The sequence below is a fragment of the Lysinibacillus sp. NPDC094177 genome (genome assembly GCF_050279145.1).
In the GTDB taxonomy this organism is placed as follows: domain Bacteria; phylum Bacillota; class Bacilli; order Bacillales_A; family Planococcaceae; genus Lysinibacillus.
In genome coordinates this window covers 1-40,983 of record NZ_JBNNTW010000022.1, presented here as the reverse complement: position 1 = coordinate 40,983, position 40,983 = coordinate 1, and the positions used below count along the sequence as shown (strand labels likewise).

The 40,983-nt window shown below is 37.3% G+C and carries 39 protein-coding genes and 1 riboswitch; of the genes, 10 read left to right on the top strand and 29 right to left on the bottom strand.

Translation table 11 applies throughout. The features are described 5' to 3' along the window. The first annotated feature begins 256 nt into the window (after nt 1–256). Both ACQKNC_RS21545 and ACQKNC_RS21540 read left to right on the top strand, forming a co-directional pair. The gene (locus ACQKNC_RS21545; RefSeq protein WP_427426762.1) at nt 257–1,159 is read left to right on the top strand and encodes a LysR family transcriptional regulator; all 903 of its coding nucleotides are present in this window, start codon (nt 257–259) and stop codon (nt 1,157–1,159) included. Nucleotides 1,160–1,187: 28 nt separating this feature from the next. Continuing rightward, nucleotides 1,188–1,655 carry a hypothetical protein gene (locus ACQKNC_RS21540; RefSeq protein ID WP_427426761.1) on the top strand — a complete coding sequence of 156 codons (468 nt, stop codon included), beginning with the start codon at nt 1,188–1,190 and terminating at the stop codon, nt 1,653–1,655. 181 nt (nt 1,656–1,836) lie between these two features. On the opposite strand, the gene ACQKNC_RS21535 is transcribed toward ACQKNC_RS21540, so the two are convergent. The 15 genes from ACQKNC_RS21535 to ACQKNC_RS21465 form a co-directional block, all read right to left on the bottom strand. Then, complete coding sequence (locus tag ACQKNC_RS21535) at nt 1,837–3,000, bottom strand: dicarboxylate/amino acid:cation symporter (RefSeq protein WP_427426760.1); 1,164 nt, start codon at nt 2,998–3,000, stop codon at nt 1,837–1,839. A 451-nt stretch (nt 3,001–3,451) separates the two neighbouring features. Further along, complete coding sequence (locus ACQKNC_RS21530; protein ID WP_427426759.1) at nt 3,452–6,628, bottom strand: hypothetical protein; 3,177 nt, start codon at nt 6,626–6,628, stop codon at nt 3,452–3,454. Further along, nucleotides 6,625–8,049 carry a glycosyltransferase family 2 protein gene (locus tag ACQKNC_RS21525; protein WP_427426758.1) on the bottom strand — a complete coding sequence of 475 codons (1,425 nt, stop codon included), beginning with the start codon at nt 8,047–8,049 and terminating at the stop codon, nt 6,625–6,627. The genes ACQKNC_RS21530 and ACQKNC_RS21525 overlap by 4 nt, the downstream gene beginning before the upstream one ends. Then, on the bottom strand, nt 8,046–9,092 hold the full coding sequence (locus ACQKNC_RS21520; RefSeq protein ID WP_427426757.1) for a HEAT repeat domain-containing protein: 1,047 nt from the start codon (nt 9,090–9,092) through the stop codon (nt 8,046–8,048). The genes ACQKNC_RS21525 and ACQKNC_RS21520 overlap by 4 nt, the downstream gene beginning before the upstream one ends. Then, complete coding sequence (locus tag ACQKNC_RS21515; protein ID WP_427426756.1) at nt 9,089–9,973, bottom strand: response regulator; 885 nt, start codon at nt 9,971–9,973, stop codon at nt 9,089–9,091. The genes ACQKNC_RS21520 and ACQKNC_RS21515 overlap by 4 nt, the downstream gene beginning before the upstream one ends. A 714-nt stretch (nt 9,974–10,687) precedes the next feature. After that, complete coding sequence (locus ACQKNC_RS21510; protein ID WP_427426754.1) at nt 10,688–11,536, bottom strand: MetQ/NlpA family ABC transporter substrate-binding protein; 849 nt, start codon at nt 11,534–11,536, stop codon at nt 10,688–10,690. A 117-nt stretch (nt 11,537–11,653) separates the two neighbouring features. Beyond that, complete coding sequence (locus ACQKNC_RS21505) at nt 11,654–12,322, bottom strand: methionine ABC transporter permease (RefSeq protein WP_427426753.1); 669 nt, start codon at nt 12,320–12,322, stop codon at nt 11,654–11,656. Next, nucleotides 12,312–13,340, bottom strand: coding sequence for a methionine ABC transporter ATP-binding protein (locus ACQKNC_RS21500; protein WP_427426752.1), 1,029 nt, complete (start codon nt 13,338–13,340; stop codon nt 12,312–12,314). Before ACQKNC_RS21500 ends, ACQKNC_RS21505 begins: the two co-directional genes overlap by 11 nt. Nucleotides 13,341–13,424: 84 nt before the next feature. After that, nucleotides 13,425–13,528: riboswitch (SAM riboswitch) on the bottom strand. A gap of 63 nt (nt 13,529–13,591) precedes the next feature. After that, complete coding sequence (locus tag ACQKNC_RS21495; protein ID WP_427426765.1) at nt 13,592–13,894, bottom strand: thioredoxin family protein; 303 nt, start codon at nt 13,892–13,894, stop codon at nt 13,592–13,594. A 16-nt stretch (nt 13,895–13,910) separates the two neighbouring features. Then, complete coding sequence (locus ACQKNC_RS21490; RefSeq protein ID WP_053484239.1) at nt 13,911–14,252, bottom strand: toprim domain-containing protein; 342 nt, start codon at nt 14,250–14,252, stop codon at nt 13,911–13,913. Between the two features lie 185 nt (nt 14,253–14,437). After that, the gene (gene gcvH / locus ACQKNC_RS21485; protein ID WP_100544522.1) at nt 14,438–14,818 is read right to left on the bottom strand and encodes a glycine cleavage system protein GcvH; all 381 of its coding nucleotides are present in this window, start codon (nt 14,816–14,818) and stop codon (nt 14,438–14,440) included. An 80-nt stretch (nt 14,819–14,898) separates the two neighbouring features. After that, nucleotides 14,899–15,255 carry an arsenate reductase family protein gene (locus tag ACQKNC_RS21480; RefSeq protein WP_427426751.1) on the bottom strand — a complete coding sequence of 119 codons (357 nt, stop codon included), beginning with the start codon at nt 15,253–15,255 and terminating at the stop codon, nt 14,899–14,901. A 780-nt stretch (nt 15,256–16,035) separates the two neighbouring features. Beyond that, nucleotides 16,036–17,820, bottom strand: a complete 1,785-nt coding sequence (locus tag ACQKNC_RS21475) for an acyl-CoA dehydrogenase family protein (RefSeq protein ID WP_427426750.1) — start codon at nt 17,818–17,820, stop codon at nt 16,036–16,038. Nucleotides 17,821–17,940: 120 nt separating this feature from the next. Then, nucleotides 17,941–19,113, bottom strand: coding sequence for an acetyl-CoA C-acetyltransferase (locus ACQKNC_RS21470; protein WP_427426749.1), 1,173 nt, complete (start codon nt 19,111–19,113; stop codon nt 17,941–17,943). A 53-nt stretch (nt 19,114–19,166) separates the two neighbouring features. Next, a complete protein-coding gene (locus tag ACQKNC_RS21465) occupies nt 19,167–21,551 on the bottom strand; it encodes a 3-hydroxyacyl-CoA dehydrogenase/enoyl-CoA hydratase family protein (RefSeq protein ID WP_427426748.1) in 2,385 nt (794 codons plus the stop codon). Nucleotides 21,552–21,915: 364 nt separating this feature from the next. On the opposite strand from ACQKNC_RS21465, the gene ACQKNC_RS21460 reads away from it, so the two are divergent. Next, nucleotides 21,916–22,260 carry a thioredoxin family protein gene (locus ACQKNC_RS21460; RefSeq protein ID WP_427426764.1) on the top strand — a complete coding sequence of 115 codons (345 nt, stop codon included), beginning with the start codon at nt 21,916–21,918 and terminating at the stop codon, nt 22,258–22,260. Nucleotides 22,261–22,375: 115 nt separating this feature from the next. Continuing rightward, a complete protein-coding gene (locus ACQKNC_RS21455) occupies nt 22,376–22,879 on the top strand; it encodes a C39 family peptidase (protein ID WP_427426747.1) in 504 nt (167 codons plus the stop codon). Between the two features lie 55 nt (nt 22,880–22,934). Here ACQKNC_RS21455 and spoIIP read toward each other — a convergent pair whose 3' ends face one another. From spoIIP to ACQKNC_RS21415, 8 genes are all read right to left on the bottom strand, one after another. Next, complete coding sequence (gene spoIIP, locus ACQKNC_RS21450) at nt 22,935–23,840, bottom strand: stage II sporulation protein P (RefSeq protein ID WP_427426746.1); 906 nt, start codon at nt 23,838–23,840, stop codon at nt 22,935–22,937. Continuing rightward, entirely contained in the window at nt 23,830–24,369 is a 540-nt protein-coding gene (locus ACQKNC_RS21445; protein WP_223555851.1) for an RNA polymerase sigma factor, read from the bottom strand. Before ACQKNC_RS21445 ends, spoIIP begins: the two co-directional genes overlap by 11 nt. A 391-nt stretch (nt 24,370–24,760) precedes the next feature. Continuing rightward, complete coding sequence (locus ACQKNC_RS21440; RefSeq protein ID WP_427426745.1) at nt 24,761–25,648, bottom strand: 5'-3' exonuclease; 888 nt, start codon at nt 25,646–25,648, stop codon at nt 24,761–24,763. A 134-nt stretch (nt 25,649–25,782) separates the two neighbouring features. Then, nucleotides 25,783–26,769 (bottom strand): agmatinase family protein, encoded by a 987-nt coding sequence (locus ACQKNC_RS21435; RefSeq protein WP_427426744.1) that lies wholly within the window; start codon nt 26,767–26,769, stop codon nt 25,783–25,785. 410 nt (nt 26,770–27,179) lie between these two features. After that, entirely contained in the window at nt 27,180–28,208 is a 1,029-nt protein-coding gene (locus tag ACQKNC_RS21430; RefSeq protein WP_427426743.1) for a polysaccharide deacetylase family protein, read from the bottom strand. Then, complete coding sequence (locus tag ACQKNC_RS21425; RefSeq protein WP_427426742.1) at nt 28,196–28,942, bottom strand: hypothetical protein; 747 nt, start codon at nt 28,940–28,942, stop codon at nt 28,196–28,198. The genes ACQKNC_RS21430 and ACQKNC_RS21425 overlap by 13 nt, the downstream gene beginning before the upstream one ends. Continuing rightward, a complete protein-coding gene (locus tag ACQKNC_RS21420; protein WP_427426741.1) occupies nt 28,923–30,605 on the bottom strand; it encodes a GNAT family N-acetyltransferase in 1,683 nt (560 codons plus the stop codon). The genes ACQKNC_RS21425 and ACQKNC_RS21420 overlap by 20 nt, the downstream gene beginning before the upstream one ends. A gap of 191 nt (nt 30,606–30,796) precedes the next feature. Further along, entirely contained in the window at nt 30,797–31,219 is a 423-nt protein-coding gene (locus tag ACQKNC_RS21415) for a glycosyltransferase (protein ID WP_427426740.1), read from the bottom strand. Between the two features lie 185 nt (nt 31,220–31,404). Between ACQKNC_RS21415 and ACQKNC_RS21410 the strand changes: the two genes are divergently transcribed. Then, nucleotides 31,405–31,701: a hypothetical protein gene (locus tag ACQKNC_RS21410; RefSeq protein ID WP_427426739.1), complete on the top strand. Its 297-nt coding sequence runs from the start codon at nt 31,405–31,407 to the stop codon at nt 31,699–31,701. A 394-nt stretch (nt 31,702–32,095) separates the two neighbouring features. Here the strand turns inward: ACQKNC_RS21410 and ACQKNC_RS21405 are convergent, their stop codons facing one another. Both ACQKNC_RS21405 and ACQKNC_RS21400 read right to left on the bottom strand, forming a co-directional pair. Next, nucleotides 32,096–32,674, bottom strand: coding sequence for a sugar transferase (locus ACQKNC_RS21405; RefSeq protein ID WP_427426738.1), 579 nt, complete (start codon nt 32,672–32,674; stop codon nt 32,096–32,098). Between the two features lie 230 nt (nt 32,675–32,904). Next, on the bottom strand, nt 32,905–33,348 hold the full coding sequence (locus tag ACQKNC_RS21400; RefSeq protein ID WP_427426737.1) for an SACOL1771 family peroxiredoxin: 444 nt from the start codon (nt 33,346–33,348) through the stop codon (nt 32,905–32,907). A 349-nt stretch (nt 33,349–33,697) separates the two neighbouring features. On the opposite strand from ACQKNC_RS21400, the gene ACQKNC_RS21395 reads away from it, so the two are divergent. Beyond that, nucleotides 33,698–34,369: a 3-ketosteroid-delta-1-dehydrogenase gene (locus tag ACQKNC_RS21395; protein ID WP_427426736.1), complete on the top strand. Its 672-nt coding sequence runs from the start codon at nt 33,698–33,700 to the stop codon at nt 34,367–34,369. A 147-nt stretch (nt 34,370–34,516) separates the two neighbouring features. Here ACQKNC_RS21395 and ACQKNC_RS21390 read toward each other — a convergent pair whose 3' ends face one another. After that, a complete protein-coding gene (locus ACQKNC_RS21390; RefSeq protein WP_427426735.1) occupies nt 34,517–36,295 on the bottom strand; it encodes an FAD-binding protein in 1,779 nt (592 codons plus the stop codon). 259 nt (nt 36,296–36,554) lie between these two features. On the opposite strand from ACQKNC_RS21390, the gene ACQKNC_RS21385 reads away from it, so the two are divergent. Beyond that, nucleotides 36,555–37,241, top strand: a complete 687-nt coding sequence (locus ACQKNC_RS21385) for a ZIP family metal transporter (protein ID WP_427426763.1) — start codon at nt 36,555–36,557, stop codon at nt 37,239–37,241. 41 nt (nt 37,242–37,282) lie between these two features. On the opposite strand, the gene ACQKNC_RS21380 is transcribed toward ACQKNC_RS21385, so the two are convergent. From ACQKNC_RS21380 to ACQKNC_RS21370, 3 genes are all read right to left on the bottom strand, one after another. Beyond that, nucleotides 37,283–38,311 (bottom strand): S-layer homology domain-containing protein, encoded by a 1,029-nt coding sequence (locus ACQKNC_RS21380; protein WP_427426734.1) that lies wholly within the window; start codon nt 38,309–38,311, stop codon nt 37,283–37,285. 663 nt (nt 38,312–38,974) lie between these two features. Next, complete coding sequence (locus ACQKNC_RS21375) at nt 38,975–39,175, bottom strand: hypothetical protein (protein WP_427426733.1); 201 nt, start codon at nt 39,173–39,175, stop codon at nt 38,975–38,977. A 3-nt stretch (nt 39,176–39,178) separates the two neighbouring features. After that, a complete protein-coding gene (locus ACQKNC_RS21370) occupies nt 39,179–39,769 on the bottom strand; it encodes an RNA polymerase sigma factor (protein ID WP_427426732.1) in 591 nt (196 codons plus the stop codon). A 254-nt stretch (nt 39,770–40,023) separates the two neighbouring features. Here ACQKNC_RS21370 and ACQKNC_RS21365 point away from each other — a divergent pair, with 254 nt between their 5' ends. The 3 genes from ACQKNC_RS21365 (at nt 40,024) to ACQKNC_RS21355 (ending at nt 40,858) form a co-directional block, all read left to right on the top strand. Then, nucleotides 40,024–40,197: a YvrJ family protein gene (locus ACQKNC_RS21365; RefSeq protein WP_427426731.1), complete on the top strand. Its 174-nt coding sequence runs from the start codon at nt 40,024–40,026 to the stop codon at nt 40,195–40,197. A 5-nt stretch (nt 40,198–40,202) separates the two neighbouring features. Beyond that, a complete protein-coding gene (locus ACQKNC_RS21360; protein WP_427426730.1) occupies nt 40,203–40,391 on the top strand; it encodes a hypothetical protein in 189 nt (62 codons plus the stop codon). Between the two features lie 182 nt (nt 40,392–40,573). Next, nucleotides 40,574–40,858 carry a hypothetical protein gene (locus ACQKNC_RS21355; protein WP_427426729.1) on the top strand — a complete coding sequence of 95 codons (285 nt, stop codon included), beginning with the start codon at nt 40,574–40,576 and terminating at the stop codon, nt 40,856–40,858. The last annotated feature ends 125 nt before the right edge of the window (nt 40,859–40,983 follow it).

The window sequence follows — 40,983 nt, the reverse complement described above, 5'->3', positions numbered from 1 at the left end:
GCTTTCGCGCAAAAAACATCTGTTGGCCCAAGCGGCTCATCGGACGCCCCCAGGAAGCTCTGCTCTGCGCGAAAGCGAAGCGGCAGCGATAAAAGCGCTAAAAGCGCCCAGCCGGAACGGAAATCAACCCCACGTTATGATGATTAGCCTTAATTGATTTAGACATCTGTTTTATTTACAATCATTTTTCATCTTAAATAGTATATAATTGAGGAATAATCAATCGTATTTTTCGATTAATAGAGGTGAATATCTAGTGGAGTTACGTCAATTACGTTATTTTGTTGAAGTTGCTGAGCGTGAACACATTTCAGAAGCTGCCGAGCATCTTCATGTTGCTCAATCTGCAATAAGCCGACAAATTGCTAATTTAGAAGATGAATTAGGCACACCACTTTTTGAACGTGTAGGACGAAATGTTAAATTGACTCCTATTGGAAAAACATTTCTCGAGCACACAATTACTGCTTTAAAAGCCATTGATTTTGCTGCAAAGCAAGTTGAAGAATATTTAGATCCTGCTAAAGGTACGATAAAGATTGGTTTTCCAACAAGCTTGGCTAGCTATGTATTGCCAACTGTTATTTCAGCTTTTAAGCGTGAATATCCAGATTTGCAGTTCCAGCTCCGTCAAGGCTCCTATCGTTTTTTAATTGATGCAGTCAAAAATCGCGAACTAAATTTAGCATTTTTAGGCCCACTTCCACCGAAGGATGAAGCGATTCAATCAACAATTTTGTTTACTGAAAATATCGCCGCTTTACTACCAGCCAAACATCCACTTGCCAAAAAGGAAAGTATTCAACTTGCTGATTTACGCAACGACTTATTTGTCTTATTCCCAGATGGCTATATTTTACATAAAGTAGCTATGGATGCCTGTCGAGCTGCCGGCTTCTCGCCAAATGTCATCTCTGAGGGTGAGGACTTAGATGCACTAAAAGGTCTTGTCGCTGCAGGCATTGGAGTCAGCTTATTACCAGAAAGCTCCCTGTATGATTCAGCAGCCCGCTTCACAGTAAAGGTGCCGATTAAAGCACCTACGATTCCAAGAACAGTTGGCATTATTTCACCTGTAAATCGTGAAATTGCACCATCAGAAAAAATATTTTTAGACTTCGTTACAAATTTCTTTTCACGTCTTTCTCAATTCCAATAAAAAAAATCGCCGTAGCTGGCGATTTTTTTTGCCTTATGTGGTTCTATCCGTCAGATTGGTTAATCTATCCGTCGTTTTGGCTCTTCTTTCCGTTGCTTTGATAATTCTTTCAGTCGATTCGGCTCTTCTTTCCGTCGTTCTCGCCTTTCTATCCGTCGCTTTGATGATTCTTTCCGTCGCTTCGGCTCTTCTTTCCGTCGCTCTGATTTCCATCCGTCACTTCGGCTCTCCTTTCCGTCGCTCTCGCCTTTCTATCCGTCGCTTTGATGATTCTTTCCGTCACTTCGGCTCTTCTTTCCGTCGCTCTCGCCTTTCTATCCGTCGCTTTGATGATTCTTTCCGTCGCTTCGGCTCTTCTTTCCGTCGTTCTCGCCTTTCTATCCGTCGCTTTGATGATTCTTTCCGTCGCTTCGGCTCTTCTTTCCGTCGCTCTGATTTCCATCCGTCACTTTGGCTCTTCTTTCCGTCGTTCTCGCCTTTCTATCCGTCGCTTTGATGATTCTTTCCGTCGCTTCGGTTCTTCTTTCCGTCGCTCTGATTTCCATCCGTCACTTCGGTTCTTCTTTCCGTCGCTATGATTTCCATCCGTCGCTTCGGCTCTTCTTTCCGTCGCTCTCGCCTTTCTATCCACGATTTTGGCTTCTCTATCCACGACTCTATCCATCACTCTGCTTTTCTTAACTAGTTTCTTTATTGAAACGATCGACAATCATAGCTAATGCGCCATCTCCAGTTACATTTGTAGCTGTGCCAAAACTATCTTGCGCTAGATACAATGCGATCATCAGTGCAACCATTGTTTCATCGAAGCCGAGCATTGTTTTCAGTAAACCAATTGCTGCCATGACAGCCCCCCCAGGAACACCTGGTGCGGCAACCATAGTAATACCTAGCATAAATATAAAGCCTATATATTGTGCGAGACTTATATCCATACCGTTCATCATCATAACACCTAAGGAACAAGTTACTAATGTAATCGTACTACCCGATAAATGAATAGTGGCAAACAGTGGAACTGTGAAATTCGTAACTTTGTAAGAAGCTCCTGTTTTTTGTGATTGTCGTAACGTAACAGGAATTGTAGCTGCTGAGGATTGTGTGCCCAAAGCTGTAAAATATGCAGGGAGCATAGTTCGAAGTAACATGAGTGGATTTTTCTTATTTAAAATTCCCGCTGTAGTATATTGCACTAGCAATATTACCCAATGCATCACAATTATTAATGCAAACACAATTGCGAAGACAGATAAGATTTTTGCTACTTGTCCACCAAATGTCATGTTCAAAAAGATACCGAAAATATGAAATGGTAAAAGTGGAATAATAACAAATGAAATTAATTTTTCAATGATAACATTAAACTCTTCAAAACCACGTTTCATAACATCACTTTGAATGGCAGTCATACCAATTCCTACGATAAATGCAAAGATTAATGCTGCCATAACACTCATTAATGGAGGCATTTCAACTTTAAAGAATGCCTGTGCTAAAAATTCCTCAGGGTTTTTCATGCTTTCCATAGCACCGTTTGAAATGAAATTAGGCAACACATTTCGCGCTACTAAAAAGGCGAGTATACCTGCAATGATTGTTGAGAAATAGGCAAAGAATGTTGCCAAACCTAATAATTTTCCTGAGCCTTTTCCAAGCTGAGCAATGCCCGGAGCAATAAATGCAATAATAATAAGTGGTACAACAAAATTTAAAAAATTACCGAATAAGCCATTAAATGTTGCAAATATACGTACAAATGGCTCTGGCATAAAGCTTCCGAGTATTACCGCTAGTATAATAGCGATAATAATTTTTGCCAATAGACCAAATTTAAGCTTCACTATATTGTCCTCCTTAAAAACACAACTGTATTTCTAGAATGTAATATTAGTAATTTAACATAAACAGTTGAGAGAATATACAGCTTAAAAAATAGACGGAATTGTAAAATATTTTTATATTTTCTAATAAGAAGAATCAAAAAAACTTAGAATAGGCAACAACTCACCTATCCTAAGCTTCCATTTAACTTCTTTCTGCAAAATTCTCCCACCTCTATAGGTGATGAGATGAATGCGGATTTAAGTTACTTTACAACGGTTGTCCAAACACCAGCTGAAATAAAGGAACTCAGTCTAAGAACGCCACGTCCTGTGGCAACGACTGAGTGACCAACATCGTGTTGGCCTAAAGCCTCCGGCGGATGTCACGGAATCGGAAAGGAGTTCAATAAAGGATGTTAGCCTAAGATCATAGCCGATTCCGGACGCAATTATGCCGAGGCATAATTGATTAATCTTTAAATAATTTTTGTAAAATGTAATATGATTGTTTTAAACGCTCTTCATACTTAGGAGTTTGCCATTTTTCCCAAGAATAAGCTGAGAGAGCAGGTAAGACATGGCCGTCGGTCTCTGGTAGAGATTTTACAACCTTGCCATCCTTATCTACAAAGACAGCACCAACATAAATATTATCTACCTTAGTAGAAGCTGTCGCTCCATCTTTATATAGATCTCCCGTAAACTCACGCTGACTTGGATCTTTTGCTTGGATCAGTAGCCAAGGAATTCGTAGCTCAATAACATTATCATCCGCCCATGTATAGTCTACTAGCGAATTATAATCTTTGGCTTTTGGATTGGCATTCCCTTGAAGCAGCTTTCCTGTTTCATAAGAACTAAAATCGGTCGTAATTTTTTGCTCTGGTAAGTATAGCTGTTTATTTAACACATAGTTAATCGGTGCAAACTTACCGCTATTTTTTGTGACAGCTGCCATACGAGGCGGAATCATCTTTAATTTGTGACCGTAAAAATAATCATAGAAATCATAGTATTGATCTATGACAACTCGAGAGTCTCCACTTTTATTTAATTCCACCATAAAATCTACGCCATTTGAAAACGTCATATCTTTTATTGATATCGCCGAAGTATTCCCTTGATTTGGGACTACATCAAGTAAAATACGAGGGGAGGCTTTGTCTAGTACATCACTTTTTATTTTGAAATACAAATATCTTTCATCATAATCGACAGCAAAATCTGTTGAAGCTGAAGGTGAGGTATTGTACATTTGTGTACCTTTCCACTCCTTTGTATTGCCGTCTACTTTTACTTTAAATCTATCAAAGCTTAATACACCAAATTGTTGTTCATTCGTTTGTGCATTGGACCAAAATGGTCGACGATTTGGATCATCGTAATCCATCGTATTCCATGTTCGCTTAAACCATTCGTCCTGCCATGTAAAGACAAGACCTCCTAGCAAGCCTTCATGCATAATATCTTCATATAAATGTTGAAGCGTTTCACCTTGCTGCTGTTCGGACATATGCCCCTGATTCCAGCCGTAAACATTTTCATGTGTCATACCACGCGCCGCAGGAATTCCAAATTCCGCAATAAGAACAGGCATACGATGAGCTTGATGTAAGTCTTTTAAATATCCTGCATAACTATTTTTATTGCCCCGGAAATCTTTAAAATTTAAATATTTTTGGTCAAAGTTAAAGAAGTCAGGGTAATATGGATAAACATGATAGGAAGCAAATTGTCCTGGTGCCTGCATTTCACCCTTCGTATAGATGACATTTGGATTGACTCCTACTAAATCTTCATCCTCAGAAGGTTCAGATGGATGGTCTAGTAAGTCGGTTGTTACCCAGTTTGTGAAGCTCATTGGACGGATCCAATTGTATTTATCCTTCTCATAAGCAGTAATAAGATCCATTTGCTCTGCTAACCAATGCTCAAAGGGTGCAGCATTTTTCGTTTCAAAATACTTGCCATTGTATTCGCCTATATTAACGTGCTTTTCGTTCGTACCGACAACCATATGTGGATACCATTCTATTCCAAGCACCCAGCCAATAACATATTTTGAAACATCAACATCATATAATCCTGAGGCATGTCCTGCTACAGGCTTCACATAAGTATTACCGTGGATAACGTCTACCATGCGCTTCATTTCTACTTGGAAATCCTTTAAGGTAGTTTCATCATAGGCATCTAGTGAATCAGCCAAGCCTTCCTCATTAATCCATACACCATGTAATACATACAGTGGTTTATCTGGATTTTCTTCATTGTATTTAGCAAGTGCCCGATAAAAACCTGGTGGGTGTAATGTATATACACGAATCGTATTGGCATTCATCTCAGCAATTTGACGGAACCATCGATAGTACTCTTCTTCCGTAATAGCGGCCTCACCAGGGAATGCTCCAGGTTTACCCATACCGATATTAACGCCCTTAAAGACAAGTGGCTCCCACTTTCCATCACGTAAGACTTCAAATGATTCACCTTTAATACGTGCATTATAATTTAATTTTTCATGATTAACGTTTTCTTTAACCTCTTTTTGCTCAAACGTTTCAAAAATTTTATGCATGACTGGTATATAAATCGACCAGTAAAATGAACTATCTGAATACTTCTCAGCGTATTTATAGATGGTCGGTAATCCCTTTATTTTGTAAAGAGACGGAACACGTGACATATCGTTGAAGTCTCCAGCAAAATAATAGCTTGTAGTGTTGCGTTTATCCTGTGAAACGATCGCCGCAAATTGCTGAGGAATATCGTTGTCCTTTAATAGTTTTTCCCCATCTTTTGTTAAGTCCCATTTATAATTAGCGAGTGCATCCTCCGCATATTTAGGCGTGATAATATCAAACCAATAGCCATATTCCGCACTAGCAGAAGTATTAAAGAATTTTTTCCCTTGTTCAGTAAATTGCACCTGAATGCCCTCTGTTTTTACATGCTTGTCCATTTCTAACACAATGAGCTTTTCTGTAATTTCATTAAATAGAAGAAAACCGCCGCCCTTATATGGCCATTTATCACCATGTTCATCTATGACCCATTGTGGAATTTCTGAGTTTTTATGATAGTCAAGCTCATCAAAATAACGCCCAATCCATCCAGACCATGAAATCCCTAAATAATCCTGTAGTTCTTTTCTAACTGCTTCTGATGTTGGTGACGCAAATGAATTGTATTCAGCTATTAGCATACTTTTCTTATTGCTTGCTAAACGGCCTACTATAGACTGCCATTCATCCATTTCTAAGCCGCCGACAATTTTTTCTGAGCGTTTACCTAGACGCTTTTCCTCATTTAAATCATCCTTATAAACACCATACGTATCTGCCAAATAAATAACATCATAATTACTATAGTCAGTCGGAAACTTTTTTTCTGACACTTTTTTCGTTTTATCATTGGGAATCGTACCAAAGTAATTTTTTTGTACATCATATGGATGATGATCGATTGTGTATTTATAGTGGTTTAAAAACCAGTTCACACCTAAATGCTCTCGATAGGTTTCATTCGGAACCGTTTTATCTAGGATCGCGACGTTCAGCGGTTTTTCAGCGCTCAAATACCACCATGCAATAGGTGTGATAATGAGAATTAGAATGGCTATAACCCCTATATATATTCGCTTCATACACTTTTCTCCTTTTCAGCGATGCCGACACGTTTCATATTGCCCCAATCGCTTTTTCTTAGCACAAACCGAACTAATCCCTCACAGCGCCATAAAAGAGTGAGTGGTCGATACCAAAAAATTTCAGTAAATGCTAAAAGTATCATTCGTAATAACTCTCTTTTTCTAGGATAAGTATTCATGGCCCATGCATCGAATAATATAGATGCTATTGAAAAAATAACTCCATAAAGAACGAAGAGTAGCAACAGCATTACCGCTGCTTCATAATAGATTTCCCCTAAGAAAAATGCTACAACGATATAAATATAACCACCTAACTCAACAATTGGTCCTAGGCATTCCACAAGCCAAAAATAGGGAAATGCAATAAACCCTATCAAGCCATATTTCGGATTCAATGTCATCGTTTTATGCTTCCAAAGGCTTTCAAATAATCCTTGATGCCAACGTCTACGTTGATTTCGTAATACCCCTAATGTCTGAGGTGCTTCAGTCCAACACACAGGATCTGGCACAAATTCAATACGTTTGTTTTCTTTTTTCTTTCTAATCAAACGATGAATATTCACGACAAGCTCCATGTCTTCTCCAATAATATTCGTTGAATAACCGCCCGCTTCCACGGCCCATTCTTTCGAAAAGACACTAAAAGCTCCCGAAATAATAAGCACAAGATTGAATTTACTTAAAGCTATTCGCCCCATTAAAAAAGCTCGCAAATATTCTATTATTTGCATAATTACTAAATAATTATTTGGTAAGTGCGTTTCATAAACGGAACCAAGCTGCATTTTCGCTCCATTGGCAATTCGAATATTCCCTCCAGCCGCAATCACTTCACCATCAGATAAAATAATAGGCTTCATCACACGAAGCAATGATTTTTCATCTAAGATTGAATCACCATCAATAGAACAAAAATAAGGATATTGTGAAACATTAATACCTACATTTAATGCATCCGCCTTACCACCATTTTCTTTATCTACTAAAATACAATTCTTGTAGATTTCAGATTCATAAATTTGTTTAACCTGTTTTGTGGGGATATTTGTACGAACAATTTTATCAACGGGCTTCATTCGGAAATGCTCGATTACGGTTTGCAGTGTAGAGTCAGTAGAACCATCGTTAATAATGATAATTTCCGTTTGCGGATATCGTAAATTCAACAATGAATAGACTGTATCTACAACCCCAATCTCTTCATTGTAAGCAGGGACTAATAAGGATACTGGTTTTGAGTAGAAGGCATCAATATGTGCATCATCATATTCCGAGGGATCTAATTTATAGCGTTTTCGCAAATCGAGCATGGCAATCACAAACATTGTGCAATATGAAACAATAACAAATAACATATAGAACAGAATAACGCCGCCAAAGAACCACATACAATAATCTAAAAATATTTTCATTTGTTCCCCTGCTTTCTGACTACTGTTTCCTGTGCCATTTCAATTGCATATTGGTCGTTTGAGGACTCCATAAATTGCTGTAATTTTGCAATTCCTTCTTTATTTTCTGCAATTGTTTTAGCTGCCTGTGAGCGTACCCACCAATTTTCATCTTGAAGAAGCTGTTCTAAATAAGTATAGGAAAAGTTGAGTGGCACATGGTTAAAGATTTTCGCAACCATTAATCTTGCTTCCCACATATCTGATGTTACAAATGAAACATACGGATCAATTTCATCAATTACACCAATTTCATAAAGACCCTTTAATGCTCTTATTTGTATTTCTGGAATCTCATGTGTTAATAGCTGTTTTAACTGATCAATATATTGCATATTTCTTTTTACAGCTGCAGTATCAATTGCAGCAAATTGGATATTCTTTGTCCAGCTATCGAAGTCTTCAAATAATCGAATAAATACGTCATCCTCTAACAATACAAATAACCTTCTATATTCGCTTTCAGAGTAATTGACGCTCGATTCTTTAATTTTTCCGATAAACAATTCTGGTTGGAAGAGAGAATATATTTTTAACAGCTGAAAATATTCCTCCTCTGAAATTTTGGTTTTCTCGAATTGTTGACAAGTTTCTAATAATGCCTCTATTTGTAAATCAGCAATACGATATAAAGCATTCATCCTAATGCTCCATCGTTTATTTGATAAATCTTTTTCATAAAACTCTTTTAAATAGAGATTAGAAAACTCTTTAATTTTATGTTCAACTTCTTCATCCATTATATTTTTCAAATAAGATGAAAAGATTATTTCTATAGCTGCTACTTGAGCTCTTCCGCGGGGTACAAGGACCACAGAGAAATTTTCATCATTGATTAAATAGTTGTACCAGTTTTGTGAATAGTTTTGTAAAAAAGTATCACGCACTTCTGCAAAACGAATTTCCCGCTGGCGCTGAAAAAGTATATATATTGTAAATAAAAATAAAACTACTAATAAAACAACAATAAGCGTTAAAAGAAAAGAAATCGATAGCTTGATCATAGCCAAAACCTCGCAAAAGTTCGCCTAATTTTTGCTTCTAACAAACGTAAATTAAATGGTTTTACAATATATTCATCGACGCCACCTTCATAAGCATTAAGTGTCGCCCCTTCTGAGTTTCGTTCTGACATCATATAAATGATGAACTTTTTCTCATTCGGCATTTCTCGCAAAATGTGCAAAATTTCTAAACCATTTTTACGTGGTAAAATATCATTCATCACAACTAAATGCATATGGCCTTTTTTATAACTATCGGACTGTAAAAAACTATAGCCATCTTCATAGGTAGCAACGTCTAAAGTAAAATGGGGAATGTCTAAGTGATTGATCGTTGTTTCTAGCACTTTTCTAAAGATTGCATTTTGTTCAATAATACTTACCTTTACTTGCTCAGTTGGTTGCACACAATAATCTGTAACCTGTTCTATTGACCAAGTCGGCTGTTCATCATCTGTTAGTTTTTGCTTATTTTTGTCTAACAAAGTTTCAAAGGTAACGCTATTATTTCTTATTTCAGTAATGGAGGCTTTTAAAGCTATCTGTCGATATTCCCTTTCTTGCTTAAGAATCGCAAAAATCCGTTTTAAAAAAGCCTTTACCTCCACTTCACTACTTTGCAGAAAAAATATTCCCCAATGTTCTCCATCTGCTAATTGAAAAAGTAAATCCGTTTTTCGTATTTTTGATTTTAGAAAAGCTGAAATTTGATGATTCACATGATGAAGTTCTATATCAGTTCCTTGTGAGGAATTAGCTAATTTAAAAAAGACTGCTGTCATTGTTAAACGTGAGCGAATTACACTCTCACGCAAAATCTCAAAATAACCCTTCACCTCATGCTCCTGCATGAGTTCTTCTGCAATGATTAATTTATTCATTAGTATTCACTCCAGTTGATGTAAGAAGTATTTCATTCTACCTCATTATTTTTCTATTATTCTCTTGATTTATAAACACAACAACTATAGTAATAAAGATGGCTTAACAATTTCTATACAAAATTTATGGTAATTCGATTCTTTTAAAATATATTATACTACTGTTATAAACTACAACAGAATACGCTCTTTGTTAAAAAAGTAACTTTTTTCTGATAAAAGACTTCTTTTTAGGCAAGAAAAAAAGGTATGTAAGCTTTATAACTTACATACCCTTTCAGACTGCAGAAAGACACTATTTCGCTTCAGCTTGTCGATTCATCCTGTGATGAGGAACTGTTGATTTTTCACGGAGAGTGGCGACTCCTGCGGGATGAGCTTGCGCTGAAAGCTCCGCAGGAACGTAGTGACGAGGAGATTAAAGCCAGCCCGCGGAAAGCACCAACTCGAAATGAAAATCAAGATACAAATTATTTAGTATTTTTTCTATTGGTGACAAGATGAAAAGGTATGTAAGCTTTATAACTTACATACCCTTTTTGATAAATCGGAAAGGAGTTCACAAAGGATGTTAGCCTAAAATCATCGCATCCATGCGATAACGGCTAACTGACCTGCATCAGTGCTGCTGCCGCTTCGCTTTCGCGCAAAAAACATCTGCAGGCCTAAGCACAAAGCCAATTCCGGAATCAATTATGCCGAAGCATAATTGATTTATTTAACTGGTACAACTGAGCCTTTCCATTCTTCAAGAATGAAGTCTTGGATTTCTTTAGATTTTAATACTTCTACTAATTTTTTAATTTCTGGTTTTGTTTCATCACCAGCACGTACAGCGATAATGTTTACATAAGGAGATTCTTTATCTTCTAGAGAAATTGCATCTTTCAATGGATTTAGTCCGTTGTCGATTGCGTAGTTAGAATTGATAAGAACTGCATCACCTTCATTATTTTCATACATTTGTACAAGCATTTCAGGCGCTGTATTTGCATCGAATTTGAAGTTTTTAGGATTTTCTTCAACATCTTTAAGTTCAGCAGATGTTTTATCTACTCCATCCTTAAGTTTAATTAAGCCCTTAGCTTCTAATAATGAAAGCATACGCCCGTGATCTGCAACAGAGTTAGAAAGTAAAATTGTTGCACCCTCTGGTAAATCCTCAAGAGATTTATATTTTTTAGAGTAGATACCGATTGGTTCAATATGAATACCACCAGCGTTTACAAAATCATAACCCTTTTCTTTAATTTCTTTCTCTAAATAAGGGATGTGTTGGAAGTAGTTTGCATCAAGATCGCCAGATTCTAAATCTTGGTTTGGTAATACATAATCTTGATATTTTTCAATTTTAAGATCGATACCTTCTTTAGCTAAAATTGGTTTTGCTTTTTCCAGAATAACCGCATGAGGTGTATTCGAAGCACCTACTGTTAACGTTACTTTTTCTTTACTATCATTAGATGATGAGCCTGAGCTTGTATCTTCTTTTTTACCAGCACCACAAGCGGCTAAAGCTAGTACTAATACTGATAAAAATAATCCTGCTAATAACTTCTTCATTTTATTACTCTCCCTTTTTTCCTATTTAAATATGTTAGCGGTATAAAACCGAGATAACCTCTTAGATGTTCGTAACGGAATACTCTTTTTGTCACTACAATTTTTATTAGCGCCTCATTAGCGTTTATCTGTTTTGATCGTAATCATGTCGCCAATCCATTGAATAACAAATACAACTATTAAGATTAATATAGTCGACATTAAAGTTACATCTGTGCGATTACGTTGGAAACCATCTAAGAATGCTAAGTTTCCTAGACCACCTGCACCGATAATACCTGCCATCGCAGTATAGCCAACAAGTGCTACAGCCGTTACAGTAATACCAGAAATAAGCGCTGGTAACGATTCTGGAATTAATACTTTCCAAATAATCGTTGACGTTTTGGCACCCATTGAACGAGCTGCTTCAATAACACCTTTATCAATTTCACGTAAAGCAATTAATACCATTCGTGCATAGAATGGTGCAGCGCCAATAATTAGTGCTGGTAAAGCCGCATCTGCGCCACGAATTGTGCCAAGTAAAAATTTCGTAAATGGAATTAATAAGATAATCAAAACGATAAATGGAATCGAACGGAAAATGTTAACGATTGAGCCGGTTAAAAAGTTCACAATTTTATTGGCCCATAGTTGGTTAGGACTTGATAAAAACAATAAGATTCCAATCACTAATCCAAGTATAAATGTGATAACCGTAGAAATTGTTGTCATGTACAATGTTTCATACGTAGCGTCCCACATTTTTTCCCAGTCGACATTCGGAAAAAGACTAGTTAGCATTTGCAATCACCTCCGTTTGTACTTCGACTGTATTTAAGTAGCTAAGTGCAGCAGCAACATTGGCCTCTGACCCATCAATTTGCACAATAAGTGTACCGTACGCGCCATTTTTCGTTTGCGAAATATTACCATGTACAATACTTACTTCTACATCAAACTGTTTCACAAGATGTGAAATGACAGGCTGCTCTGTTTTTTCTCCTACAAAGATTAGCTTAACAAGTTGTCCATTAGGATAATTTGCTTTAATTTGTGCCACGGTTTCCTGTGTTTCCTTCGTATCTGTAATTTGAGAAACGAATTTTTTCGTAATGGCCGCTTGCGGAGTTTGGAATACTTGTAATACTTCACCACGTTCTACAATTTCTCCAGCTTCCATAACCGCTACACGATGACAAATTTTGCGAATAACGTGCATTTCATGTGTGATTAACACAATCGTTAGACCTAATCGTTCGTTAATATCGACAAGAAGATCAAGGATAGCATCTGTTGTCTCCGGATCGAGTGCAGATGTTGCCTCATCACATAACAATACCTCTGGGTTATTAGCAAGCGCACGAGCGATACCTACACGTTGCTTTTGCCCCCCGGATAGTTGTGATGGATACGCCTTAGCGCGTCCATCTAGACCAACAAGTGTTATCAATTCTTTCACACGTGCTTCACGTTGTGCCTTTGGAACACCTGCTATCTCTAGTGGGAAAGCGATGTTTTCCGCAACGGTTCTAGACCAAAGTAAATTGAAATGTTGGAAAATCATACTGACCTTTTGTCTAGCATCTCTGAGCTTTTGCCCCTTTATGGATGAAAATTCTTGATTGTTAACTGTCACTGTACCAGATGTAGGCTTTTCTAAACCGTTTAACAAGCGAATCATTGTACTTTTACCAGCGCCACTATAACCGATAATGCCAAAAATTTCACCTTTATTAATAGAAAGGTTGACGTCTTTAACTGCAGTTAATTCGCCATTCGTAGTTTTGTATTTCTTCGTAATATTTTGAAGATTGATCATAGCGAATTCTCCTTTTCTTATATAAAAAACCCCTTCACTTATAGACAAGTAGAAGGGGTCACGTAAATTATACGCTAAACCGTTCTCTCATCTTTCAAAGATAAATCTTTGGGTGATTTGGCACCTTTTCACATTGTGATGGTTGCCGGGCTTCATAGGGCACTTCCCTCCGCCGCTCTTTATAAGAGTTCGATATATTTATTGTTTTTTAATATATTTGTTACTTTACCACGCGATTAATATTCAGTCAATTAGTTTTTTAACAATTCGTATAAATATGGTACGGATTGAAAGGCATAAACCTTTTCTGTCACTTCTCCGCCTTCACATACGAGTAAACATGGTACACTTTCGATTTTATGAGCATAAGCTATTTGCTCTATAAAATTAATATTCGCTTTGCCGACTTGTAGCTGTGGTAGCAATTGCTCAATAACCGTCATCATTTTCGATGCAACTGCACACGTTCCACACATTGGCGTATATAAATAAAAGGCAGCCTTTTCACCTGACTGGACAACCGCGTCCCACTGCTCTTTTGACCATTCTTCCATCATTTTTCACGCAACCTTACAAAATATATTCATTATGGATTGAGAAGTGTGCACGAAGCAATATCGCTGCTAACACCTTCTTCGGAGTTGTCTCAACTTCCTTATATGTTGGCATCGTACGTAAATGCTCAGCCTCTGGATAATGTCTGTCCATTAATGCTCGTAGTTTATCACCCGATGTATCTGCATCAAAAAACGTATAAAGCTCACAACCCTCGTATGGATCAAGTAGCTCTTCTAATTGATGCACACCAATTGTACCATTCGTACAAAGTATTTTAACATCTTCATTTAAAATAGGTTCAATTTGAAGCTTATCCGATCGGCCTTCGACAATTAAGCATTTTCCCTCGACCATCACGCCACCCCCATTTAGACATATCCCTTATAATTCATTATATCAATAAACTTTATCGTTGATACAGTTAGACACCTATTGATAAAGGAATATACTTGCATTCTTCTCACTGTTATAGTAGCGGGATGAATGAAGATAATAAAAAACGTCGGTAGTTTCCGACGTTTTTCTAATTCAGGCTTGTCTTATTCTGCAATCATTTCTTCGTATTGCTCAGCTGTCATAAGCTTTTCAACTTCTGATGCATCAGCAGGCTCTACAACGATCATCCATGCTTTTTCATATGGTGATTCATTAACGAATTCTGGGCTATCTTCTAAATCTGCATTTACTTCAACTACTGTACCTGAGATTGGTGCGTATAATTCAGAAACTGTTTTTACAGATTCAACGCTACCGAATGGATCATCAGTTTTGATTTCGTCGCCAACTTGTGGAAGTTCAACGAAAACGATATCTCCAAGTTCAGCTTGTGCGAAATGAGAAATACCAATACGTACTTTACCATCTTCTACTTTTACCCATTCGTGCTCTTCAGAGTAACGTAAGTCTTTAGGTGTGCTCATGCATTAACCCCTCCATAAATATGTAATATATTCATTTTCAGTGTGCCATACTTCTTCTATAAAAACAAGGATAAATAGGGTTATTTCCAAGCTTGCTCAAAATCTGATTCTCTAAACCCTAAAGTAACTTTTTTTCCATCGGTTACAATTGGACGTTTAATCAGCATACCATCTGAAGCAAGCAGTTCAAGTTGCTCTTCTTCAGTCATTTCAGCAAGTTTATCCTTCAAGCCAAGCTCTCGATATTTCATACCAGAAGTATTAAAAAATTTCTTTAAAGGTTGTCCACTAGCTTGCCATAGGTTTGATAATTCGTCCTTTGTAGGCGGTTGTTCGACAATGTGTACCTCTTCGTATGATACCCCATTGTCATTTAGCCACTTCTGAGCTTTTTTGCAAGTAGTACATTTTGGATAATGAATAAATTGAATCGTCATTTATAGGCTCCTCTACTATCATTATTAGGACACTACATTTTCAGTGTCTCCCTCATTTTCTGTAGTATACCATCATAACCGTTACGAACCAAAATGAAACTCATCATGCCAAAGCGTGGGGTTGATTTCCGTTCCGGCTGGGCGCTTTCCTAGGGGCGTTCGATGAGCCGCTTCCTCCGCTAAAGGAACGAAGGCTAAGTACGTCACGTCCTGTGACAACGCCTTCGTGACCAACATCGTGTTGGCCTCAGGGTCTCGCCTGTTTCGCTTTACCACGGGAGTCGAGTAGCCTTCCACTCCAATCAGCAATAGTGTAGAACTTTTATTAAAATTTATGCATTTCGTTGTTGCTGCCGCTTCGCTTTCTCGCAGACGAAACCCTTTTGCTATAAAACAAATGTCAGAGGATGCACGCTATGCGTATTAGTTGATTGGAGTGGAGACTGCGCGACAAAGGATTCACACACAGTTTGTGTATGAATCCTTTTTTTGCTCATTTGCAGGTGGATGTCTATAAAATTCATAAGTTGGGTGATAAATTGTGAAAGTTGGTCGATAAATTTCAAAAGTTGGTCGATAAATCGTGAAAGTTGGTCGATAAATTTCTAAAGTTGGTAGATAAAACGGAAAAGTGTTCCGATAAAAAGTGCGAAAGCGAAGCGTCAGCACAAAGCGCCCAGCCGAAACGGAAATCACCCCTCATTTTGCAAGAGCCCTACTTTTATTCCCAACAAAAAACCCAGCTATCTCATCTCCGATAGCTAGGTTAGGTCTGCTTTATTAAACTACAAATTTTTCTGCTTCAATTAATTTAACAGAAGCTTCACGTTTCTTCGTGATTAAGTTGTATGGATTGTTGCGAGTTAATTTACGTAGTGCAGACAATGTCATGCGTGCTGCGTCGCCGTCTGCTGAAGCGAGAATCGTATCTTTTGCTTCTTTTTCAATTTCTGCAAACGCTTCTTGGCAGAAGATTTGAGTGTACAGTAATTTTTGATGAGCTTTTTCAGCACCGTCACGAGCAATCGCTTTTTCTGTACGTAATACAGCTGATTCCATTGCGAATAGTTGGTTTGCGATATTTGCAATATTCACCAATACTTCTTGCTCTTGATCAAGCTTTGCACCGTAGCGTTGTGCTGCTAAACCTGCTGCTAATACAGCAATTTTCTTCGCATTTTTCACAAGATATTTTTCCTGTGCTAGCGGCTCTGTACCTACATCTTCAGGCATTAGCATAAGAAGCTCTTGTTGTAAATTTTGAGCAACTTGTAGTAATGGTAATTCACCTTTTAATGCTTTTTTCATAAATGTACCTGGTACAATCATGCGGTTAATTTCATTTGTCCCTTCAAAAATACGATTAATACGAGAATCACGGTAAATACGTTCTACTTCGTATTCAGCCATAAAGCCGTAACCACCGTGTAATTGAACCGCTTCATCTGCAATGTAATCTAAAGTCTCAGAACCAAATACTTTAGCAATAGAACATTCAATAGCATACTCAGCAATTGCACCAGCAATTACTTTCCCTTGCTTTTGCTCTTCTGGGCTTAGCTGACTTAAACGGTCTTCAAATAAACCTACTGTACGATAGTTTAATGACTCAGACGCATATAATTGTGAAGCCATTGTCGATAATTTTTCTTTTGTTAGATTAAAATCAGACAGCTTCGTTTTAAACTGCTGACGTTGGTTTGTATATTGAATGGCTAGTTCTAATGCACGCTTCGAGCCACCAATTGTTCCAACCCCTAATTTATAGCGGCCGATATTTAAAATATTAAAGGCAATAACGTGTCCGCGACCTATTTCACCTAAAAGGTTTTCTACAGGTACTTCTGCATCTTCAAGGATTAATGTACGTGTTGATGAAGATTTGATACCCATTTTTTTCTCTTCTGCGCCAACAGAAACGCCATTGAAGGCACGTTCTACGATAAATGCTGAGAATTTATCACCATCGATTTTTGCATAGACAACAAATACATCTGCAAAGCCTGCATTTGTAATCCATTGCTTTTCACCATTTAAAATATAATGTGTCCCTGCATCATTTAATTTTGCAGTTGTTTTTGCACCTAATGCATCAGAACCTGATCCTGGCTCAGTTAATGCGTAAGCAGCAATTAATTCACCTGACGCAAGCTTTGGTAAATACTTTTGCTTTTGCTCTTCATTTCCGAAAAGTACGATTGGTAAAGAACCAATACCTACGTGTGCACCATGCGTAATAGAGAAGCCACCAGCAACAGACATTTTTTCTGCGATCAATGCTGAAGAAACTTTGTCTAATCCTAGCCCTTCATATTCTTCAGGTACATCTGCACTTAATAAACCGAGCTCACCTGCACTTTTCAATAGACGAACCGAATGCTCAAATTCATGGTGTTCTAAATTTTCAACGACTGGTAACACTTCATTGGCTACATACTCTTCTGTTGTTTTAGCAATCATTTTATGTTCATCTGTGAAATCTTCTGGTGTAAATACACGATCTAATTCCACATCTTCAATAATAAATCCGCCGCCTTTAATGAAATCCGTAGTTTTTTCTGTCATTCTAAATTCCTCCCTATGCATCTATTATTAATGGCTTTATTCCCCAATATATAGAAAAGCTTGAAGTACTGTGTTCGGAGGCAACCGAAAACGCCGCACTCCAAGCTGATCTAGCAAAAATTATAGAATTTCAAATACTCCTGCTGCACCCATTCCGCCGCCAATACACATAGTCACGACACCATATTTCTTACCTTGACGCTTCAATTCGTGAATAAGCTTTAATGTTAAAATAGCTCCAGTTGCACCTAGTGGGTGACCTAAGGCGATTGCTCCACCATTGACATTTACTTTGTTTTGGTCGATGCCTAAATGACGTACGACTTGTAAGGATTGTGACGCAAATGCTTCGTTAATTTCCCATAAATCAATGTCATCAATTGCTAACCCTGCAATTTCAAGTGCTTTAGGTACTGCCACGATTGGTCCAATACCCATCACCTCAGGAGGTACACCACCAACTGCAAAGCCTAAAAACTTCGCCATTGGAGTAAGGCCCTGCTTTTCCGCTTCCTCACGATCCATCACAAGTACTGCCGCTGCACCATCAGAAGTTTGAGAAGCATTCCCCGCTGTAACACTACCCTTTACGTGGAAGGCTGGACGAAGCTTCGCTAAACCTTCTACAGATGTACCTGGACGTACACCTTCATCCATGCTAAACGTGAATTTTTTCACCTGTGGCTTGTTGTTATCATCTACATAATGCTGCTCCACTTCGATTGGTACGATTTCATCATTGAACTTACCTTCTTTAATCGCTTTTTCTGCAAGCTCATGTGAACGCACAGCAAATGCATCCTGATCTTCTCTACTTACATTGTATTGACGTGCCACTTCCTCTGCTGTGTGCCCCATCCCCATATAATATTGAGGAGCGGTTTCTGCTAAAGTTGGATTTAGGCGAGGTGTATTACCTACCATTGGCACCATACTCATTGACTCGACTCCACCAGCAAGAATCGCCTTAGAATGTCCTAGCATAATACGCTCTGCTGCATAAGCAATTGCCTGTAAACCTGATGAACAGAATCTATTAATTGTTAGCGCTGGTGTTGTATCTGGTAACCCGGCAAGCGCTCCAATACTACGTGCTACGTTCATGCCCTGCTCTGCTTCAGGCATTGCACACCCTAAAATCAAATCGTCAATCGGACCTTCATAGCCCGCTCTTTTTAATGTTTCTTTGACAACTACCGCTCCAAAATCATCTGGTCTAACGGTTGCTAAAGAACCCTTCTTCGCTTTTCCTATCGGAGTTCGTGCTCCTGCTACAATAACGGCTTCACGCATCGTATTAATCCCCCTTTGTTTCATGTGCAAGTATGGTTAATTCAGTCTTATAGTTAGTTACGTAGTGGTTTCCCTTTTAAAAGCATGTGTTGCATTCTTTGTTGAGATAACGGATCTGCAACTAAGCTTAGGAACGCCTCTCTCTCAAGGTTTAATAGGTATTGTTCATCTACTAATGTGCTATATGGAACTTTACCACCAGCAATGACATACGCCAATTTTTTAGCAATTTTTAAATCGTGTTCACTAATATAGCCTGATTCAAACATTCCTTGCGCACCGATAAGTAACGTACCGTAGCCTGATGCACCGACTACAGGAACTTTCGCAGGTACAGGTGGTTGATAGCCTGCCTCATAAAGCGCTAGTGCAGCTTGTTTTGCATCATATAGTTGGTGATCTGAGTTAACAGAAATCCCGTCAGCAAAATTTAAGAAGTTATTTTCACGTGCTTCTTCACCAGATGTCGAAACTTTTGCCATTGCAACTGTTTCAAATACTTTATTAGCAATATGTTGATAGTCTACCTCTACGCCATTTGGTAATCCTTTGATGAATTTTTGGTAAAGTGCCTTATTACCGCCACCACCAGGAATTAACCCTACGCCGACTTCTACTAAGCCCATATACGTTTCCATTGTTGCTTGAATATGTGCAGCAGGTAAGCAAACCTCTGCTCCTCCACCAAGTGTCATAGCAAAAGGTGCTGCCACAACAGGCTTGCGAGAGTATTTAATCTTTTGCGTCGCATCTTGGAATGCTTTAATAACGAAATCTAGCTCAAAAATATTATCATCCTGTGCTTCTACTAAAATCATTCCTAGATTCGCACCCACACAGAAGTTTTTCCCTTGGTTACCGATGACTAAGCCTTTATAGTTAGCTTCTACTTCATCGATTGCAAAGTTAATCATTTGAATAATATCTAAGCCAATTGCATTTGATTGGGAATGGAATTCAAGTAATGCAATTCCATCACCTAAATCTATTAAGCTAGCACCCGTATTTGATTTAATAACACCGTGCTTTTTCTTATAGCGTTTTAAGTTAATTTCCTTTTCATTAACTGGAACTTTTACGTATTCAGAGCCATTATAATAAGCTAGATCACCGTCAATTTCCGAATAGAAAGTTTCAAAGCCACTTGCTAACATATCTTTAACAAATGCCGGTACCTCTCGACTTTCAGCCTCCATTTTAGCTACGGACTCTTTCACGCCAATTGCATCCCATATTTCAAATGGACCTTGCTGCCAGCCGAAGCCCCATTTCATGGCATTGTCAATTGCAACAATATCATCAGCAATTTCACCTTGTAGCTGTGCAGAGTAAATTAGCGTAGGAGCGAAGATACCCCATAATAACTCTCCTGTACGATCCTTAGCATATGTTAATGCTTTTACTTTATTTGCTAATCCACGAGTTTGTTTTGCCATTTCGATAGAAGGTGTTTTTAATTTTTTTGCTGGGCTATATTCTAGTGTGTCTGGATCAATTTCAAGTATTTCTTTACCTTGCTTTAAGAAGAACCCTTGACCTGATTTTGCTCCTAGCCAGCCGTTTGTAACCATTTTCTGTAGGAATTCTGGTACTGCAAATACTTGCTGCTCTTCACCAGTTGTTTGATCATAAACGTTTTTCGCTACATGGATAAATGTATCTAAACCAACAACATCCAACGTTCGGAAGGTTGCAGACTTTGGACGACCGATTAGTGGACCTGTTACTGAATCCACTTCGCCAACTGAATAGCTACCCTTTATCATTTCTTGTAAAGTAATTAGTAAACCGTACGTTCCGATACGGTTGGCAATGAAGTTTGGTGTGTCCTTAGCAAGTACGACACCTTTGCCCAGCACATCTTCGCCAAATGTTTTCATAAAGCTTACAACCTCTGGCGCTGTTGTGTTTGCCGGAATGACTTCGAGTAATTTCAAGTAGCGTGGAGGATTGAAAAAGTGAGTGCCAAGGAAATGCTTTTTAAAATCTTCTGAACGCCCTTCTGCCATTGCATCAATACTTATGCCAGATGTATTTGAACTAATAATTGTGCCTGGCTTACGTACAGCATCAACTTTTTCATATAGATTTTGTTTAATCGCTAAATTTTCTACGACAACTTCAATAATCCAATCTACATCTTTTAATTTCTCTAAATCGTCCTCAAAGTTACCAACCGTTAGTAGTGATAAATTTTTCTTAGAAGTAAGTGGTGCTGGCTTTTGCTTTAATAACTTTTGAAGAGCTCCGTTAACGATACGATTTCTTACAGCAGGATGCTCTAAGGAAAGACCTTTCTCTTCTTCCTCTTTTGTTAGTTCCTTCGGTGCAATGTCTAATAATAATGTTGGAATACCGATGTTTGCTAAATGTGCTGCAATTCCAGAGCCCATTACCCCAGAACCTAGAACAGCTGCTTTTTTAATGTTGTAAGTCACAAGCAATTCCCCCTTATTCTCCCATTGAATGAATAGCCATTCATTTTTTGACCAAAAAAATATCAAGTTTACCTTAGTGTATTTTTGTCCAGATCATTTTAGGCGTACTCTGTGACATACGACTGAGGCATATCTCCGTCCAGCTCCCCGTTTGATTTAGAGGTAATTATTTTCCGCTGAATGAAGATAAAACTACTTTTTCTGTTTTTAGTGTAGATTATTTTGTTTAATTTAGCAATCATTTTTCTCCAATTATTTTTGCAATATATAACTTTTTTTGTTTTTTACGAGCGAAAACAAAACAATAAGTAGATATCGATTATTCCAAACAGAAAACTTTCAGGTTGCGAGAAAAATGTGTAGAATGGAAAGCAAGGAGAGTGAAATACTAATGAAAACAATTACAACTGCTGAACAATTTAATGAACTGATCTCAGGTGATCAAAAAGTTCTAGTGAAATTTTACGCTGGATGGTGCCCAGATTGCACACGCATGAATATGTTCATCGATCCAATTATCGAAGAGTACAGCCAATATGACTGGTATGAACTTAACCGTGACGAGCTTCCAGAAATCGCGGACAAATATGATGTAATGGGTATTCCAAGCCTACTAATTTTCCAAAACGGTGAAAAATTAGCACACTTACATAGTGCTAATGCTAAAACACCTCAGCAAGTTACAGAGTTTTTATCTGCTCAACAATAATTAACTAGGCTAAAATAGCAAAGTTAATGTAGAAGAGCAACAAGTGACAGAATAATAATAAAAATCGAGCTGCATTTCTTTTTGAAATGCAGCTCTTTTTAGAAAGGAGATTCTGATGCGCCAGCCATTGTCGTTACTTGGAAAGTCCCAATATGATGTATCCATTTCACCAAAATACCGTAATTCAGCTTGTGGTCCTACAACTGTACACGTAGTCTTAAACTATTTAGAAGATCAAGCTCCTTCGGTAAATGAGCTTTATAAACTTCTCGGTGGCACAAAAATCGGGTTATTTAAATGGCGTCTAATTCGCAATCTTCGCCGGCTTCGTCCAACATGGGATATTCGCGATTGTACTTTAAAGGAAGCTATGCAAGAAATCGATGCTGGCTGCCCTGTCGCCATACGCTTTGACAGGTATTTCAGCCTAAATTGGTGCGATAAAAATTCTGCCTTCGCCTATCATTGGGTACCTCTCATTGGCTATGAAATACGAAATGATGAGCTGTGGTTAATGTTCCATGATAATGGCCGCCCTAATCGTGAAAGTAAAATTCGAACGGCTTCTTTTAAAGATAATGAAAAAGTATTGAGCTTCGTAAAAATTACACCGAACTAAGGGAGAGCGTGCCGCAATGTTTAAACACGCTCTTTTTTCATCAATAATTCAAGGCTTATTTACTGTTCTCAATAATAACTTTTAGAACTTCTGCAAAAACATCCATTGTTCTATACGTTTCTACTAGCGTATTTTCGATACCTCCAACTTCTAATAATACTGAATTATCATGGAGATCTTGATTATAGGTATTTGGGGGATTGCCCTCTTTTTCTATTACACCTATTGATAGTCCCGGATATTGTTCTTCTAGCTGTTCATGAAGCTGAGTGGCAAATTTTTTATTCGCTTCATAGTTTCCACTCGTTTTTGATACGACAAATTTAATTCTTGCGTACTCTTTACCTTTAATTTCAATTGTGGAATCCCGTCTTTTATTAGAATCTCGATGTATATCAAAAATCATGCGAATACTGTCATTTTCAGCTAAGACTTTCTGTAAATTTTCCCGTGACACTTTATATGAATCAGGAAAATGTAAACCTTTTTGTTTTAAGATTCCAGCTACATCTGTCTCATCATGAATTGAATTAACTTGCATTTCCTTTAATGCTCTACTTAACTCTTTACCTACCAATGTTACATTTTTAGTATCATTACTATACATCTGATTATTTTTTTGTGCAGGAAGCTCTGGTATAAATGATTCCGTATTATGTGAATGATAAATATATACTACGGGTTCTTTTTCGTCCATTGCATAAGACAATGATGCCCCTCCATCACTTTGGGCTACCTCTGTAACTGTGCCACTTCCATTTAAGGAGATTAACCATGAAAATATAAATGCACAAACTAAAACACTACTTGTTATCACAGAGAATTTAGTGAAGATTCTTTTTTTACCCATGCTTCGAGCTTGTTGCCTGAGCGTATTCTCAGTTGTAGAAACAAATTCCTTTCTAGGGTGTTGAGGGTACATTTCTTTCAACATATCAAATAAATCTTTTTCATTTTGCATTTGTCAAAACCCCCTCTATTTCAATATTCAGTTTTCTTTTAAGTTCTTTTAGGGCTCTGTGATAATCAACTTTTACCTTCACTTCACTACATTGAAGAATTTCTGAAGTCTCGATAATGGAGAACTCATTAATACCTCGAAGTATGACTACTGCTCTGTAATTAGGTTTTAATTTAGCAATGGCATCATGTATAAGTAGTTTTAATTCTGTTACTTCAAATTCCTCATCAGGCTTCTTTTCATTCGATGATAACTGATTAAAAAAACCGTCCTTGAATAGAGAGGTAAACCTTTTCTTTCTATAGTGATCTATTGCCACATGTTTTGCGATCGAAAAAATCCATGTTTTTAAGTTATATTTACCATCAAAGTTCGATAAACCTTTTAAGACACGAATGAACACTTCTTGGGTCAAATCTTCCGCATCATTTTGATTTCCAGTAAAACAAACAAGAAATCTATAAACGTCTAAGTAATACAAATTGTAGATTTCAACTATTCTTGATTCCAAGTTATTTGAATCAATCAATCTTTCCCCTCCTTTTACTTATTTGCTTATAATTCGTTTGAGGGTAGGAAAAGGTTACAAAATTTTGTATAAAACAGGATTATCAACATAAAGTGTGGTTGATTTCCGTTCCAGCTGGGCGCTTTCCTGGGGGCGTCCGATGAGCCGCTTCACTTCGCTGCAGGGTCTCGGGCCTACACGATGTAGGTCACGAAGGCGTTATCACAGGACGTGATGCTCTTAGCCTTCGTTCCTCTATCGCTGATCCCCAAGGAGTCGCCCAGCCTCCACTCCAATCAACCTATGTACATGGCATATGTTTTACCAAATATCTGCATCTATATTTGGTGATAAGCCATAAAAAAGCAGAGCATATTTCTATACTCTGCATTGATGACCATGATGTTTGTTTTTAAATGAGTGAATATAGTGAGCGTGCCTGTTTGGCGATTAATGTGTAGCCACGCTCTTCTATTTCTTTGAATGTTTGAGGCTCGTAATTAGGTAATACTAAGCTCGCTAATTCTGCCTCGATTGGTACGTTCGTTTGAATTGTTGCAAGCTCGTGTGACAATTTTAGCATGTCTACATTCTCTTTAATTTTCGTACGTTGACCTGGCTTTAATTCGTCTAGTGAAGTAAGAACGTTTTCGATAGAACCATATGTTTGAATTAACGTAAGTGCCTGCTTTGGTCCAATCCCCTTAACGCCTGGGTAACCGTCACTTGTATCCCCCATAAAAGCCTTGACCTGTGCAAATTGCATAGGTTCGATGCCATATTCCTCTTTAAAGCGTGTATGCGTATAAACGTCATACTCTGTGTAGCCTTTTTTCGTAAAAGCAATTTCCGCTGATGGTCTTAAAAGCTGCAGTAAATCCTTGTCTCCACTAATTACCGTAATGTCAGCCTCATCTTGAAATTTTGTAATCATTGAGCCAATTAAATCATCTGCCTCCATCCCTTTAACACCAAAATTTTGCCAGCCGATTTGTTGAGATAAATTTTTCGCCATATCAAATTGTGGTAGCATTTCTTCAGGTGGTGATGGACGATTAGCTTTATAGCCATCAAATAATTCGTTACGGAATGTATGAGCACCCATATCCCAGCAAACAGCAAGATGGGTCGGCTTCATAATAGTTTGTGCCGTTAATACATGACGCACAAATCCTTGGGCACCATTAGAAGGTGTACCATCCGCAAGGCGAATATAATGCCCCATGGCAGCCGAAGCAAAAAATGAACGGAATAATAGCGCCATACCATCCACAATTAAAAGTTTTGGTTTTGTTGTCATGATAAATAATCCTCTCTATAACAATACAATAATTGTATTCATTTATAATATATTAAGCATTGTTCTATTATAGCAAACTATCATCAAACTTCATTGTAAATATCTACAAGCCATTATTCCGTCTCATTTAATAACTATCTAATCATGGTGTTGCCTTTCTTTGAAATACGATTACGGGAATCCAACCGAATACCTGTTAACCATTGTAAAAATGCTGTCACGCCCATCTTTACTGTTTCCGGGCGTAGGTCACCCTCCTTTGGATCAGCGTAGACAAAGTCAATATGGCGGACCCCTTCATTTTCTCCAATGAGCTTTAGGATATCAAATAATTCATAGGCCGTTAAACCACCTGGTGTTGCTGCAGGTACATCTGGGGCGAATGTAATATCGAGTGCATCCAAATCTACTGAGACATAAATACGATCCACCTCATACATCAGCTGACGAAGCATTTCGCGAATTGTTAATTGTATGCCATCACGACGCATTTGCTTTAACGTAATCATATGTATTCCTTGTTCTTTCGCGTAGTGAATCATTTCTGGTGAATTAAAAAAGCCGTGTAACCCGACATTATAAACATGTTTCCCCTCTACAACTCCTGCTGCAATGAGCTTCTGTATTGGAGAATCCATGGCTAAACCAATTTCCTCCTGATTGCGGGCATCCAAATGCGTATCAATTTGAATAATCCCTATTCGATCCTTCGGAAAAGCATTCTTTATCCCTCTTAGAGAGCAAGCTGTAATCGCATGATCTCCACCTATTAGACACGTGAAACTTTTAGAATATGCAGTGCTTAAGTTTTCTGCCGCAGCTTCTATAGCTGACTCTGAAAGCATTCTATCGGTTTCGTGGATAGCCACATCGCCTACATCAACAACTGCCAACGAACGTAAATCTACTTGCTCATCTAAATTATAGGATTGAAAGCCTGGCCAAGCCTTTCGAAATGCCGTTGGATACAATGCTTTTTGGGAGGATTTACCATAAGATAATAAAGCACCGTACAAAATAATATCTGCATCACTCGGAACGGGATTTTCTTTTTGCTTAATCCATTGATGCATAGCCGAACCATTTTCTTGCTTATACTGCCATTCTGGTTGAATAAACATGTTAACCTACCACCTTCATGTTATTTTTCTATTACTATCATAACGTGGGGTTGACTTTCGTTCCGACCGGGCGCTTTCCTAAGGCGTCCAATCGGAACGAAATCAAGTTATCCACATGACATATCTTTTAACCAAATATCTTTCCCGGCTTTAGGGTGATAAGCCAAATTGTAGTCAATTGCCCTATACTACTTTATTGTTCCTACAAATATACCTAGAGAAATATCTTCCACATTAATAGTACCATTAGTACATACAATTTCGTCAAAGTTTGGTATTTTCCCTCTTAATTTCTTTAAAAATCTACATACTCCATTTACCCCTTTAAACACAAAAAGTAGCAAACTAAAAAATTGCCTAGTTTGCTACTTTTTATGTCTGAATCAGGGGGTAATCTTCATCCCCACTGATTATTGATCTTCACCAATCGGGCTTTTACGGGATAAACTCTGGCAAAGCTCTGCGACCTCATGCATCGTATAGCTTTGAAAGTTATATTGATCACGCAATTCCTGATAATATTGTAAAAGTTCCTCAAGCATAGCTAAATTTTTTTCATTGTTCTTACCAAAATTATGAGGGTGCCACCATAAATGATAAAAAGCTTTAGTCATTGCAGCTGCATGCATTCCCTCTTTAATACGTTTGATCTTTAAGCCTTCAAAAAATCGTAATGGACTACAATAGGGTCTTAAAAATGCACTTGAACGAATGTTAACAAATGAATCCATTTGCATTTCTTCAAGCGTTACAAGATGATTTCCTGTTATATTCACATAGCTATCCAGCCATTTTTTTGCACCTAATAGCCGACCTTTTTTCATAAATTTTTGAGGATCGTACAACGGATGTTTTTCATTACCTCGATAGCATACAAATCCCACTTCCTGACATGCTGGGAAATATGCTTCATTCACTTGATTACGTGGAAATACAATCGATTTCATCGGTGCGATATTTTCTTCACAAATCATTGCATTAGCATGTAGATCTGCACGAAAATTTGCTTCAGTTTGTCCATTTTCTAAACAGTAATAATGTGAAAATGTATGACTGCCTATTTCTTGATGTGGCGTACGTTTAATCTTTTCAATTAAGGATTTGCCGAAATGTAAGAGGTCCTCCTGCTCATTTTCTCCTACTTTTGCAAGTTGTGTATGTGCAGCAAAGCGCATGTTTTTATATTTAACTGGGATACCTCGTAAGTAATGAGACATTTCTTCTTTTGTTTCTGCAAATAATAGACCAACTGTTGCCCAAGTCGCATGAATGCCATACTGTTCAAACAACGTTAGTATTTTAGGCAATGCCTCGCGTACCCCATATAAATTTTTATTGTATTGTCCGTACTTAAATACATCGTGGACACCCCAATTTAGCTCAAAATCTAATGATATGACAAGTCCTCCACGATTTACTTCAATTACTACTTCCTCCATTTTTGCACGCCCAGTAACAGTGCACGTATTTTTGATTGGGTAATGTAGCCGGAATATACATCGACGACTTGTCCACCGAAACCTAGCTTAAACGACCGAACATTTTGGTCATTTGTCAGCTTCCCCATATCATATAAAACAAAGCCTTGCTCCTTTAAATGCAATAAATTGTGCCATAGTAAGAAACGATTTGCATAACGAACTGGTCTTTTTAAATGATCTGGCATCAATTGTGAATGACAAGTCGCTACATAATAGGACATCGCTTTTTTAGCGTATACAATATCCAGTCTATAGCATAGTGTTTGTCCACAAATACTTCGAATCTCAGACAACCATAGCGCTCCTTTATTTTTTAAGAGCGTAATAGCTTCCATTTGAGACTTACTAATTTGCTCGAGTTTTTTCCTTTTTGCAAAATTATTATAAAACTGTTGGAAGGCTCGTAAATTTTCATCTGATGGTTCTTTATAAATAAAAACTTGATAGGACTCTTTTTGCGCACGACGAAGTATTTTTCTATTACTTTCTGAAAGAGCAAGATACAATGACAACTCACTATCTGTAAGGTGAATATGAACCGTTTCACTTTTCATAAGCTTACGGCTCGGTACAAGTGAATGTGTATATCCAACAACCTTCATTGATTTTCTAACATTGGCTGGTTTTTCTACAAAATAAAAATGCTGCATTGCGATATTCCATCGCTTACTTTTAATGGACAGAATGAACATCGCCCCCACTCTCTGTGTATTTTTCTACATGATTTCGCTCATAACGAGCACATTTAAAATGTTTCATTCGAGAAATACGTTTATAGCCTAGCTGCAATAATCGTTTACGCTTTCGCCATTGCCAAAAGCTTGCAGTAACCCAAAGTGTTTGTGCAGGTTTCATTTTTTGGAAAAAGGCTGTAATAATATCGATATTTTTATAAACATCATAGGTTAAAAAATATGTCTGCTTTGGCAATGCTTCAACAATTTGCAATTCATCTACACGCCAATCCACAGCATGTAATGCAAACGCAACCTTATTCGTTTCAACAAAGGAATCTTTATAAATGGTGTATCCCTTATAAAGTAGAGAAATAATCTCTCCCTCATCGAGTTGCATCGCTTCCTGTATTGACAACTCCTTAAACAAATCTCCTACAGGTCGTTGTGGTGTAACATTATCTGATGGGGATAATTCATACAAATCCACTTGCCTAAAACGAATAAACTTTTCTACGAATAGTTGTCCATATTCTAGCCAATCTTTTACTTTTCCATACTTTACTAAGTAACATAATTGACCTAAAGTATTGCGTTTCCATTCCACGACACGATGATTGCCTTTTAATAATTCCTTGAGTCGTTCTTTCAACGTATAACAACTCGCCAATAGCTTTGCTCGTTTTGTGCCACTGCTTACGAGCATACGTCTTGTAAAATCAATATTAGAGCGCCAATCGAACTTATCTGGCTCGTAGCCAATACTCATATCGAACAAGCGATAATTTTCAGTATGGGTTCGCTTAATAGTTTCCTGATTCACTAATCTGCCAGGCCCAAATATATTAAATGTCGGCTCATGTGCACGTGAATAAGTTACATAACGTCCACGGCAGCAAATTCCGTAGGTGAAGGCAATCCATTGGTCTTCAAAAACAAGTGCGTCTACCTCGACTTGCAATGCCTCTCCTTTAAGGAGTGTTAACCGTTCGAAAAAATCCTTTTTCTTGCCTTTTGTAAATTCACTTGTGTTTATTTTTTTTGCCCATCGTCGATCAAATAATCTAAACATTTGCCAAAGCTCGTCCTGCGAAGGGGTTATCCTCGTTAATGAGCCTAATTTTCGTAGCTTCTGCTCTCTTTTATCCACGCTATGCATTTTTCTACGTTGATTGAAATAGTTAGAAAAATTTACATCGTGAAAGGCAAGATACGGAGTCACTACACGAAAAATACTCGGCCGTAACTGCCTTTCAACAAAATATTGCTCAATGACCTTTGTAGAGTCTTTGCTTTCCAATAATCCATGAAACGAAAATAGTAGATGTTTATACTTTTCAATGAGTTGATCAAAGACAAAGGTCGTTGCGGGCAACAGCCATTCTTTTTTCGCTACAACACCTGAATAATTCGCAATATTTTCTCCCACAAAGGCATAAATTCGTATTCCCCATCGAAGTCGGACTAAGAAGGGGAAAAAGGCAATGATAGTCCCATTTTCTTCAACGGCATAGAGCTCCACACGCTCTCTTCGCCCAACAATTTGCCACCAGTTATAAAACCAAGCAAATTCTATAAATGGATTATCATTGTCCTCCGCTGCTAAAATTTCATCCCAAATATCCTTGTACCACATAAGCTCATCATCAGTTCGAATGCGAATTAATTGCAAGTTAATCACCTTTCTTTGCCGACTTTGATACAGCCTGTTCGTAGACAAATAGAGTTTTCTGATACATTGGTAGAAACGTAAAATTCCTTAAAAAGCGACGTTACATTAACAATTGTTTAAGCCTTTTCATTAGTTGGTGGCGATAATCGGAAGCCCTGCTCGCATTGCTTCAATAATTTAGATCGGTAAGCCTTCACAATCTAATAGCAAAACAAATAATTGACTTTCCTCAAGTGAAGATGTGTCTCTAATTGATTGCCCAAAAATGAGACACGATCCGTTAAGCCTTTATCGGTAACGATTTTTTCTAAACTAGGACGAAGTGAACCATCACCTATCAATTGAAGGCGCCAAGGTGTATCAGAAAGCTCCGCTAAAGCCTCTAGCAATAAATCCTGTCTTTTTGACACTTCAAAACGAGCAACCATCATAATTAATGGATGCTCTTCATTCTCTTTGATAGGTGCTACTCGATTCTCTATTTGGTCAATGCCATTATGAATCGTCAGCATTTTATGAGCAGGAGCGATTTTTTTCGATAATACTAGCTTACGATCATATTCAGATACCTTAATAATTTTAGCTGCTAACGATTGAACTGTTTTTTCCATTCGGCTATACATAATCTTTTTTCTGCGGTACGTCTTCTGTAAAACTCCAGCTATGGGCAGTAAAAACAGTTGGAATCCCGTAAAAGCCTGCCTACTCCCCTTCCAATTGCACCCGCCTTCGATGAATGTGCTGCAACAATATCTGGTTGAATTTTTATCAATTATGCCTCGGCATAAATGCGTCCGGAATCGGCTTTGTGCTTAAGCCAGCAAATGTTTTTTGTGCGAAAGCGCAGTGCAACGCAGCGGCAGCAACAAATGTTTTTTGCACGAAAGCGAAGCGGCAGCAACAGATGTTTTTTGCGCGAAAGCGAAGCGACAGCAGCAAATGTTTTTTGTGCGAAAGCGCAGTGCAACGCAGCGGCAGCAACAGATGTTTTTTGCGCGAAAGCGAAGCGACCGCAGCAGATGTTTTTTTTGTGCGAAAGCGAAGCGACAGCAACAAGATGTTGGTCACTCAGTCGTTGCAGCAGGACGTGGCGTTCTTAGAATGAGCTCCTCTATTTCAGCGGGTGTTTGGACACCCTCTGAATAGCAACTTAAAACCGCATTCATCTCACCACCTATAGAGGTGAGAGACTTCTGTAACTACCGTTGCACTTTCGCTACAAAAGACATTTGCTGAAAAAAGTTAAAAGCGGCTCTTAGTTGTCAAATGGTTTGTAAACCCTTTTAGGTGGCCCGCTGCAAGGCCGAGATACTGATAACATCAATTTTTTCTTCTTGAAAAACCACAGTGATGGATCATAAAGGCCTGTTACAATGGTTACCTCATGAGCATCTTGCTTTAATTTTACGGCAAGTGCCTCCACATGTTTTTGCGCTCCTCCAATCTTATCCGAACGTGTAATAAGCTGAACGATCTTCAGATCTAACACTCATTAATTTTTAATAAGCACCTGTTCTCCCTAACACTACGTAAAGTGTTTTGATGATAATTTTAAGATCTATCCAAAAGGAATAATTATCGACGTATTCTAGGTCATATGAAATTTTTTGCCCGTGAGAAATATTAGAGCGACCGTTAATTTGAGCAAGTCCTGTTAATCCCGGCTTTACTTCTAAACGTCGTGCCTGTAAATTGTTATAAGCATTTGTGATGGTTGGAACTTCTGGTCGTGGTCCAACAATACTCATATCTCCCTTTAAGACATTAATGAGCTGTGGAATTTCATCAATACTTAACTTCCGAAGAACGGCCCCAACCCTCGTGATTCGTGCATCCTGTTCAGTTTTAAAATAATAATCATCAGGAATTCCGTCTGCACACATAGTAGGCATATTCACTGGAACCGCCTGTATGGTCATTGTCCGTAGCTTCCAAATAACAAAGCGCTGATGTTCCTGACCAGTACGGATTTGTTTAAAAAAAACAGGGCGGCCAGTGCTAATAAGTAAAACGAGGAATACTACCAACATAAAAGGTATGGTTACGAAAAGTAATAGGAGTGCCCCCACAATATCCAAAATTCTCTTTCCGTACTGACTATAAAATGTAATAGTCTGAGCTGTCTGCTCGTGCAATACATCATCCTTTGCATTTTTTTAGCACTTAACTTTATATATTCATTTGGTACATTTATAGAACTACTTTTGAAAAAGCAATTTTCTAACAAAATGAAAAAAGAGTTATTTCAAAATATTTTTGAATAACTCCTAACATTAATATATTCAGTCATTAATTGAGATGTTCTTTTTTACCCTTTTATAATTTGCACGTCGCATGCAATTTGAACATTTCCTTTTAATGCCTTACTAATCATACATGTTTGTTCCGCCTTCTCAGCTAATCGATGAATTCTCTTTTGTTCTCGCTCAGTTAAATTTTGTACAACAATCCTTGGCTTATGCACGATCTTCTCATATGTAAAAACACCATTCGTAACATCAACAAAACCTTCAGCTTGCATGGACAAATCCATCAAAGCAATCTTCGAATTTTCAAGTAACGTAGCCAGTGTAATTAAATAGCAGGTTGCTGCCGCTCCAAGCAACATTTCATCAGGATTTGTCCCAATCCCTGGTCCATTCATTTCTCGAGGAATAGAAATTTTCGTATTTAGATTGTCCGCAACAATATTCCCCGTCCCATTTCTTCCCTCCGACCAATTTAAATTCATCCTAAATAAATGTTGAACCATAATTAAATCCTCCTTTTTATTTTGTAGTTATGAGTTAGAACGATTGCCCGGTTACTGGAGCAGTTCTACGCTCTACCCGATCACTCCTCAATCGGAACGAAAATCAACCCACGTTATAACGATGAGGTATTTACCATGAAAAACAATTAGTACTTACAAAATTAAATAATACTTTAATCTTACCATTTTGAAATTTAAGAGATTGATTGTTTATTTAGTTATACAACACTTTTCTTCCCATGGCATAAAGTATTATCAGCGTAATAATGTAACATCCAATATTTAAGAAAAACAGGAAAACTGATTTTATGGTAAAATAGAAAAAACAATTCTTTAGGAGATTTTAAAAATGATTTTAACAAAGCAACAAGCAGTACAAGCACTTAAAAAGAACAAATTTATCGGTTTTACTATTAAAACAGGAAATATCATTATGAAAAAGATGAATAAAACCGATTATAATATTTTTGTATTTGAAGAAGGCAAAGATAAACCAGTGCGTTATGTAGGTTCTATTATGAACGTGATGGCTACAATGAGCGACAAAGCTTCAAATAAGGATTTTGTTATTGTGGAGCAGCTTCCAACTCAAAATAAAGAAGAGGCTAAATCTGTAGAAAAAGATGAAGTTAAAGAAGTAACTAAGCCTGTAGAGAAAGAAGAAATTAAAGAAGCTGTTAAGCCTGTAGAAAAAAATGAAGTCAAAGAAGCTAAGAAAGAAAAAGCAGTTGACTTCGATGAAGAAAGACGTGCCATTTCGGGTTATGAAGGCATATATGATGTTACAGCGAGCGGTCGAATCATTACAGTTCGTGAAAATCGCCCATTAGCACGATGCAACGATGAATATGGTTTCCATATTGTTCGATTGACAAAAGAAGGTACTGCTTCAAGTCACAATGTGTTTGAACTTTGGAAACAGGCATACCCTGAGCTTGAACAAACTAATTTTAAAGGTGCCTTAAAAGCGAAATATGGAACAGGCTGCAAGCTAAGTGATAAACCAGGTATACACTTTTAATCATAAAGAATCCTCAGCGTCGTTGCATTGACGCTGGGGATTTTTTTAATAAATTTTTCACTTGTGATTGAAGATATCAATGTTACGAGCTTGTCATTATTTCGTTGACCTTCAACTCTATCTCGCAAAACCATTTGAAAATGCTCTCTATACCTTTAGCAAGTTCGATTTTTCCTTATTAACTGTATTTGCCATATGCGTTGTTGCAATATAGCTTAATGTCATACCAGGCCCTAATGTTGCACCTGGTCCTGGATATGTTTCGCCCATTATAGAGGCTGAGCAATTCCCCGATGCATACAACCCTTCAATTGCCGAACCATCTGCCTTTACAACGCGGGCATGCTCATCCACTACTAAGCCGCCCTTAGTCCCGATATCTCCTGGATATAAACGAAGTGCATAAAATGGAGCATTATTAACCTCTGCTAGGTTCGGATTTTTCAAGGTAGGATCTCCATAATAATTATCATAGGCACTATCTCCTCGAAGGAAATCTTCATCACGTCCATTATGAGCAAAGGCATTAAAGCGCTCTACAGTTTCCACTAAATTTTCTGGAGGAACATTCATATGCCCTGCAAGTTCCTCAATTGTTTGTGCACTTTTCACTATACCGTTATCAAACCAACTTTTTGGGAACGCTTGTCCTGGGAACAATCCTGTGAAAATATAGCGACTCTTTGCCTTTGCATCGATCAATATCCAAGAAGGTATAGCATTATTAGTTTTTTGGTGGTGAATATACATTTTGTCTACAAATTCATGATAAGGTGCCGCTTCATTTAAATAACGTTTCCCAGCACCATCCACAACCATCATATTTGGAACTCCACGGTCTGCAACTAGGAAGAAAGGGTGCCCTTGTGGATCAATAACGGAAGGTGCTCCCCATACTTTATCCATTAAATCTAATGTCGCCCCTATTTTCACACTAGGCTCGATAACATCTCCTGTTTGTCCTTCAGGTGTAGAAGTCCATTTTGCGTTTGTTGGTGCAGGTAAATAGTTTTCTCGATATGCTTGATTATGAGAAAAACCACCTGAAGAAAGGACTACCCCTCGCTTCGCCTCGATCCGCATCTCCTGCCCATCACGTTCAACCATGATACCAGTCACCCGATTTTTTTCAACGATAAAATCTTTAAATGCAGTGGAGATCCACAGCTCTCCATTCGCTTCTGCAAGTGACAATCGTAATCGAGCAATTAGCGCTTCCCCTAATGCAACAGGCTGACTTCCTGTAATTTTCGACTTCACCAAACGCATGCCTAATTTTAAGGCAGTTGTTTTTCCCTTTGTCGTGCGCCTAACCATATTTACCTTATGAAATTCATAGCTATTCATCGTAAAGCCTTTAGAAGACAATGTAGAACGACGCATCGTATCTGCTAATGACCCCATTTTCTTAATATCAAAAATAACTGGCTCAATCGATCGCCCTTGAGGTAAGCCACCTGGTTTTTCAGGATAATAATCTGAATAACCTTTAGCATATTGGAAACGCATATGCCTAGTATGATTATTTAAAAACCTTAACATTTCAGGCCCCCGTTTAATATAAGCTTCCTTCAAGGCCTCTGGTACACGATCACCAATGGTTGAATCTAAGTATAAACGCGCTAGATTATGTGTATCAGGAACACCCTCACCCTTAATCACATGATTATTTGGAATCCATAGTGCTCCACCAGACATGGCAGATGCCCCACCATAATGCTCTGTCTTTTCAATGACTAATGATTTCATGCCTTGTAGCTTCGCTGTCAGTCCTGCCGTTAACCCCGCTGCCCCAGAACCTACAACTACCACATCATAACTCGCATCCCATTTCATACTTACATCCTCACCTTCATTAGTAGTCACTAAATCAATGAATCTCGTATTACTACTAAAAAGTATAGAATCGAAACAATATTCAGTCAATTTAATCCTACCATAATTTGTGATTGATGCTTTCTAGGGAGCGTCTCCTCTTTCACATGTGCACTAAAGCATTCACTCAGATTTCAATAATCCCCCCTAAAAATAGATTTATCGATAAAATAACCTTTTACTCTTTAGGATTGCATACATTGGATCTTTTTCTAAAACTTACGATTATCATAATCGTTTCTATTTAGCATATATTTTTTAAAACGGCTTTAAGTATATATAGGGTGGAGGAATTTTGCAGTTGAGTGCGATGATACTTGGTGGATTTCTTTTTTTAAGTGCTAGCATCGGAGGAGCCCTAGCTTGGGTATTCTCTAAGCTATTCCAGCATACAACTCATGGATTATCATTACTATGTGGAGGATTTTTAGTTGGCTTACTTGTAGTAGACGTCATTCCTTCTTCTTTTCAAATGTACAAATCATTTGGCCTTTTACTTGGAATTTTGATGGGCTATTTAATGTTTGAAATACTTAATAGTTTATTTCACACTTCCCATACACAAAACCCCTCTGTATCATTACTCGCAATCGCTATAATTATCCACACTATTCCAATGAGCCTTACTGTCGGACAGTTACTAGGGAGCTCCGCATTAAGTATTGCAATAACAGCTTCCATTATTCTACATCATCTACCAGAAGGCTTTGCACTTTCAACAGCATTATTATCACAAGGAGAAAGGTTATGGAGACTCTTTATTTATTTCATAGCATTTTCGATATTTTTTAGTATTTTTATACAGATCGGTCAATATTGGGCGTTATCTAATAAGGCACAAGGAGTACTAATGGGCATATCGATTGGCTTAATAGCAACCGCCAGTATTTCAGAATTTATTTTGCATCATATTCGTTCCGTATCACGAAAAACCTTTTTAATATATATTTTATTAGGTTATTTATTAAGTCACATATTTCATATGCTTATCGAGTAAAAAAGCAATCCACCAGATATTGTGGATTGCTTCTTTTTTAATTACTCATCGGCACCAACTAACATTAATGTTAGTGTTAGGATTTTAGAGAACTGTGCACGTGTAAGATTACCTTTTGGATTAAATTGACCGTTTGCTCCATCAATAACACCTAATTGCTTTAATAATCCGATTGATTCAACAGTTTCCTGACGCATTTGGTTTTTGTCTGTAAATGGGTTATTTTTGCTAACTTTACTTACATCAAAATCCTTTGATTCTAAGTATCTTGCTGTTACAAATGCCATTTCCTCACGTGTAGCAGGTTTATACGGCTCAAAATTAACACCATCAAAAATTTCGATTAAGCCATACTCTTCTAAAATCGCTACTTCCTTTGCACCTGGGAAATTAGCTAAATCTTTATATGTAGCAGGACCTTCATAATCTTTATTCACATCTAATCCAGTACCACGGAAAATCATAGAAACTAATTGTCCACGTGTTACTTGTCCATTTGGATTAAATGTTGTTGCAGATGTTCCATTTATAATGTCTAATTGGAACAATAATTGGATATAGCCCTCAGCCCAATGTCCAATAGTATCCGTGAAGTAACCGCCTGATTTTAAGTCAATATTGTCTTCCTGAATTGCTCCCACAAAAGCATTTAAATCTGCATTATCTAAAGCTTGCCATTTCCCTTGAGCATAAACTTCTGCCTTAAATGCATTTCCAGATGGAGTAAATTTCATTTGAATAGAGTCACCGAATAGCTCTTTAAATTCTTTTTGTTCCTGTGCACTCATTTCAGTAACTTTCAATAGTGCTTGTAACGATATCTTTAATGTAATATTATTTTTTGTCGTTACTAATGTCATATCTTTATCTTCATAGGCTAATTTAGAGATTACTAGTGTTTTATAAAGATCCTGGTATGTCATTGATTGCGCTTGTTTAGTCGCTGCAACTGCCTGTTTTGGATGGATAAAGCTAGCAACATCTACATTTTCTTGAGCATTTGCTTGTAACCCAAAACCTCCTGTAAAACATGCAATACTTAGTGCACCAGCTAAAAATGTCTTTTTCATTCTTCTTGCCCCTTTCAATTCATAGATTTAGTGTACTAAAATAATCGTAAGTAAATCTATAAAAATATGGAAATTATTCAAAATTATAAGAAAGACCTATTTTCTATCATATAAAAAAATTACTAAATCTCCATGTAAATTCAGAAAATATATAATATATTTTCTTTATTAGATAAATATGCTTTATATCACTTTTTATTTATCTAGAAAAAATAGTAAATCTGTTCTTTCTTTTAGTAGGTATAAAGTAGATAGTAGCGGACACCAAATAGGAATCACTGGTCGAAATTTCAATCAAAAATCCAAACCCAAGCTTCGAAAACCTGATTTCCTAAAAGACTGATCAATCAACAATACGATATACATAGTATCGTTGCTATGTGCATCGTTTTTTTGTTTTTTTGAGGTGTCGACATCGGGTAGCAATTTGAAGTAATCGGGTGGTTACTCAATCTGATCGGGTATGACGTGAAAATGATCAGGTAGTAACTAAAACCGCTCGGGTTGGCCAACCTCAACCTGCTCTGGGTATACTGCGAAAGTAATAGGATGGCTACTTGATACGCTCGGGTTTACTAAGAATATGATCAGCTATTAACTCGACTGATCAGGTTTACCAAGAACTTTATTAGGTTTCCAGCTCGAGTCATCTAGGTATACAGTTCACGAGAAAAAATCCCAAAAACTAGGTGCGTCCTGAAACTTTACTGTTGCAAGCTTTTCTATAATTTTCAATTTAATTTCTTGTTCCAAGTCTTCCCTTTCTTGATATTCTGTATTGTGTAAACAATGTTTAATTTTAGGTATGAAATTCTCTATAATTGTTAGGGTCTCTTCGTTATGTTGGTTTTCTAAATGTGCCATAGGTTATTCCCCCTTTTTTCTGAGTGTATAATTGAGTTTATTTAAAGCATTCCTGTGAAGGTTTGATATATTCTGTGGGCTTGTTTGTAATGTTTGACCTATTTCTTTTATAGAAAGCTCTTTTACATAGAGCATTTCTAAAATTTGGAGCTGTCTAACCGTTAGTTTTTGTAAGGCCTTTAAAAGCTGTTCATCCTCTATATTGTCTAATAGACCTTCCCCAACTATATTATCAAGTTCCTTTTCATTGCTTGCATCTTCTATTTGCTCTATTGCAGTCGTGCCACCATATTTTGATAAGCCATTATCTAATATTAATAAAGTGCGATTTTGCTTCCTTCTTCTTTTTTTATCAAAATCTAAGCTGAAGAAATAAATTAAATTACTGACGTATTTGGTCTTCCTAACATTTATATAGTGAGATTGAAAAGACTCATCCACGAGTTTCTTATTAATATCAGTTGGATATAAGATAGCTTTTTGCACCAAATGAAGATTTTCTGAATCCGACAAAAAGCTTTTTATAATTGGATTGCTAACTTGCTCATTATTTCTATAGAAGAATTCCTCTATCTTCTGATTATCTTTCTCCATTTAATAATCCCTCCTACATATCCGCCTTCTTTCTATATAAAGTGAATGTAGTCTCTATATTATAAACCAAAAACAGAACAAATGTTCTTAAAAAATCATCAAATAATAACGTTTTTTTACAGGAAGGTTGTTTTTATTAATTCAGAATTCTCTTTACATATTACAGTTTAAATTTTGGTGATATAGGCAAGTGGCTGCAACACCTGGATCCTCGGCTCGAATCCGAGTATTACCAAAGGAGAGTGATTTACATTATGATATCGGAAAATGTTCCAATGTGGATTAGCTTAATAGGAAATTTTGGGTTCCCAATTGCCATAACAGTCTATCTGTTCATTCGATTTGAGAGGAAAATAGATAAATTAGAAGCTGTCATCATGGAGTTATCTGAAATTATAAAATCTCTTAATTACAAAAAAGGAGGATGATCTATATGGAAATTGAAAAACTAATGGCTTGCTACTGTAAAGCTAGAGAAATTCAATCATTCTATACAAATTGTTTAACTAATGACAGTCTTTCTTCAAAAGAACGTGATTTACTCATAAATCCTATTAAAAATGCCAGTACTTCTTCTAATTTATTGAAGGAATATTGTCAGATTAAAGCTAACGAAATTTGATTTAATTACATGTAAGCCCACCAAGGTTGGAATTGGTTTTAATCAATTGAAATAAGCAAAAAATAAAGTCATTTAAAATCCGTATTATAGACTGAAGTAATGTAATCATAACCACAAATTCTTTATCACATTATTTTTTCAAGCATACTATACAACAATAAAAGGAGCGATTGGAGGCAATTATGATTAGCAACAATAAAATTGCAACGACTAATACTGTGCTGGCAATTTTACTTGTTCTTGGTATCACCTATAATTATTTTTACAATCAAACACCCATTCAAATTGAACGCTTAGGTAATTTAGGGTTATGGCTAGCATTCCCATTATCGATAATCAATATAGTACTGAGCTTAAAGCTCTTGAAAAATAAAACTGGTAACGCTAGTAGCTTCGTCACTTTTATGATTGCTGTAATTATTTTAATCATTGCCTTATTTTCACTATTCCATTGGGGCTCGCCATAAAAATACAAAACTCCAAAGGCTAAAAAGCTATTGAACTGCACCCCAATTGTTAAACACATCTAACAATTGGAGGTGCAGTTTTTCTATGGCTAAATATACTGTAGAAGATAAATTACAAGCAGTTG

What these genes read in the sequence shown, in the direction of transcription:
- ACQKNC_RS21415 (WP_427426740.1), bottom strand. Translation starts at nt 31,219, where the DNA reads ATGTATAGCCGAATGGAAAAAACAGTTCAATCGTTAGCAGCTAAAATT.
- ACQKNC_RS21530 (WP_427426759.1), bottom strand. Translation starts at nt 6,628, where the DNA reads ATGAAGCGAATATATATAGGGGTTATAGCCATTCTAATTCTCATTATC.
- ACQKNC_RS21435 (WP_427426744.1), bottom strand. Translation starts at nt 26,769, where the DNA reads ATGTTTATTCAACCAGAATGGCAGTATAAGCAAGAAAATGGTTCGGCT.
- ACQKNC_RS21355 (WP_427426729.1), top strand. Translation starts at nt 40,574, where the DNA reads ATGATTAGCAACAATAAAATTGCAACGACTAATACTGTGCTGGCAATT.
- spoIIP (WP_427426746.1), bottom strand. Translation starts at nt 23,840, where the DNA reads ATGCAAAATGAAAAAGATTTATTTGATATGTTGAAAGAAATGTACCCT.
- ACQKNC_RS21475 (WP_427426750.1), bottom strand. Translation starts at nt 17,820, where the DNA reads ATGACAGAAAAAACTACGGATTTCATTAAAGGCGGCGGATTTATTATT.
- ACQKNC_RS21500 (WP_427426752.1), bottom strand. Translation starts at nt 13,340, where the DNA reads ATGATCAATCTTCAAAATATTACGAAGAAATACAAAACTACGAATGGC.
- ACQKNC_RS21360 (WP_427426730.1), top strand. Translation starts at nt 40,203, where the DNA reads ATGGAAATTGAAAAACTAATGGCTTGCTACTGTAAAGCTAGAGAAATT.
- ACQKNC_RS21385 (WP_427426763.1), top strand. Translation starts at nt 36,555, where the DNA reads ATGATACTTGGTGGATTTCTTTTTTTAAGTGCTAGCATCGGAGGAGCC.
- ACQKNC_RS21430 (WP_427426743.1), bottom strand. Translation starts at nt 28,208, where the DNA reads ATGGAGGAAGTAGTAATTGAAGTAAATCGTGGAGGACTTGTCATATCA.
- ACQKNC_RS21495 (WP_427426765.1), bottom strand. Translation starts at nt 13,894, where the DNA reads ATGGAAGAATGGTCAAAAGAGCAGTGGGACGCGGTTGTCCAGTCAGGT.
- ACQKNC_RS21480 (WP_427426751.1), bottom strand. Translation starts at nt 15,255, where the DNA reads ATGACGATTCAATTTATTCATTATCCAAAATGTACTACTTGCAAAAAA.
- ACQKNC_RS21515 (WP_427426756.1), bottom strand. Translation starts at nt 9,973, where the DNA reads ATGAATAAATTAATCATTGCAGAAGAACTCATGCAGGAGCATGAGGTG.
- ACQKNC_RS21440 (WP_427426745.1), bottom strand. Translation starts at nt 25,648, where the DNA reads ATGACAACAAAACCAAAACTTTTAATTGTGGATGGTATGGCGCTATTA.
- ACQKNC_RS21375 (WP_427426733.1), bottom strand. Translation starts at nt 39,175, where the DNA reads ATGGCACATTTAGAAAACCAACATAACGAAGAGACCCTAACAATTATA.
- ACQKNC_RS21490 (WP_053484239.1), bottom strand. Translation starts at nt 14,252, where the DNA reads ATGGTCGAGGGAAAATGCTTAATTGTCGAAGGCCGATCGGATAAGCTT.
- ACQKNC_RS21460 (WP_427426764.1), top strand. Translation starts at nt 21,916, where the DNA reads ATGGAAAGCAAGGAGAGTGAAATACTAATGAAAACAATTACAACTGCT.
- ACQKNC_RS21505 (WP_427426753.1), bottom strand. Translation starts at nt 12,322, where the DNA reads ATGCTAACTAGTCTTTTTCCGAATGTCGACTGGGAAAAAATGTGGGAC.
- ACQKNC_RS21525 (WP_427426758.1), bottom strand. Translation starts at nt 8,049, where the DNA reads ATGAAAATATTTTTAGATTATTGTATGTGGTTCTTTGGCGGCGTTATT.
- gcvH (WP_100544522.1), bottom strand. Translation starts at nt 14,818, where the DNA reads ATGAGCACACCTAAAGACTTACGTTACTCTGAAGAGCACGAATGGGTA.
- ACQKNC_RS21455 (WP_427426747.1), top strand. Translation starts at nt 22,376, where the DNA reads ATGCGCCAGCCATTGTCGTTACTTGGAAAGTCCCAATATGATGTATCC.
- ACQKNC_RS21520 (WP_427426757.1), bottom strand. Translation starts at nt 9,092, where the DNA reads ATGATCAAGCTATCGATTTCTTTTCTTTTAACGCTTATTGTTGTTTTA.
- ACQKNC_RS21365 (WP_427426731.1), top strand. Translation starts at nt 40,024, where the DNA reads ATGATATCGGAAAATGTTCCAATGTGGATTAGCTTAATAGGAAATTTT.
- ACQKNC_RS21370 (WP_427426732.1), bottom strand. Translation starts at nt 39,769, where the DNA reads ATGGAGAAAGATAATCAGAAGATAGAGGAATTCTTCTATAGAAATAAT.
- ACQKNC_RS21510 (WP_427426754.1), bottom strand. Translation starts at nt 11,536, where the DNA reads ATGAAGAAGTTATTAGCAGGATTATTTTTATCAGTATTAGTACTAGCT.
- ACQKNC_RS21425 (WP_427426742.1), bottom strand. Translation starts at nt 28,942, where the DNA reads ATGTTCATTCTGTCCATTAAAAGTAAGCGATGGAATATCGCAATGCAG.
- ACQKNC_RS21470 (WP_427426749.1), bottom strand. Translation starts at nt 19,113, where the DNA reads ATGCGTGAAGCCGTTATTGTAGCAGGAGCACGAACTCCGATAGGAAAA.
- ACQKNC_RS21380 (WP_427426734.1), bottom strand. Translation starts at nt 38,311, where the DNA reads ATGAAAAAGACATTTTTAGCTGGTGCACTAAGTATTGCATGTTTTACA.
- ACQKNC_RS21400 (WP_427426737.1), bottom strand. Translation starts at nt 33,348, where the DNA reads ATGGTTCAACATTTATTTAGGATGAATTTAAATTGGTCGGAGGGAAGA.
- ACQKNC_RS21395 (WP_427426736.1), top strand. Translation starts at nt 33,698, where the DNA reads ATGATTTTAACAAAGCAACAAGCAGTACAAGCACTTAAAAAGAACAAA.